Below are 57,671 nucleotides of genomic sequence, written 5' to 3' on the forward strand. Positions count from 1 at the left end.
GAGGTGATTGCTGCTACGGTTGCGATAGCGGCTGTTAGGGTTGTTTTACCATGGTCAACGTGTCCGATGGTACCGACGTTGACGTGTGGCTTGCTGCGTTCAAACTTGGCCTTTGCCATGGGTATTTCCTCTTTTTTTGGGGGCAGTGCTCAACTAGTATAAATACAATAATTGAGACAATCCTGACCACATTAAGATAATTGTTAAAAGGTCGCACATACTAATGTGCAGATATTATAAGAAAATCACGGCCAATAACAAGTCTTTTAACCAATTATTGACGTATTATTCAATGACAATATAGAGACCTGCCCTATATTGTCACCATTAAATAGACTTTACTTACTCGTCGCCATCTTTAGAGTTGAACTTAGAGATGATGTCAGCGGCTACTGATTTTGGAATCTCAGCGTACTTTTGGAATTCCATTGAGTACGTTGCACGGCCTTGAGACATTGAGCGCATTTGGGTAGCATAGCCAAACATTTCGGCTAATGGTACTTCTGCACGGATTTGCTTAGTGCCACCAGGCAGATCTTCCATACCTTGAACCATACCACGACGACGGTTTAAATCGCCCATGATGTCGCCCATGTAATCTTCAGGTGTCTCAACTTCAACTTTCATGACTGGCTCAAGTAGTGCAGGGTTTGCTGCCATGAAGCCTTTTTTGAAAGCGATAGAACCAGCCATTTTGAATGATAGCTCATCCGAGTCAACGTCATGGTAAGAACCGTCATACAATGTCGCTTTTACGCCAACGATTGGATAGCCAGCAAGTACGCCATTTTTCATGCGCTCTTGAATACCTTTATCAACCGCACCGTGGAACTCTTTTGGTACCGTACCACCAACAACTTCTTCAGAGAATTCATAAAGAACGTCGCCAGCTGGATCCATAGGCTCAAGACGTAACCAAACGTGACCAAACTTACCACGACCACCCGTTTGACGTACGAATTTGCCTTCTTGTTCAACCGTCTCACGAATTGTCTCACGATAAGCAACCTGCGGCGCACCGATGTTGGCTTCAACGTTAAACTCACGCTTCATACGATCTACAAGAATCTCTAGATGCAGCTCACCCATACCACTGATGATTGTCTGACCAGATTCTTCGTCAGTGTGTACACGGAACGATGGATCTTCTTTAGCCAAACGACCTAAAGCGATTGACATTCTTTCTTGGTCAGCTTTGGTCTTAGGTTCAACCGCTAGGCTGATAACTGGATCTGGGAATTCCATGCGCTCAAGCGTGATAACATTGCTTTCGTCACATAACGTATCACCAGTCGTTACATCTTTCATACCAACCAATGCAGCGATATCACCAGTACGGATTTCTTCAAGCTCTTCTTGCGTGTTTGCCATCATCTGTACGATACGGCCAACGCGCTCACGCTTCATTTTAACTGGGTTATAAACGCTGCCGCCTTGCTTGATAACACCTGAATAAACACGAACGAAGGTTAAGTTACCGACGAACTTATCATTCATGATTTTGAAAGCAAGTGCTGAGAATGGTGCGTCGTCTGATGCTTCACGAGTACCTTCGCTTTCTTCTTTGTCATCAAGAATACCGCGAATAGCTGGTACATCTATTGGTGCAGGCAGATACTGAATAACCGCATCCAACATCTTCTGTACACCTTTGTTTTTAAAGGCAGTACCACAAAGTAGTGGAATGATTTCGTTATCGATAGTCAATTGACGGATAGCAGCGTTGATTTGATCTACTGTCAATTCGCCATTTTCAAGATACTCATTCATGAGTTCTTCTGAAGCTTCAGCAGCGTTTTCTACCAAATACTCACGATATTCTTCTGCTTTTTCTTGAAGTTCTGTTGGGATTTCGCGCTCGTCATATTCCATACCTTGAGACGCTTCGTCCCAATAGATGGCTTTCATAGTCACAAGATCCACTACGCCTTCAAAAGCATCTTCTTTACCAATTGGAATAACCAATGGTACTGGCTTGCCGCCTAAACGAGTTTTGATTTGATCGATAACACGATAAAAATCAGCACCAACGCGATCCATTTTGTTTACGAATGCAAGACGTGGAACTTTATATTTGTTAGCCTGACGCCATACGGTCTCAGACTGTGGCTGAACGCCGCCTACTGCACAGTAAACCATGCAAGCGCCATCAAGTACACGCATAGAACGTTCAACTTCAATCGTGAAATCAACGTGACCTGGGGTGTCAATAATGTTGATACGATGTTCGTCAAACTGCTTAGCCATACCTGACCAGAAGCAAGTCGTCGCCGCTGAAGTAATAGTAATACCGCGCTCTTGTTCTTGCTCCATCCAATCCATGGTGGCTGCGCCATCATGAACTTCACCAATTTTATGACTAACACCGGTATAGAATAAGACACGCTCTGTCGTGGTCGTCTTACCAGCATCAATGTGCGCAGAAATGCCAATATTGCGATAGCGTTTTAGGGGAGTTTTACGAGCCATAGTGTTTTCCTAGGGAAATTCGTGTATATATTAATGTGTTGTATCTCTACCTCATACTCTATGACAAAGCAGTCAGCTTCGTAATATTACTTACTGATTATTGGGCCTAATACGGACAAAAAAAGAGCAAATACTTAGAATATAGCGGCATCAAATTGGGGATGCTGTCTATGAAGAACAGTATCCTTTTCAGGACAGCATCTTGACAGATGTCCGCCATCCAGATTATGTGAGTACTTTATTATCTTACGATGAAAAAATATCAATAACCTGATGAGGATGGCGGCAATCAATAGAATAAATAATTAACTAGCATAAACTATTGCTTTAAAACCACTCTTAACAAGTGGTCTAAAAAATAGTCTAGAAACGGTAGTGAGAGAACGCTTTGTTAGCATCTGCCATACGGTGAACTTCGTCACGCTTCTTCATAGCATTGCCTTTGCCGTCTGCGGCATCATTCAATTCGCCAGCCAAACGTAAAGCCATTGATTTTTCAGAACGCTTAGCAGCAGCTTCAGCTAACCAACGCATAGCCAAGGCAGTACGACGGGAGGGGCGTACTTCCATTGGTACTTGATAGGTAGCACCACCAACACGGCGAGCTTTTACTTCTACCATTGGGCGTACATTCTCTAAAACTTCTTCAAAGAAAGATACTGGATCTTCGATTTTACGTTTTTCACTGACTGTCTCAAGGGCACCGTAAACGATACGCTCAGCAGTAGATTTTTTACCATGACTCATTACATGGTTGATGAATTTTGCAACAGTTTGGCTACCAAACTTAGGATCCGGTAGGATCTCACGGGTAGCAACGACGCGACGTCTTGGCATAATAAATTTCCTTGTCTTCAGGAGTGTCCAACATTCACAACATCATACTCGTCATCATAGGACATAGTAATGAGTTGTCAGTTAGCCTTACTGCATGGTGGTATGTTTAGGTGTAGCTAGCCAATATAAAGTAATTTATATTAACCAATACTACTGTTGACACCAAACCCATGCACAGTTATTGGGTGATGCAAATAAGCTAAGCTAATATTAAGCTTTAGGCTTCTTGGCACCATACTTAGAACGACCTTGTCTACGGTCTTTAACGCCTGCGCAATCTAGTGCACCGCGAACAGTGTGATAACGTACACCTGGTAGATCTTTTACACGACCACCGCGGATAAGAACAACACTGTGCTCTTGTAGGTTATGACCTTCGCCGCCGATGTAGCTTGATACTTCATAGCCTGAAGTCAAACGTACACGACATACTTTACGCATGGCTGAGTTAGGTTTTTTAGGCGTGGTAGTATATACACGAGTACATACACCGCGACGTTGTGGGCACGCTTGCAACGCAGGAACTTTTGACTTTTCCTTGATGGTTTTGCGACCCTTGCGAATCAATTGGTTAGTTGTTGCCATAAGGCATCCTTCTCCCGTTTGGTATAAAACAAAAAAATGGGGCAATGCACCATCGATCTGACGCAATTCGCAGATTTCGGCACACCCATTTTTAGGACAGTATATTATAAAGAGTTGTTGCTGCTAATTCAACCACTTATGAGTTGTTTTACTTTACAACATTCGATATATATGCATTAAGCCTACCACTATAACACTTTATCTGTTCTGCACTGAAAAATAGCTGAAAAACAAGACGTTAAATACGGTGGTGTTGGCAGACTTACATACTATGAACACAAGCATTATCAATAAAAGGTATTTAGAGGTAAATGCCTGGCAGTTCGTGACGATTAAATGGCGATATTATCTTACTTTTCAAGACAGCTAAGACAATATCGCTACATTTAAATATGGACGGTTGTTTCAGTTTACTTATTTTGCTTATCTGCTGCTTTGTCTGTGCTTTTTGATTTACTGTCTGACGATTTGTTTGAGTTGTCTTTTTTGCTCTCTTTGTCTTCTGGGTCTTTACGCTCATCGTTGCTTTTATCATCAGCATTTTTGCTATCATTACTTTTACCAGCACCTTTCTCATCATTGCTGGCGGGTTTGCTCACCTCTTCCTCGCTACCGCTATCATCGGTAATCGCACGATTGGCAAGTTTGGTTTCTGGGGCAAAAGTCGCTTGCGCCACACCGATCACTTCGTCAATGAGTTGGCTGTTATAACGCATGCCTACCACTACCGCAGTGCCTGGTAAAAAACGACGTACCCATGATAAATTAATCTGATCAAGATCGATACCTACCTGACTGGCAATATTGTCTACTTGTTCAGCATAAAAATTCACATTTTTGTTTTTAAGGCCTAGGTTTTTAAGCTCACTATGCAGACCATTGCTTTGCGCGTTGTCCAGCAAGCCTTTACCGATGCCAATACCAGCAAGCAGCGCTTGTTTTTCTTGCATCTTACTTAGGTCAGCATTGGCAAGCAGCTCATATGCCATCTTGACGCCTTGCTTACCTGTCAACGGCTTATTATAAACCGCAGCCAATTGATAAACAGTACGCAAAGACACTAGCAACAACCATAAAGTATCAGCCAGCAAACCTGGTAATCCAGCCAAGCCCGTTAAGCCACCAATCGTAGCAAGCGCACGGTTTTGATTGGCAATATCGGTCGCCAGTGCATAACGCTCTTCATCGTCTAGACTTGCAACGCTAGCAAAACGATGCTCATTGGGCAGGTCAATCTGACTCCAAGTAGCAGCGAGCTTAGCAATTTGCGCAAAAGCGCCATCAACTGTCGATTGAAATAGGCTATTCGGCACTACTTTTTTGGCATACTTACCATAGGTGGCAAAACGAGTGCCTAATAATTGCTGAGTCGCCTTTAGGGTTTGTTCACGAAATAAATCTTGCTGATAGTCTTCATCACCTAGATCTACCGCTTTATAGTGACTCGGTTTACCCGTCTTTGCATTCATGCTATCAATCGCTGCACCCATGCGTTCTAGGTTGTTGCGAGCAAAATAGCCAATAGTATTGATACCCTTAGAGAGAGTGCTACGCTTTGCCATCGTTATGTCCTTAATATGATGATTGGTCATTTTTTATAGTAGTAATGAATGGGTCATTTTAGCCAATTAGGCAAACAGCTGTCAGTGCGAACAATGTTATCGCGGTCACAAATTTTGTATCTAAAAGTACAGCTTATTCGTAGTTATCGATATTTTTCTGCGTCTCTGCCCTACTTTTATCTGTATAAAAATAGCGGTATCTTAACGGCTAAAATCACGATTATCATATCGCAAAAAAGTCTGTCATGGCTACTTTTAACCGCAATCAATGTTTTGTGGTTATTTTGCACTTATCCAAAGATTTTGAACCCTTGATACGTTATCATATGACATAGGCTAAGGCATTAGCTGGCAATCATGTATTTGGTTCTATGATGATAAAAACAATCACTTTAAAGAAACCTTTAGAAGTTAAGTAGCCTTTAAAAGTTAAAAAACTTTTTAGAGATGCCATTATTTAATTGTCTAGATTACCTTTAACCAGCTGCTGCTATCATAAAACAGCCATGCCAACCGCTACATAATAGAATGATGGACTCAAAAGCGATTATTAAAGGTAATTATCAAAAATCGTTATTAATAAGGAATAGAATATGCGCCGCGTTGTTATCACTGGAGCAGGGATTGTCTCTTGTATCGGACATGACCTAGCCACGGTTACTGCCGCTCTTAAGCAAGGGCAGTCTGGCATTACATTTAATGACTCTTATGCTGAACATGAATTTAAATCACACATTAGTGGCAGTATCGATAAAGCAGAACTCGACACCTCCGCTATAGATCGTAAATTAAAGCGCTTCTTTAGTGATGCCAGCCTCTATGCGTATGTCAGCGCCCTAAATGCGATTGAGCACGCTGGCTTATCGCTTGAGACTATCAATAGCAATCCACGAGTGGGCGTCGTAGCCAGCTCAGGTGGCGCATCGACAGAAAATATCGTCAATGCGATAGATGCGATGCGTGAAAAAGGTCTGCGCGGTGTCGGTGCGATGGCAGTACCAAAAACCATGGGCAGCTCGGTATCCGCAGCATTGGCCACTGGTCTAAAAATTCAAGGAGTGTCCTACTCTCTTGCCTCTGCTTGTGCAACCTCAACGCATTGTATCGGTCATGCCGCTGAGCTTATTCAGTTAGGCAAAGCCGATATCGTGCTCGCTGGTGGTAGTGAAGCGGAACACTGGACGCAGTCTTGTATGTTTGATGCGATGGGCGCAGTTAGTACACAGTATAATGACACGCCAGAACTTGCCTCAAGAGCTTATGACAAAGACCGTGATGGTTTTGTGATTGCTGCTGGCGGTGCAATGGTTGTTGTAGAAAGCCTAGAACATGCTCAAGCACGCGGTGCCAATATATTGGCTGAAATCGTCGGCTACGGTGCCAGCTCTGATGGTGCAGAAATGGTCGCACCAAGCGGTGAAGGCGCAGTACGCTGTATGCAGCAAGCACTAGCCGAAGCTGGTCTAGAAAGCGTCGATTATATCAACAGCCACGGTACGAGTACGCCACTAGGTGATATCACTGAGCTTAAAGCGATTGCTAAAGTATTCGGTAATGATGTCAGCAAAGTACCGCCTATCAGCTCGACCAAGTCAATGACCGGTCATAGCTTGGGTGCCGTCGGTGCGCAAGAATTAATCTATTGCCTATTGATGCTACAAGAAGGCTTTATCGCGCCAAGTATTAATGTTGAAAACTTAGACCCTGCGGCTGAAGGCTTTGATATCGTCACCGAAAAACGTGATGCCAATCTCGAAACCTTGATGAGTAATAGCTTTGGCTTTGGTGGTACGAATGCTACCTTAATTATCAAAAATTTTGACGCGTAAACTATGCCTGCAGAAAATCATAAGAATACTGAGCAGACAGTTTCTGCCCTATCGCCAGCTACTCAACTTAGCTGGCGTTTTGGTGAGCTAACGGCTGCCGAATTAATACCACAACTGCAAAGTCATCTAATAGCAAAAGATACTGAAGCCAACTGGCAATTGGTTTGGTTAAGTAATGATGACCGACCAGTGATTGGTTTGCTCCCTAAAGTAAGCTGGTCCGTCCACTATGATGCTGCCAATAATAAGCCAACTGACGATCCGTCAGGCGCTTATAAAGTTATTAAAAATTGTCGTGGTTCTTGTCTTGATGATAGCCCTACGTCAACAACGACATATATGAGCTATGCTAAATGGCAGGATGAATTAATTGCTTATAGCCAAGCTTGTGAGGATGCTAATAAAGACTCAAAGCCAGCAAGCGATGTAAATGAGAAGCCAAGTTATCATCATGGTCTGATAGGCTTTATCGGTTATGATATTGCTGCTCATGAGCTCAGCCCAGCTGCAAATATCAAGCTGGCAGCGCAGCCTTGTGCGGTATTAGGTCATTACGATATCTACCTAACCCCGTCTGATAAAGAAAATGGCTGGAGACTAAATACACTAGGTTTAAATACTGATAGCGAGGCAACAGACGCAACACTATCAGCGCTTATATCGTATTTAGACATGCTAGACCATGAATTATTCAATAGAAAAAAACCCTCTAATGACAGTGCATCATCGTTAGCGCCCTTAATATTGAACGAGCGCTGGCATAAAAATGATTATCAAAGGGCTTTTGCAAAAACCCAAGATTATCTACAGCAGGGCGACTGCTATCAAATCAATCTGACCCAAGAATGGCAAGGTTCTTTTGATAACAACCTCAACGATGATGGCATTTTACCGATGCTTATTGATTATTTACCTGCCCTACATCGGAATACAAAAGCTCCCTTTGCAGGGTACTTAGCCGCTAATCACTTTAACCAGGACATCAAAGACCATACGTCATTGCATCCGTTCGAATTATTGAGCTGCTCACCTGAGTTATTTTTTACTTTTACAAAAGACACTAACACCGGCAAACATCATATTCGCACCAAACCGATCAAAGGAACGATGCCGCGCGGATTGAATACTGCACAAGATAATGCTTATAAACAGCAACTGATCGATAGTGAAAAAGATCGTGCAGAAAACGTCATGATCGTTGATTTACTGCGCAATGATTTGGGTAAATATGCCAAAACTGGTAGCGTCAAAGTGCCACAGTTATTTGCGATTGAGACCTTTAGCAATGTGCATCATATGGTTAGTACCATCACGGCTGAGTTAAAGCCAGATACTCATCCATTAGCCGTATTATTTGGCAGTTTGCCCGCTGGCTCTATTACCGGCACACCAAAAAAGCGGGCGGTTGAGATTATATCTGAACTGGAAACTGCACCGCGTGGTGCTTATTGTGGCACCATGGGCTATATGAACTTTGATGGAAGTGGTCAATGGAATGTACTCATTCGTACCCTGCAAGCAAATGAATCGTTGATCGGCGCTAGAGAAGTCAGTTTATGGGCAGGCGGTGGTATTACTGTCGCTTCTGATTGTGATGCAGAATATCAAGAATGTCTCGATAAGGTAGGTAATCTGTTAAGTGTTTTAAGTCAAGAACATCTCTATAAACACACTTAAGCGTCATTCGAAAAGACGACTAAAAAATCCTGCTAACGTCATGTTGAGCAGGATTTTTTATTACTACAATTTCAAACCATCAAAACCGTTAACGAGATATTAATCAGCAACGATTTCAGCCTTTTTCTGCAATGCTTGCAAAGCCTCGATTAAACGGTTGTTTTGCTCAGCTGTACCGGTCGTAATACGCAAGTACTCACTGATGCGAGGTTTGTCAAAATGACGGACGATGATGCCTTGCTCTCGTAACGCATTCGCTACCGCACTCGCATTACCCTCTTTTGGACGCACAAATACAAAGTTAGCATGTGATGGCAGCACTTGATAATCCAATGCCACTAAGTCCGCTGTTAGTGACTCACGCAGATCAATAACCTGCTGACGCGTCTGCTCAAAATATTCAGTATCTAAGACACTGGCCGTCGCCCCAGCTTGCGCCAGTTTATCGAGTGGATAGCTATTAAAGCTATTCTTCATGCGTGTCAGTGCTTCGATTAATGAGATATTTCCAAAGGCCATACCGACGCGCAAACCAGCAAGTGAGCGTGATTTCGAAAAGGTTTGCGTCACAAGAATGTTGTCAAACTCATTGATCAAGCTCACTGCTGAAATTTCTGAATCTGAGCTGCCATCAGCTGCCCCAGCAAAATCAATATACGCCTCATCAATCACAATCACTGCATTAGTGTGCTCGCCCGCCAGCTTACGAATGTCGTCAAGCGATAATAATAAACCGGTTGGCGCATTAGGATTGGCAATGATGATACCGCTGCAAGGCTGACGATACGCATCAGGGTCGATACTGAAATCCTCTTCTAGCGCAATTTGTATCAAATCGATACCGAAAGTCTGGGCATATACAGGGTAAAAACTATAGCTGATATCAGGGGCTAAAACGGGGCGCTCTTTTAGGAAAAAACTGGCAAAAACGAGTGCCAACACTTCGTCTGAGCCATTACCGACAAAGACTTGGTTTGCTTCAATACTATAAAGCTGTGCCAATGCGGCACGCAAATCATCAGATTCGGGCGCAGGATACAAGCGTAAATCATCTGCTTGCTGCTCTAAGACTTTTGCGATTGCCTCCCCTACTTTCGGGGAAGGTGGGAATGGGTTTTCATTGGTATTTAATTTACATAAATTGTCGTGTTGCGGCTGCTCACCAGGGACATAAGGTGACAAGTTACGCGCTTTAGATGACCAAAGTCTGGTATCTACCTTTGACTCACTCATAAATTATCCTAAAATTAGCCACGAAGACTATTAAAAGTAAATGTCTAAAAAAATGTCTAAAACAACTCTTAAACCATCCAAGCTATCTTACTGATAACGATAACGAGCTGAACGTGCATGGGCTTCTAAGTCCTCACGCTGCGCTAAGATATCTGCCGTTTCAGCCAATGGCTTGCTGCCTGCTTCACTACAATAAATAATCGAAGACTTCTTTTGGAAATCATAAACGCCGAGTGGCGAAGAAAAACGTGCGGTGCCAGATGTTGGCAACACATGATTGGGCCCTGCGCAATAGTCACCAATCGCTTCAGGCGTGTGACGTCCCATAAAAATAGCCCCAGCATGACGAATGTCACTTAATAGCACATCAGGATTATCAACAGACAACTCTAAATGCTCAGGGGCAATACGATTAATGAGCGCCAACCCTTCAGCTCTATCTTTTACTAGTATCAACGCACCACGGTTTTTTAGCGAATCACGAGCGATATCAGCTTTTGGTAATTCTGCCAGTGCTTTTTCAATTTCAGCGGCCACTTCTGCGAGCTGCTGTTCACTGGTCGTGACAAAGATGGCTTGGGCGATACGGTCATGCTCAGCTTGTGACAATAAATCCATCGCTAGCCAATCAGCGCGATCTTGCGCCTCGCCCTCTGCGTACACCAATACTTCAGAAGGACCAGCAATCATATCGATACCAACTTGCCCAAATACCGCACGCTTCGCCGCTGCCACGTACTTGTTACCAGGTCCGGTGATTTTATCTACCGCTGGAATCGTTTCAGTACCGTATGCCAATGCCGCCACTGCTTGCGCACCGCCGATGGTAAAGACACGGTCAACTTGTGCCAAATGCGCCGCTGCCAATACCAATGGATTGAGTATGCCTTTAGGCGCTGGCACCACCATGATCACTTCATTAACACCAGCTACTTTGGCAGGAATAGCATTCATCAATACAGAAGATGGGTAAGACGCCAGACCACCGGGTACATAGATACCGACGCGATCTAGCGCAGTCACCTTTTGACCTAAACGATTGCCCAGCTCATCTTCGTATTGCCAAGTCTCTTGTACTTGGCGCTCATGGAAGGTCTGTACCCGCGTCGCTGCCGTCATCAATGCTGTTTTTACTTTTTCATCAAGATTGGCAAACGCCTCAGCAAGTGATTCTTTAGACAGCTCGAGCTCTTGCATTGTCGTCGCTGGATGCTGGTCAAACTGCTGGGTTAACGCCAATACGACGCTATCGCCATCGTGGCGCACTCGATCGATGATATCATCAACGGTTTTTAATAAATCGGCATCATTGACCGTTTCAAAAGCAAGCAACTGTGTCAATTCACTATCAAAACTGGCATCTTGGGTACTTAACTGGCGCATGACCTCATCCTATGTCTGGGCATAAAATACTGCTAAAAAATAAACGATGGAAAAATAAAGCCAATGGTATAAATGTGGCAAAAGCTTTCGTCAGCTTATTTATAATGATTTTATTCAGATTATACTGAACACTTACTATTTGACAAGCCAACACAATAAAACCAGTTTAGCATGCTATGTCTATCATAGAGCGCTAAACTGGTTTAAAAATCTGCATGACCATGCTTTATATTATCAATACATACTTCATATTATCGATGATAGGCATCTTTATGCATTTCTGTTTTATGAGTTGCTAGCAACGCTGTCTTTAAAGCTACCCAAGATCGGCTCAAGTAGTGCAAATTTGCGCTTGTAGCTGACCTGATTGACAATCAAACGTGATGACACATCACAAATATGATCGAGAGCTTCTAGACCATTGGCGCGCAACGTATTACCTGTATCAACCACATCGACAATCAAATCACCCAAACCGACCAATGGGGCAAGCTCCATCGAACCGTATAGCTTAATGACATCGACTTGCTGACCTTGACTGGCAAAGTAAGCACGGGCAACATTGACATACTTGGTGGCAATACGTAGGCGACGATTGGGCAGTGGCGCATCTTTTACGCCAGCGGTCATCAGCTTACATTGGGCAATTTTCAAATCAAGCAACTCATAGACATGATTGGCACCATGCTCTAGCAACACATCCTTGCCCGCTACCCCAAAGTCAGCAGCGCCATGTTCAACGTAGGTTGGTACATCGCTGGCACGCAGAATCAAAACGCGCACATTAGGATTTGAGGTCGGGAAAATAAGTTTGCGTGAGGCTTCAGGATCTTCTAAAAGCTCAACACCAGCTGCGCGTAGCAATGGCATGGTCTCTTCTAGTATACGGCCTTTTGATAAGGCCAGTGTTAGACCTGAAAACTCATTATTTACTTCGTTTAATAAACCATTACTCGGTAGATTGTTGCTTGCTTCAGTCATAATGACATCGTGTCCATGTACAGTGAGTATCCCCACTAAAGAGGATTTTTTAAATTTATAACGCCAATCAAGCTTAATCGCTGGTTTAATCGTTGGTATTGATACGTTCGATATTAACCCCAAGCGCACGCAGTTTTTCTTCAACATGCTCATAGCCACGATCGATATGATAAATACGGTCGATTAAGCTTTTGCCTTCAGCAGTCGCCGCCGCCATCACCAATGACATAGACGCACGTAAATCAGTCGCCATGACAGGGGCAGCCGTGAAGTTTTCGACGCCTTTAACCACAGCCGTATGACCATCTACTTGAATAGATGCGCCTAAACGATTGAGCTCAGGCACATGCATATAGCGATTTTCAAAGATATTTTCGATAAAAGTACTGGTGCCATTCGCCAAGCAGGCAATCGCCATGACTTGCGCTTGCATGTCGGTGGGAAAGCCAGGGTGTGGCTGGGTACGAATATCAACAGGCAGTGGACGACCTTTCATTTGGGCGCGAATCCAATCATCGCCACTGGTAATCACGGCACCCATGTCTTCGAATTTTTCTAGCACAGGCGTTAATAATAGCGCAGACGTGTTTTTGGTCAACACATCACCGCGAGTCATCAACGCGCCAGCAAGGTAAGAGCCAGTTTCGATACGATCTGGCACCACTGAATACTCACAACCGTGTAAGCGCTCAACGCCTTCGATGGTCATGATAGAAGTACCGATACCACTTATTTTGGCACCCATCGCGACCAACATATTGGCCAAATCAACCACTTCTGGCTCAAGCGCACAGTTGCCAAGAACAGTCGTGCCTTTGGCTAAAGCCGCTGCCATAATGACGTTTTCAGTACCGCCAACGGTCACCATGTCAAAAGAGTAGTTACAGCCAATCAGCTTGCCACCTTTTGGCGCTTGTGCTTTTACATAGCCATTCTCGACACTAATCTCAGCACCCATCGCCTCGAAAGCTTTTAGGTGTTGGTCGACAGGGCGTGACCCAATCGCACAGCCACCGGGCAATGAGACTTCTGCCTCGCCAAAACGCGCCAGCAATGGCCCAAGGACTAAAATCGAGGCACGCATGGTCTTTACCAAATCATACGGTGCATAGAAGTTATCAATAGTCTTGGTATCGCAAGTGACGGTATCGTCCTGCTTTTGGATTTTGATACCCATGCCACCGATCAATTCAATCAACGTCCGCACATCTTGTAATGAGGGCACATTGTGCAATGTCGTTGGGGTCTCGGCCAATATCATAGCTGCCAATAATGGCAAAGCAGCATTTTTGGCGCCTGAGATAGTAACTTCCCCTGCGATACGACTACTACCAGTGATTAAAAATTGATCCATAGAAGTGACAACCTAGCGATGAGTATTAAAAATAGTGAAAATCAGACTTATCGAACCAATCATTATAATAATCCTTAAAACAATCCGTTCTTTAAAAGCCAATCGTATATAAAAAATTTAACCTTTTGACTGAACATCCCATTCAGCAGGCGTCAGCGCTTGAATATTGAGCGCGTGAATATCACCACTGGCAATCTTGTCGTTGACTAGCGCATAGATCGCTTGCTGACGTTGCACGGCGCGTTTGCCCTCAAAACTGGCATCAACCACGCGTACATCAAACTTATTACCTTGATTGGCAGCTTGAATAAAAGCGTCTGGGAAGTGAGTCTGTAAAAATGCAATCAAATCGTCAGCGTTCATGCTCATAAAATATTCTGCCTTAAAGTTTCAAATAGGGTATAGAAGTAAAGTAACGACATTATAACAAGAGTTGAAGCATCTTACAGTATTGTCTTACGCAACTGCGCCTAAGCGATTAAACCAGCGCTAACAACATGGTTAAATGCCAAATATTTAAATAGGCGCGGTATGAGCAGACCTGACTATTTAAGATTTTTATCCAAGTACGTTAATACTTGCGCACGCACATCATTGACCCACCGTAGCGGCGGTGCCATCGCACCGATACTGGTGGCATGGCTAGCCCCTTTGATTTCACCATTTTCCACAGTGACACCCGCCTCTTGCAGCGCTTTGGTCATTTTAATCGTATTGGTTGCATACACCACTTTGTCTTTTTCGGCAGTCAGCAATAGATAAGGGGGCTGCTCACCTTTGATTTGACGATCTGGCATTACCTCGTCTGGCGTGGCATCAGCAGCAAAGGCTGTTGCGCTGTCAAATTTACGAAAGTCATAACTATAAGGTCCAGCAATACCGACAACCGCTTTAATGTCTTTTGGCTTAACACCATAAGGCGCTAAAAAATCTTCATTAGCAACGGCAGCAACCGCATTGAATGCACCAGCAGAGTGTCCGACCACCGCCAAGCGTTTCGGATCGGCATGCAGGCTGGTTGCATTGTCGAGGCTCCAAGCAATCGCTTGTGCCGCATCTTCGACATAATCAGGATACACATGTTCAGGTGCTTTGCGATAATTAATCACGGCGGTGACATAGCCTGCCTGCGCCAAGCTTTGACCAACAAAGGCATACTGTTCTTTATTACCACTCTCCCACGAGCCACCATGGACAAAAACCACCATTGGATAACTGTCGTTGATAGCGCTTTGGGCTTTCATCGCTTGTGCCAATGGCTTGGGATAATAAATATCTAAGTCTTGCGATGGCTCATCACCATATAGAATGTTTTTACTGACCCCAACGCCGCCACTTGACGTAATACCATTGACTACAGCAAGTGGTGACAAAGCTTGCGCATTTTGGGTAGCGAGTGCAATGCCGCCTATCGCCAATGCAGCAGTAACGCCTGCCCCTGTAAGTTTGAGCGTGCGGGCTTTAATATTTGGTTGTTCGGTATTGCGTGAATCAATAGCTGGAGCGCACGTGTTTGAATCCTTCATAGCCAGTATTCCTATTATATTTATTTTCAATCAACAGTGGATTGCCTTATAACAGCCGTATGGGTTCTGTACTTCATTCATCATAACGACGTTTTATGATGAATGAGCCTCACGCTGTCACAGTTGTTTTTTACTTTTTATATCTTACTGGCTGGCTGAAGCATTATCGTGCTTTTACTGTTGCCACTGTTTAGGATTATTGTGATTACTTAACAGTGCGCTTATTGATTAAATACTTATTGACCCTGATAAAGATCAATATAAGGGCTGGATGACGGCTGATTAACCGACTCCCCTTCCTCTGTTATGACAATAGGTGTCGCAGTACTAGTAGCATTAGGCGTCACAGTGTTGTTTACATTAGGGTTAGCGTTAGACGCTACATTAGAGTCAATAGCAGGCACCATCGTAGGATTGGCCAAATTATTTTCATACATAATATCATCTTCAGCCAACTTCACCCCTCTATCATCGACGACGGTGGTCAGCAATACCAGCTCTGTAATACCGATTGTGTCGTTAGCGATATCAATCAGATGGCTTTGTTGGGTAGGCGTCATGCGCCCCATAATATAGACCACACCATTATCAGTCACTGCTTTGATTTGTGAGGCTTTGACGCCGTCATTCGCTGCGACTTTTGCCAATAGCTTTGAGGTGATATAACCATCGTGAACGGTTGAGCTATAACCCTTCGAGGCACTAACATTCAGCTCGTTGTAGACACGGCGCACATCTGGCATAGAGCTGACGACTTTTTCAACTTCTGCTTTGATTGCCTCAGTTGGTACTTCGCCGGTCAGCAACACTTCACTGTTAAAACTATCAATACCCATACGGCTGATTTGCTGTAGGTCTTCTTTGAGACCATAAACATTGATTTTGACCGTATGCTCAATACTGCGATCGAGCAGACGCTGTGGAATCGTGCGCTCGGTCATCGGCACGCCATAGGTGCCCTCGGTACTATTGGTCAGATAATTGGTGCTACAACCTGTACTGACGAGAACGAGACCAGTCATTAGCATAACGCCTATCGCTGTGCGACGTGATGAACCAAAAATAGCAGTGCGCAAATGCATCCGTGTCATTATTTACCTCTTAAAGCATGATGGTGACGATTGTATGAGATCAATTGGTTTAGCAGTTCTAACTGAGTAACTCTCAAATATCAAATATCAAATATCAAATATCAAATATCAAATATCAAATATCAAATATCAAAATATCAAAATAAGAATTATCGACTGAGTAATCGCTAACGTCGTTGTTTCTACGACTAGCCATTTTCTTTCAATCACTTTACTTAATTTTTACGGCGGGCGGTTAGGTTTTTGGTAACGATAACATGGGGTCGTACTTTCTTTGCCTGTTTGGTAACGCAGTCAAAACGCACCATTACCACGCGCTGGCTATAAAAGCGCCTTTTAGCCATTCTGGCTGATTCTTCGATTTATTCGTACAATCCCTGTTATTTTTATCCGTATTATTTGCAGCAATGCTGTGAGTATTAATCTTATTCGTATCATAAGCAATCACATCAAAGCGGCACTCATAATGACTATACTCAGGGTGCGCTTGTAAAAAATAACGAGCCGTCTTTATAATTTTACGTTGTTTGCTTGCCGTGACGCTAAGCGCAGCATCACCAAAACCTGAATGCTGGCGCTGACGTACTTCAATAAATACCAGCGTCGACCACGCCTGCCCCGTCTCTAGCATTATTAAATCTAACTCACCAACTTTAGGCTGCTGCCAGTTTTGTGCAATCAGCTGTAATCCTTGCGCTTGTAAAAACTCACACGCTCGTTCTTCAAAGCGGCTGCCTTGGCGCTGTTTTGGTGAAGTAAGGGTCAAAGGTTTATGATCTGCCATAGCGTCCATGGGTCTGGTCAACATTTCATAATTATCATAGCACAACATGCTAAACTAACCACTTTTGCGCCCTTTTGTCATTATTGATTGTTCAATATTTACCTGAACGATATATGATAAATGTCAGCGCCACCTTATTTTTTAATTCCAGTTTTTAATACTTCGAGGTTTTATGTCTACCCCTACTGCGATGCCAGCTTGCCTATATATCGTTGCCACGCCGATTGGCAATCTTACCGATATGACACCGCATGCGGTTGATATCTTAAAGCAAGTCGCTATCATTGCCTGCGAAGACACCCGCACTTCGGGTAAGCTGTTGTCGCATTTTGGCATCGACACTAAAGATAAAAAAAGCAGTAAAACGGACGATACCAAAGCGCCAGCCAATCATAATAACTTGGATGATTCTGAGGCTGTAGGCAAGCAAAAAGGACATAATAAGCTTTGGGCATACCATGAGCACAATAGCGCCATTCAAACGCCGAAAATTATTGAGATGATTCAGCAAGGTCATTCGGTCGCCTTAATCAGTGATGCCGGTACGCCGTTGGTTAGTGACCCTGGTTATCAATTGGTGCAAGCCGCCCATGCTGCTGGGGTTACTGTGTCGCCTATCGTTGGCGCTTCTGCGGCGATTGCTGCATTGTCTGTAGCGGGATTACCGTCAGACCGTTTTAGCTTTATTGGTTTTTTACCAGCGAAAACCCATGGTCGCCAAAAACAGCTGACTGCTCTAAATTCACGCACCGAAACATTGATATTTTATGAAGCACCGCATCGTATTATTACCAGCTTAGAAGATATGGCGACGATATTTGGCGCGGATCGTGACGTGGCTTTTTGCCGCGAATTGACCAAAACCTTTGAAACCGTCCGTAAGAGTACGCTAGGCGACTTGGTTGAGTTTGTCAAAGCAGATGATAATCAGCAGCGTGGCGAAATAGTCGTGGTGGTCGCTGGCGTTGATGCGGCACAAGATACTGACGATATCAGCATCCATGACAAATTATTGCAAAGATTGTTAGAGGATTTATCGGTCAAAAAAGCCGCTGCATTGGCGTCCGATATTACGGGTGTCAAAAAGAATGCCCTCTATCAGCGTTTGCTTGATCTACAAGCTGAATGACTTTCGAATATAAAAGATAAGCGTTTATAATTTAATTGAGGAGAAGTGAGCAATGTACGATGTAATGGCGATAGGGAATGCCTTGGTTGACCACGAATATGTGCTATCTGATGCAGCGTTGGAAGAGACAGAGTTGACCAAAGGCAATATGACCTTGGCAGGTATCGAAGAGCAGCAGCAACTGTTGGCCTACTTCCAACTTGCACAAATTGCGCCATCAAAACAAGCGGGTGGTGGCTCAGCAGCCAATACCATGTATGCCTTTGCCAGTTTAGGTGGCAAGCCGTTTTATGCTTGCCGTGTGGGCGATGATGATCAAGGCGCCTTTTACCTCAGGGACTTGCACGAAGCAGGCGTCGCCACCTCAGATAAATCTATCCATGAAGGCGGTGTAACTGGATCTTGTGTGGTTGCCGTTACAGAAGATGGTGAACGCACCATGCAGACTTATCTAGGCACCTCAAGCGATATTGTCGCTGATAACGTCGATTTTGATGCGCTAACGCAAGCAGATTGGTTATACCTAGAAGGCTATTTAGCCATGTCCGAGGGCATCCAGCCAGCCATGACTCAGTTACGTCAGCAAGCTGGCATCCATAATGCAAAGATTGCGGTGAGCTTCGCTGATCCAGCGGTGGTTAAATTTGCCAAAGACGGTTTGCTCAATATGCTGGGCAACAAAGTGGCAGTGATATTTTGTAATAGTGAAGAAGCCAAGCTCTTTACGGATAAAAAACAAGTCAAAGCAGCCGCGCGTGCCTTACTTGAACATTGCCAAATTGCGGTAGTGACGGATGGCGAAAAAGGCGCTGTTATCGCTCATAAACCTGATGCCGAATCAGAGATTGTGGTGCATGATATTGCTACGCCAGTCGTTGCCAATGTCATCGATACCAATGGGGCTGGCGACAACTATGCGGGGGCGTTCTTATACGCTTTATCGCAGCAGTACACCTTACCAGAATGTGGTCATCTTGCCAGCGAAGTGTCAGCACAAGTTATTCAACAATTTGGCCCACGACTCATGCCGCAGGATTATAAAGAGATTGCCAAACGGGTACTGTCCGCTTAATCTCTAAACATATTTTAGGACGGCACAGCCCTAATAAAAAAGCCCATATCAAATCGATATGGGCTTTTTCTTTTGCAAATTATTTTATTGTTAAGAAATAAGAAACTTGCAGGTTAAGCCGAGGCTAATGCCTGTTCTAAATCGGCTTTGATATCGTCGATATGTTCAATACCAATCGACAATCGCACCATATCAGTACTCACACCAGCATTCTCTAACTCTTTCTCGTTCAACTGACGATGCGTGGTCGTCGCTGGATGACAGGCTAGTGATTTGGCATCACCGATGTTGACCAAGCGCGTAATCAACTGCAATGCATCAATAAAGCGCGCCCCAGCTTCAAGACCACCTTTTACCCCAAAAGTCAAAATAGCAGAGGGCGTACCCTTCATGTATTTCTTTGCAAGCTCGTGCTCAGGATGATCTGGCAGACCCGCATACTTTACCCAAGCAACTTTATCATGGTCACGCAGATACTCAGCCACTGCTTGCGCGTTCTGTACATGACGCTCCATACGCAAACTCAGCGTCTCCATACCCTGCAAGATACCAAAAGCATTTAATGGACTAAGTGCCGCGCCAGTATTACGCAGCGGTGCCACGCGAGCACGAGCGATAAAGGCCGCTGCACCAACGTCCTTGACGAAGTTCACACCGTGATAACTGTGATCTGGCGTGTTCAGCAATGGGAAACGCTCAGGGTAATCACCCCAAGGGAACGTCCCGCTATCGACAATCGCACCACCAATCGAGGTGCCCGTACCACTCATATATTTGGTCAATGAATGAATGACAATATCCGCCCCAAACTCAAACGGACGGCAAATCGCTGGCGTGGCAACCGTACTATCAATCACCACTGGCACACCATATTCGTGCGCGATGTCACTGAGTGCTTGAATATCAATAATGTTACCCAGTGGATTACCGATACTTTCAGCAAAGACCATCTTGGTTTTATCATCAATTAAATCACGAATCGCCTCAGGGTTTTTGTGGTCAAAGAAGCGGACTTCGATACCTTGACGCGGCAAAGCATGGGCAAATAAATTGTAAGTACCGCCATACAAGGTCGATACAGCAACGATGTTGTCACCCGCTTCACAGATGGTTTGAATCGCATAAGTGATGGCTGCCATACCAGATGCTACTGCAAGCGCACCGATACCGCCTTCAAGCGCCGCAACGCGCTCTTCTAATACCGCATTGGTTGGGTTCATAATGCGCGTATAGATATTGCCCGCGACTTTTAAATCAAACAAATCTGCGCCATGCTGGGTATTATCAAACGCATACGAGCTGGTGTGATAAATAGGCACAGCGACCGCTTTGGTCGTTGGCTCAACACTGTAACCCGCATGAATCGCTAAGGTCTCTAAGCGCTGCGTAGGTTTTGTGCCGTTATCTGAACTGGTCTCTGGTTGTCCATCACTCATAACAAACTCCTTGGTAGTCACTAAAAAAAGCATCAATCAAAATAGATCATTTAAAGGTATCGATTGACCAATAATCTCTAAAAAAGCCATCTTATAAATGATAGCCATAAAAAAAAGCTGAGTTAATCATAACCCAGCTTCTTTATGAAAAGAATAGCCAATGTTGGGTTTATTAATAATCACCCAGCATAAGTAACCCTATTTCAATCTACTTCTGATTGTATTGATACTTACCACTTATTTGTAATAAGCATTTTCAGTACGAGTATGATCCGTCTCATCGATGACTTGTGTCAGCTCTGGTATTTGCTGCTTAAGTTGCACTTCAACGCCTTGACGCAAGGTCATATCAACGGCTGAACAGCCTTGGCAACCACCACCGAATTTCAATACGGCAGTGAGACCAACGCCTTCTTCATCGATCAACTCAAGCAACTGTACGTCACCACCATGCGCCGCTAAGCCTGGGTTAATCTCAGACTGCAATACGTAGTTGATACGCTCTTCTACGCTGGCATCAGCACCCACTTTTGGCATTTTAGAGTTTGGCGCGCGGAAAGTTAGCTGACCACCGAAACGATCTTTATTGTAGTCAATGACCGCATCTTCTAAATAAGGGACTGACGACGCTTCAATAAAAGCAGAAAAATCATCGTAGGTAAAACGTAGATCAGCACTGTCTTCTTCGCCTGGTTGGTTATAAGCCATACAGCACTCGGCACGCGGCGTACCAGGATGCTCGACGAAGATACGCACACCGATGCCGTCGGTATCTTGCTTGGACAGTAAATCGGCCAAATAACCTTGGGCTGACTCGGTAATGGTAATATTACTTTTCGTTTCTGCTTGCTCAGTATCTAGCGCTGATTCATAGTCTGCAGATTGATCTGATTGGCTGGCTTGATTGTGCTCACTCATAATTTTTCCTATGCGTTATGACACAAACGCGACTGCTGTCATAGCTGCTGTGTCGTGAATTTGGGCAATTTGGTTTAACAGTTATCAAGCATAACGGCTGATATTATAGTGCTCTAACGGCAATCTTGATAAAGGTTTGATGATTTTATAACCACTATTATAGCGCATTCAGTCGATAATTCCGACTGCGCTACTGCGAATTAAAGCGTGACCGTTATAAATAGCCACTATTGGTTTTTTTAATGGTGACATATAAAAGATAGATAGGTGACGTTAATATAGATAATACCTACGGCTAATAACGCTACGCAAAATTATTTAATTACCCACACCGCGTCTGCTATTGTTTATATTAAGGCTGCTTGATTGATTATCAAGGATGAAAGTGTATTAGGGGTTGCCGAGTAGACATATCGTGCTACCCAGTATTAACCATACAATAAATGAGGTCATAAACGATGCCATAACAAAACAATCTAGACGAGACCGCTTTATGATGACAGAAACCCTAAAACTGGTAAGCACCAAAGATGGTGAGCAAATAGCCGTTTGGAAGATTGTGGATACTGCAAAAGATGAAAAGAAGACTGATGTCCTCACCACCAATGCGCCTAGGGTAAAAGCGCAAAACATCCTATTGACCCACGGTACATTTTCGGACAAGCAAACTTGTTTAAGAATCGCCCACTATCTGGCGCAGCTTGGTCATCATTGCTACATTATGGAATGGCGCGGTCATGGTGCGAGCTCGATACCAACAGATAAATTCAACTTCGAAACCGTCGCAACTTATGATTTTGAGGCCACCTTTCGTTACTTGTTTGCTGAGTTAACACTGGATAATCTACACTGCGTCACCCACAGTGGCGGCGGTGCCTGCCTAACCATGTTTTTAATCCAAAACCCCCAGTATATTGACCACATCAACAGCATCAGTATGTTTGCCTGTCAAGTTTATGGCGCAGTATCGAACCCGATTAGCTACACTAAAATTCTCGCAGCCAAAGTATTTACGAGACTACTAGGCTTTATCCCAGCTAAGAAGCTTAAAATGGGTCCTTTTAACGAAAGCTATTATACGATGAACCAGTGGTACGGCTGGAACCTGAACAAAGACTTTAAAAGCAGCTTTATACAACAAAGTAAATTTGAAACAACGACAATTGATGAAAATATGCCCTCTAATATCGCATCTGAAAATGCTGCATCTCATACTACATCTCATAACAGCCACTTCGATTATCGACAACACATGTCAATGATTACCACGCCTATCTATGCGATCAGTGCCAAAGGTGACCATTTTATTTCGCCAACCCGTGGCTGTCAGTTGTTTTTTGATAAGTTTGCTAACCCAAAAAACGTCTTTCGAGAATATTCTCTTGACCATGGAGACTTGGATGATTATACCCATAGCCGCATTATGATAAGCCGTAATGCTGCTACAGAGATTTGGCCAACGGTGACAGCATGGATAGAGAAGCATGCAAGGTAACGATGACACACCCCTACACATCTTTATACTTGTCAGAAAGTCATAGGCTGTGTCAGTATTAGCGTCATCAATTTTTAACCAATAAAAAATAAGTCGTAGGAAAGTGGCGTCTATGAGTGGATTATCAGAGCAAAATCTAGATACACAAAACCCAGATAAGCAGGACAAAAAACACTATCGTTATTTGGTGTTTATTGGGCGCTTTCAGCCGTTTCATTGCGGGCACAAAGCGGTCGTGGATGAAGCATTGAAGCGCGCCGACAATGTCATCATGCTCATCGGCTCTGCCAACTTACCACGTAGCTTACGCAACCCCTTTAGCGTTGCTGAGCGCGCTGCGATGATTAAAGACGCGTATTCAACAGCAGATGCCGCGCGTATTCACTGCGTTGGACTCGATGATGCGCTTTACAATGACACACGCTGGCTGCAATACGTGCAAGCAGGTGTAAAGTCGGTCACTGGCGACTTGCAGACCGATATTGGTCTCATTGGTCATTCAAAAGACAGCTCATCGTATTATTTATCGCTATTCCCCAACTGGGCGTCGGTCTCTGTACCTAATTATCACAATCTATCGGCGACCCCTATTCGGGACAGCTATCTCATGGGTGCCACACCAACGCCTGAGCGCACCCCTGAGTCGACCCGCAACGTCCTAAATGACTTCAAAAAAACCGAGGATTATCAACAGTTACATGAAGAAGCTGACTTCGTTGATAAGTATAAAAGACAGTGGGAGTCTGCGCCTTATCCACCTACCTTTATGACCGCTGATGCCTTGGTCGTCCAGTCGGGTCATATTCTATTGGTAGAACGTCGCAGCATGCCAGGGCGCGGACTATGGGCACTGCCCGGTGGTTTTTTGAATCCAAAAGAGACCCTCTTTGATGCCTGTATCCGTGAGCTACGCGAAGAGACGCGCCTTAAAGTCCCAGAGCCAGTATTACGTGGCTCTTGTCATAGTCAGCATACCTTTGACGACCCTTACCGCTCAGCGCGTGGTCGCACGATTACCCAAGCCTTTTACTTTCAGCTAAAAAACGATCCAAAAGGTCTGCCCAAAGTAAAAGGCGGTGATGACGCGGCCAAAGCGTTTTGGTTACCGCTTGCCGAGTTGGATGCCACCATGATGTTCGAAGATCACTATGCGATTATTACTAAAATGGTAGGTTTGTAAGACGTTGTGTCATTGACTGTTTATTGTATTAATGACTCATTTTCAATCAATGACACTCTATATAATTTATCTTATAAGTTTGGTTTTATCAGTGCCACTTATATTTTCACCGCCCAAGCCGATAGACGGCAAGGGTTACTAAGCAGCATTTAGTTATCCTTACTAGATGCTGTCAATGGATGAACCGTTAGACTGTTGAGCAATAAATTGATGCTAATGTACATAAAACACTTTTAGTCCATTTAAGGCTCAACAATGATGCGAGTCGTCCATTTCACTCAAAGCAGAGGAGTTCTGTGATGTATACCAGCAATTTAAATAATTTAATCTTAAATAGCGACAGCTATAAAACCTCACATTGGGTGCAATATCCCAAAGGTAGTGAGTATCTATCCAGCTATATTGAAGCGCGTAAAGGCGATTACGATGTGGTATTTTTTGGGCTGCAAGCCTTTATCAAAGAATACCTGAGTACCCCTATTACCTACCAAGATATTGATGAAGCCGAAATACTCATTCAAGCGCATGGCTTGACCTTTAATCGTGCAGGGTGGGAGCGCTTAGTTGATAAACATGGCGGCTATTTGCCACTACGTATCGAAGCCATACCTGAAGGCAGTATCGTTCCAGTATCCAATGTGGTCTGTCAGATTATCAATACTGACCCAGAATTCTATTGGCTACCAAGTTATATCGAAACGGCATTACTCCGTGCTATCTGGTATCCGTCGACCGTTGCTAGTGTCTCGCACTATTGCAAAGGCATCATTCGTCAAGCGCTAGAAAAATCAGCGGACAATACTGAATCATTAACCTTTCGCTTGCATGACTTTGGTTCGCGTGGTGCGTCTAGTCAGGAGTCCGTGGCACTTGGTAGTCTTGCTCATTTGGTAAATTTTGCCGGTACAGATTCCATGACCGCTTTGGTGGCTGCCAGTCGCTGGTATCAAATGGATAAAGACATGCCTGCCTTTTCTATCCCTGCCGCTGAGCATAGCACCATGACTGCATGGGGTCGTGATGGCGAAACTGCTGCTTTTGCCAATATGATTGAGCAGTTTGGTGGGGCGGGTAAGAGTTTTTCAGTGGTCTCTGACAGCTATGACTTATGGAACGCCATTGACAATATTTGGGGTGGCAGCTTGAAGGACGACGTGAAAAACATGGGCGGTACTTTAGTCATCAGACCTGATAGTGGTGAGCCTGCTAAAGTAGTCCGCGAAGCACTGGAGCGCTTGGCAGTGAAGTTTGGTACGACAATTAATAGCAAAGGCTACAAAGTTTTGCCAGATTATGTACGTGTCATCCAAGGGGATGGCATTAGTCCGCAAAGCTTGAACAAAATTATCGACGTGGTCATGAAGGCAGGATTTAGCGCTGAAAACGTGACCTTTGGTATGGGTGGTGGATTACTGCAACAAGTCAATCGCGATACCATGAGCTGGGCGATGAAAGCCAGTGCCATCTCTATTGATGGCGCATGGAAAGACATTTATAAAGACCCTATCACTAGCCGCTCAAAACGCTCAAAAAAAGGTCGCTTGGCGTTGGTCGAAGACAGCAAAGGACAGCCAACAACCATCAAAGCGGATGATCTACCTGCTGATGCAGACAACCTGTTACGTGACGTGTATGTCGATGGCAAATTACTCGTCGAAGACAGCCTCACTACAATTCGGGAGCGTGCAGGATGGTAGTAATATGATAAATAGCCATAAAATGGCGTCGGTTGCACGCGACGTCCTACTCGCCCCTGTTTATCTTTATCAAGGTCGCAAAATCAAGCGTGATACGGTGCGCTTGCCTGAGCCAAACGGAGAGCGACACGGACATATTCAATTAGGTAAACCGACTGATACCATTGCTAATAATGCAAAAAATGAGACCAAGCAAACGCTAAACCTCATGATCGTTGGCGATTCAGCAGCAGCGGGTGTTGGTAGTCAGACACAGCATGAAGCACTCGTTGGTAAGTTGATGCCTATCTTAGCGCAGCAATCCGTGATTAATACTCAATTTGCTAACTTGGTCTGGTCGTTGCAAGCGACCACCGGACATACCAGCTTTGATATCTTGCGCAGGCTGTATGTTCTGCCCGCGCCTAGCCACCCCATCGATGTAATGGTGCTGAGTGTTGGCGTCAATGACACCACCTCGAACGTCTCTGTGGGTAAATGGCAGCAGCAAATCGAAGATATTGTTGCGATCGCTCAGCGTAAATTTGGCGTACGGCAATTGATTTTTTTGAGTCTGCCGCCCATGGCGCAAATGCCTGCGATACCTGCTCCTTTGAATAACTTCGTCGGTGCTAAAGCTTCAATGCTTGATGCAACATTACAACAAGTATGTGCAAGTAATGAGGGTGTCACTTATATGGCCACTGATTTTCCACGGATGATAGAAGAGCACTCTAAGGGCATGCCAATTGATATTAAGGTGATGTTTGCCAGTGATGGCTTCCACCCTAGTAGTTTAATGTATGGCTACTGGGCGCAGCAGTTGGCAGAGCTCATTGTCAAGTTGCTTAATTCATCAGCTGCCAAATTGAGCCGCCCTGCTTTCTAAAAGCTAGTATCTCAAAGCTGATATCTCAAAACTAATATCTTGAAAAATGACAGCTTGAAAAATGACAGCTCAAGATTTAATAACCTAAAACTTAACGTTGAATTTTAAACAAAAAAAACCGCTGAATAATCAGCGGTTTTTTATGGCTTAGCAAAATAAATTGACGCGGTAAGCGTAACTTATTCAGCAGAATCAGCAGCTTGTTCAGTAGAATCAGCAGCTTTCTTGTTACGACCACCAAACGCACCAAAGCGTTTGTTAAAGCTAGCAACACGACCTTCGGTAGAAGTTTTACGTTGCTCACCAGTATAGAATGGATGCGACGCACTTGAGATATCAAGTGGGTAGTATGGGTATTCTTTACCTTCGTATTCACGAGTGGCTTTGGTTTTAGCCGTTGAACGAGTCAAAAAGAACACGTCAGCGTTAGTGTCGTGGAACAAAACTTCTTGGTAATCAGGATGGATATCTTTACGCATAATAAACTCTCTATGTCCGATGTATTTACAGTTTTATTGACAATGTGTCGAAGCCTTTATAAAGAAACTCTTATAAAAAAGTTCTTATAAAGAAGCTCTCATAAAAAAGCACTTATAAAACTGAGCATACGTAACTGAGGCACTAAGGACATTTGCAAGGCTGGCAGCTGCGTCACTGGCTTATTCCAGCACCCAACACCATACCTCTGCTTACCTAGCCTTCCCCAGCGGGAAAATTAAACCGCGATTTTAACGGTTTTTGGTGTTTGATGCAAGCAGCAGTTGCGATCATCATAGATGATAAAGCACCAGCAAACCGACAATGTTATTGAGATAAGCATTCTATGCTATTATAATATTTGATTAGATAAACCACTTAATAACGATGAAATTTGTAGATTATTTAAATAATACCTGCTTTTTAGGCCGTGTTCTCATTTTAAAAATGGTGATAAAAATGAGATAAATTGCAGTCAAACGAGGAAAATAGCGCAGATAATATCGGGATATTAACCAGCTATTTAACGATGCTTGGCAAAATTTAGCCATTTTTAGCCCGTTTAGATATGATCAATTGAATTGAGGACACGCCCTAGTATTGAGTTTTTAGTATTAAGATTCATAAAATATTAGCCGTGTTGCCCATAGCCTGCTTTTATAAATACTTACTGCTATTATGACAAACGTCACCTCAGTGACCATTTAATACTCGTAAATTAATCATCGTTAAATTAACGGTTATTAAATGAAGTACTCCTCATTAACAGTCACTAAATAAGGATAATAAACAATGATAAATACTGCCCTAAAAACTACCACGAAAGCCCTACTCATCAGCTCAGCACTTGCGGTCACTACCATGGCAAGCGCGGCATTACCTAGCCAATGGCAATTAGATGACTCACATACCCGTGTTGGTTTTTCTGTCAATCACTTAGGGTTTTCAACGACCATGGGTCGCTTTAATGATGTGCAAGGTGTGGTCAATTACGATATCAAAGCCCCTAGCAAAACCAATATGAGCTTTACAATTGCAACCGATAGTATCGATACCAATTGGGATGCCCGTGATAAGCATCTAAGAACGGATGAGTTTTTTAATGTGGCTAAATACCCAGCGATGACTTTTAAATCTACCCAAGTCACTTTTAGCAACCCACAACAAGCCAAAGTAACGGGTGATTTCACAATGCTTGGCCAAACCAAGCCCCTCACACTAGATGTAACGTTAAATAAAATCGCCAACAGCCCTCTTACGAAAGAGCCAGTCATTGGTTTTCGTGCTACCGGCATCATTGATCGCGCAGCCTATGGTATGACAGCGTTTGCTGCTGGCATTACTACCGATGTTCCCATTCAAATCGATGGTGAATTGGTACAGAAAACAACAAAATAGCGCTGAAATATTTTTTAAAAAACCTTTACCTAAAAAAGCAGCCACTATGATGGCTGCTTTTTTTCGACTTGAAACCTACTTGTTTTATTTAGTTTTAACAATGTGCCAAACGCCAAGCTTGTTATCGCCGTCGGTATCGCCAACTTTTGTATCATTGGCATAAAAGTATAAAGGCTTACCATTGACAGCCCATTGATATTTACCGTCTTCCCGTTGGAAAGCGGCAAACTGACCAGAAGCTTGGGCATTGCTAGGAGCCATAAAAGCCGGCCAAGCTAATAGACATGCCGAGCCACACTCTGATTTGTTCATGGAGTCTTTGTCAAAGGTATATAGCGTCATTTTGTTGGTGGCATCCACTAACATCCCATTCATACTGGCAACGGGCGCTTTATTGCTCATGGTAGCTTGTACGTCATGCATGCCTGAGTCGTCGTTGCCAAACACATTGTTTAGCGTCGAACAACCCGTTACGGTCAACACACTGGCTAGAGCAGATAACATCAGAATACGTTTCATAATCACTTCCTTGTATTTAAAAGTATTTAAAAAAAACATCTCATTAATCTAAATTTTTATTGAACTGAATTTTTATTGAACATGGTGTTCATTAATTATCAATATTGCAATCTGCTGATTTGTGCGATAGTTAAGTCATACGCTCAGACAGTTGCTTTACTTTCATACGCTTTACTCTCACAGAGGATTTCAAGTCGTTTTACTATAGCATATGCTATAAAACGGTCGTTTTTGTCAAAATATAAACTTACAAAAACCTGCGAATATTACAAATTAGTAAACCATGACGTGAATCTTATGAGCAAAGGTATTTCATATTGATGGACGTTCAAAAGAGTGATGATACTTAAATGATGCTAAGCGTCTCATTTCTATTTTTGTTTTTCATGGTCAAGACAGTCCATGGCAAGTTGTTGACAAAACTAATGCATCTACTTACGTATTTGCCATCATATACACAGTAGGTTTTCGTAAAATAGCGCTATAAATGATAAGTAGTATATGAGAAGAGCCATATAATCAAAAGTATGACTATAGCGGTCTCATATGAATGTTGAACTTGACTGTATCCGCACGCATATCAATAGTTACAACAAGATTCAAGATACTGACATGATCAGAAACTTACATGCCCAAACAATTATATGAATAAGCAGAGCATGTCCCGACGCTGATGCTATCAAGGATATAACAACGACAATGACCTATAATTTTAGCAAAAACGCCTCTCAATCCATCCTGCACGATGCTGAATCGCAGAATACTGATGCTCAAGATATTGATCTCAAAGATATCGAATTTTTAGAGACTAAACTTGATACAGCAGCGGCTGCCACAAAGGACGAGCTATCTAAAAAACGCGTCGGCATTCTAGGCGGCGGTACTGCAGGGGCAACGATTGCTATTCGCCTCGCTGCATTAGGGCTTGAGACCTACGTCTTTGAAAAGAAAAAATCGCTTATCGATGGTCCACCAATGTGCCATTTGCACGCGGGTGGTAATCTATACCGTGAAATCCCTGACGAAGACTGCGTTGCTTTGCTTAAACAATGTATCGATATTCTGCGCCTTTATCCTTATACCATCGATGTACGTCCAACCGTATTTGCTGTCCCAACGCGCGACGAAGGCTTGCCCGAAGACTTGCTCCCGCGTCTCGATATCTTGACGGATGCTTATCGCGAGCTCATCGCACAAGACAGCAATAACAAAGTACTGGGCGAACCGGAAAGCTACTATCAGCTCTATAGTCATGAGCAACTGATTGCGCTGTCTGAACGTGAGCAAGTTGCGATACCGAGCACGGTTGACGAATGGATGATACCGGTTGCCAAATATCTGGACTTAAATAAAGTGAAGTTTCCGCTTATCGTCGTGCAAGAGTATGGCTGGAATATTTTTCGCCTAGCTGCTTCTGCTCAACTCGCCTTAGAAGGCTATGAGCATGCGCACGTCTTTACCAATACGGAAATTAAGCAAGTCATGCCGGTGGATTGTGAGAACTGTACCAATGCTGATCACCATGTCACAAAATGGCGCGTCGATTACCAGCAAGCGAGCCAGTCTCAACCTGAGTCTATCGAAGTCGATTACTTGGTCAATGCTTGTGGTTTTCGCACTGGTGTTATCGACGATATGGTCGGTGTCAAAGTCGAGCGTATGGTTGAGTTCAAATCTTCTTATATCACGCACTGGGGTGACGCTGGTGGACAAATACCCGAGATTATCGTGTATGGCAGTCGCGGTACGCCAGAGGGTATGGCGCAGCTAACCCCTTATCCAGGCGGTTACTTTCAAATCCACGGTATGAGTAAAGCCATCACCTTATTTACTGATGGCTTGGTCGCTTCTGATAAAGCCAGTGCACAACCTCAATTACCGCCTCAGTATGTACATTATATCGAAGATGGCTGGGACAAAGCACCGCTACAAGCCCGTAGCCAGCAAGCAATTGAGTACGTAGCAGAGTTTGTGCCTACCTTTAACAGTGCGCGCACTGTCGGTAATGCCTTGTACGGCGGGCAGCAAATTCCGGGTCAGGACGATACCTTACGGGTAGCAGATGTGAGTTTATACTCTAATATACGCTACGCCCGCGCAGAGAATGTCAAAGCGTCGTCCACCTTAATCGCTGCTGATCAAATCGTTAATGAATTGACGACTCTTGGCTTAATAGACAATGACACAGCAGAAAATCGTAGTCGCCATGCGCATGAATGGTCATACTTGGCCCATAATGACCGCTTAACGATTGATAAAGTGGCACGCGTCTTGGCCGAAGATCGTGGTTTCCCAGCGGCGATGGCTGATGTCAATCATAGCATTCGCGAAATGGCGTTAGAGAATTTAACACCAGCTCAGCCTTAGGCGTTTGCCGTCTGTTAATACGTTCGATAAATCTGGTAGAAACCAACGCTAAAGAGTATAGAAAAAGGAGGTCGTCGCTAATCACTAGCGACGACCTCCTTTTTTCTTATATACAATGAGACCATTTAACAGCTTATATTCTGATCTACCTATATTTAGTTGCCCGCCATTTTTTCAGTATCGACCGCATCATCTATCGTCACGATTGTCCGTAACAAATCAATCGCTTCAGCGATGGTATTACAAACCACCAAACGCTCAAGATCTTGCTGCTTCATAAAGCCTTGTTCCGTGGTATATTTTAAGTGCTCAATCATGCGATCATAAAAGCCATTAATATTCAGAATAATCATCGGCTTTTCATGTTGATACAGCTGACGCCATGTGGCGATTTCCATAATCTCTTCGAGTGTACCAAGACCACCGGGTAAGGTAATAAAAGCATCGGCGTACTCTGCCATGACAGTCTTACGCGTGTGCATGGTATCGGTCAGATGCAGACGAGTCAGACCCTCATGGGCGATTTCGTGTTTGAGCATAAAGGTAGGAATCACACCAACAGCTTGCGCGCCGCCTTTGATAACGTCGTCAGCCACTGCACCCATTAGACCAATACTGGCACCGCCATAAACCAAACCCAACCCATTTTCTGCTAGAGCACGACCAAGCTCACGGGCTGCTTGCTCATAAACCTCACTATTACCCAGTCGTGACCCACAATAAACAGCCACCAGCGGCATCGCTAATGTTGATTTATCCACGGCTTTTTCGATATGAGTGATATCTTGGCTGGTAATAACTTCATAATTTTCATTATTAATTTTCATTTGCATATAACGCTCCTAAGTTTGCTTAGATTATTGTATTGAATGGTTCGGTAAAGGGGTTTATCGTTTGTTAGAATGACACAATATGACGTTTATCACTAACGTTAACTCGCTGTATTCTGTAGTGCTGCCACCTTTTACTCTTTTTACGCTTTGCTGATAAGAGCTTATGATGAGGCGCTCTCATAAGGTCTAAGGTGTTGTCAGCAGTCTATTAATTACGCATAATAAGCATCCGTCAAACTCACACCTATTTGTGATTTTTATATTTGTTTTTATAAGTGGTCAGTAGAAATAGCATAAATCTGGTTGCTCACAGAGAAAATAAAATAGCGCTCATTATCCTGCTATTTGCTAGCGTTTATCTTAACATAAGCCGTGCTATCACGCGGTAGCAACGATTTATCGCTACGCAATGACTACATTTTTTAGCACTGACTTGCTATAAAACGTTGCAGGTCAATACTTATCATCCTTAATAAAAACGACAAAACTCATCAAGGTATTTTTATGCATAATAATCATGCGCCATCTTCTGTAGCACCACAAGGTGACACAATCGACGCTAATAATGATCATGAAAGCAACGACGATAACGGCAGCTACTCACTAAGCATCATGACTGAGCGTAATCAAGCGTTGGCCGCAACGGTTTATCGTCCTACAGAAGCGGTCAAAGCCGCCGTCATGATAGCGCCTGCCACTGGTATCAAGCGTCAGTTTTATCATAACTTTGCGAGCCATTTAGCAGCGCAGGGCTTCGGTGTACTGACCTTTGACAACGAAGGTATCGGCGAGTCACTAGCAACCGATTTGGCCAAATGTGATGCCTCACTGATAAGTTGGGGTCGTCATGATATGCCAGCCGTCCTCGATGCGTTGCAAGATGAATTTCCTGATGCGTCTTACCATCTCATCGGTCATAGCGCAGGCGGTCAGCTGATTGGTCTGATGCGCAATTATAACGCTATCGCCTCGGTGTTCAATGTCGCTTGCTCGTCAGGTTGTATCAAAAACATGGACATGCCATATAAAATTAAAGCGATAGGTTTTATGGATGCATTCATTCCTGTCACTAACTTTGCGCTTGGCTATACCCCATCAGATAAAATCGGCATGGGTGAGCCGCTACCACGCGGCGTGGCTCGTCATTGGCGCGAATGGTGCAATGGCTCAGGTTATATAAAGACTGCGTTTGGGAAAAGTATTCACACGCATTTTTATGATGACATTTGCATGCCAGCACTGTGGTTAGGCTTTAGCGATGACGAAATCGCGAATAGCAAAAACATCGACGACATGATTCGCGTCTATACAAAGATGCCGGTCGAAAAACGCTTTTTTGAGCCGAAAGATTTTGGCTTAAGCAGCATCGGTCATATGCGTTATTTTAGTGGTCGAACCAATGCCAAGGCACCTGAGTTATGGCAAATGGCGGTAGATTGGTTAAATCAGCAACAATAACTTCCAAAACTACAGCTTCGAGCATGAACAAAAATAGAACAGCTGATAATGCGCTTTACTCTTTTGCATTTTCTACGTCTGCTGCCTTAATACGCTTCGTCAATGCTGAATAAAGCGACGGCTGCATGTTATGGATGTTACCGAGCATCCATTTCACATAGTTGATGGGCACGTCTTTAATCAGCTTACCTTTATGCTTACCAAAGGGCATCTTGCTCACGGGATTGGCTTTGTTAGAGATAGCATGTGCCGCCGCAAAATCCGTCGGCGCAATCTCTAGACGCTCACAGCAAGCTTGATAAAGTAAGTAGCACATACGGGCATCACCTAGCGCGTCATGAGCGGCTATCGTCATTCTGCTCGCCTCAGACTTGCCCAATAATTGCTCGATACACTTAGATTGACTGTAGCTGCTCCATTCTGGGAAGGCCACGCGCGCCAGCCTCACGGTACAAATCAGCTTGGCAGAAGGGCTACCAATTACCCGCCAATCAAAACGTACGTTGTGACCAATTAAGTATTTGGGCAATTCAAATTGCTCCAAATCAAAACGCTCAAGCCCAACCACATCTTCATCCGTAATACCGTGCACCTTGATAACAACGGGTGATATAGAGCGACCACTGTTGAAATATTTCATCCACTCAAATCCGCTGGCCACATTAATCGTCGCCACCTGAATCGGTCGTGGGTCACGGCCTTGATCGGTTTCGGTATCGATAACCAGCGCCGTATCAGCCGTGGCAGAAATGTCAGTAGGATTAAAAGTATCAGTCATAGAAAATTAACCATCAATAGCACCATCGTGGCTGAATAGGAACAATAAATAGATAAAACTCTATTTACTGTACTTGTATTTATGGGGGTAAAAACCATAGATAACAATGCTATACACACCTTGGAAGATAGGGGTTTTATAATACTAACTCAAACTACATCAGATATATAAGAGACATCAATGCTAGCAGATGGCAATAATCAACCACCAAAGCCAACACTATTCAGCCGTTTGCTAAGCCTAATAATAAGGGCAACGGTGTTACTAGCGCTGTTATTTGTATTTGATAAACTACTACCCAGCATTAGCCAACAGACACAGTCGTTTGTCGTGGCGAAATGGCAGCAACTGAGTTTATTGCAGCAAGCATTGCCGATAGAAAACAGCCTACCCAGTCCACTACCAGATCAGCGTCTGACAGACACTTGGGGCGCAGCACGTAGCCAAGGGCGCTCTCATGAGGGCATTGATATTTTTGCAGCGCGGGGCACACCGGTACAAGCTACGACGCAAGGCATCGTCAGCAAAGTTGGCGAAAATACATTAGGGGGACGCGTGGTAGTGGTGGTCGGACCGGGCGGCGCAGGACATTATTACGCCCATCTAGAGGATTATGCCGACATCGCGCCCAATGACTGGGTCAATGCTGGTGATATCATTGGCTATGTTGGCGACAGCGGTAATGCTAAAGGAACGCCAACCCATGTTCATTATGGTATTTATATCAATGGCAGCGCAGTGAACCCCTACCCACTTTTACAAAAAGATTAAGGCGCATGGGCAGAACGTACATAAGCGCTTGGAAATACGGCACTAAAGGTCGAGCCTTTCCCTTCTACCGACTCTATGGTTAGTTGCGCCTCATGTTGATATAAGACATGTTTTACAATTGCCAACCCTAAGCCTGTACCACCCGTAGCACGGCTGCGTCCGCTATCGATGCGATAAAAGCGTTCCGTCAAGCGCTCGATATGTTGGGGCGCGATACCGAGACCATCATCTTCGACGGCAAAGCGGCAGCCTTCCGATGTTTTTGTCCAGCTGATAGCGATGTTGCCACCTTTTGGCGTGTATTTGATAGCATTAATCACTAAATTGGATAAGGCGCTCGTTAAGTACATCTCTGAGCCATACAGTCCATCGTAAGTGTCTATCTGCAAATGAATAGTATGACCATATTCTTGGTTATACGCCTGCGCATCATCATAGATATGCGTCAGTAACTTGGTCATATCAATATCATTTAGCTCATGCGTCTCTTCTATTTCGATGCGAGACAACAGCAATAAGTCATTTACAATTCTATTCATACGAGCAGTCTGCTGGGTCATCAGCTCAAAGCCACGCCGCCACTGCGGGGGCATATCCTCTTGATCGGAGAAATTTTCTAGATAGCCCATCAGCACGGTCAATGGCGTACGCAGCTCATGCGAGACATTGGCGACAAAGTCACGGCGCATTTGCTCCAAATGCTGCAAGCGGGTCACATCATAAATTATCAGTAGTTTTTCATCACCGAAAGGCGTCAGTTCACACTTTAGATAACGTTTAGGATCTCGCCATGACACCATGTGCACACCATCGCTCGGTGGCGTGATTGCCTGATAATACTGGCGAAATTCAGGCACGGTAATAAAGTCAAAAATGCTTTGACCTTTATTGCTTGACTGCAATAACAATAAATCTTCCGCTGCCTGATTCCACCATTCCAAACCATCATCATCATTGAGCAAAATGACCGCATCCCGTAGTGCTAGTAAGGCACTGCGGATTTTTTTGAGTTGATTTGTTGTATTGTGCTGGGCAACCTGCTCTTGCTCACCCTGTTGCTCATTTTTTATCGGCATTATCGTCATCGTTATCCTTACTACTGTCTTCTACGTTGTTTTACGCTTGCCACAACTTGTTCTGTCTTGGTCTAATTGGATTCAATCAAGCTGGAAAACCGATACCCAGTACCGCGCACCGTTTGTATCAGCGTAGCACAGTCATAAGGCTGTAGTAATTTACGTAAACGCCGAATATGCACATCAATCGTTCGATCTTCAATATAGACATTGCCGCCCCAAACCTGATCTAGCAGCTGTGTCCGTGTATACGCACGCTCTGGATGACTCATAAAAAATGCTAACAACCGATACTCTGTCGGACCGATATCAATGAGCTGGCCCGCCGCCGTTACGCGCTGGCTTTTGGGGTCTAAGCTAAGCTTGCCGATTTCGATAGGCTTATCGGCGCTCAATGTACTACTACGACGTAGCACTGCCTTGATTCTTGAGATTAATTCCCGTGTCGAAAAAGGCTTGGTCATATAGTCATCAGCCCCCGCATCAAGACCATGGACCTTACTGTCTTCCTCACTTTTGGCGGTTAGCATAATAACCGGTATCTCAGCGAGCAAATCGTCGTTTTTGAGCATACGACAAAAATCAATACCGCTTTTTTCGCCGGTCAGCATCCAATCCAATAATATGAGCGCCGGACGGTGATCAACCACTTGCTGATGCGCCTCTGATGCGTCGGCAGCCTGTAAGCTATCAAATCCAGCCATCTCTAACGTCATCACAATCATTTCACGAATCGCAGGCTCATCCTCGACGATCAAAATTTGCTCATTGTACATACGGCAACCTTATTATTATAGTCAAAATATCAGCGTTCAAAAAGTTAGCATTCAAAAAATTAAGATACAGAAAGAGGCGATAAACACTCGCCCGTTTCTACTTATTAAACGGACTAATTATGACAGCTTGATGACAGATAATTTTTATACTTCTAATAAAAAGTTTAAGGGCCCATCATTGACGCTGGCAACTTGCATATCAGCGCCAAACTGACCAGTGGCAACATTGTGATGCTGAGTGTTGGCATAATCAACCAGTTGTGCAAACAGCACTTGAGCAGTATCAGGTGCCATCGCGCCACCAAAGTCAGGACGACGACCCTTGTCCGTTTTTGCCATCAAGGTAAATTGCGACACCAACAACAGTCCGCCACAGACCTGTTGCACATTTTTATCCAGTTTGCCGACCTTGGCAGGATCTTCATTGTTTTCAAAAATACGATAGGCCAAGATTTTGTCGATCATGCGTTGGGCAGTTTGCAGGCTATCTTCATGCCCCAAGCCAATATATGCCAATATCCCATGATCGATTTTGCCAATACAATGCTGATCGACGACGACGCTAGCATGGCTCACTCGTTGTATAAGTGCTTTCATTTACTGATTCCTTAACAGATTATGCTCAGACAATAATGTGCTGTCCATGATAAAATACAGCCATTAACTTGCCTAATTTTTATTCTTATTTCCAATCCTATTTTGGTAGCCTTATTATGAATGTATTTACCACCTTACAACAGCTTGTCCCGCAGCAGCAGCTGAGTAAAGTCGCTGGGCGTCTAGCCGCCAGCCGTCATCCGTACGTCAAACGTGCCTTTATTCGTGGCTTTGCCAAAGCTTACGGCGTCAGCTTAGGTGAGTATGAACGTCAGAGCTTTAATGCTTATGAGAGCTTTAATGACTTTTTTACCCGTGAGCTCAAAGAAAATGCACGTACTATCGACAGCAGCGCTAACGGTATTGTCAGTCCTGCTGATGGTATCATCTCGCAGCTAGGTCAAATTGAAGACCATAAACTACTACAGGCTAAAGGTCGTCATTATGATGTTGGCCAATTACTTGCTGACAGCGAAGATGGTAGCTACTTCGCTGATGGTAGCTTTGCGACTGTTTATCTCGCGCCTAGTAATTACCACCGTGTGCATATGCCATTTGCGGGTACATTAACTAAGACCCGCTATGTGCCAGGCACACTGTTCTCTGTCAATAATACCACGGCCGCTAACGTGCCTGATTTATTTGCTCGCAATGAGCGTTTGGTCTGTTTATTTGATACAGAATACGGCAAAGCTGCCGTGGTAATGGTCGGCGCTATGATTGTCGCTGGTATCGAAACCGTCGCCACTGGCAAAATCAGCCGCACTGAGGACATCCAAGAAGCAGATCATGACATGAGCTTTGAGAAAGGCGCTGAGCTTGGACGCTTTTATTTGGGTTCAACAGCGATTGTCGTTTTGCCAAAAGCCGCAAAAGCAGATTGGCAGGACAGCATGAAAGCCAATAGCGTGGTAAAAATGGGACAGTTATTGGGTGAAGCAAAAACTCAGCAAGCTTGATTTGTAAGAAACTCATAATACTGAAAAGCCCAGTTAAACGTAGATAATGACGTTTAACTGGGCTTTTTAATGGCTGTTAGTTTGTACTACTTCTATTTTGTATTGCTTGTTTTTACTACTTTGGGCTACCTTGTGCAAAAGCCTTTATCAATATCGAAAATGCTTATGGATAGGATAAGCAAATAGGATGTTTTCCTCCTGCGTACCACTTCCGATATTATGAATAATCATCGGCGTACCATCAGCAGCTACTTTATCTGAGACGATACCGATATGCGGCAAGTTACCCTTTGGCAGCCGCCATGACACAACGTCTCCCGCTTGAAAACTGCTTTTATCAGTCGTAGATAACGTCTGTCCATGACGCGCAAAAAACGTTTCAAGGTTAGGCACGCGTCGATGATCGATATTTTTGTCCGTTGACTTTAAGCCCCAAATCTTTGGGTAGCCCGACCAATTTGATTTCATATCATGGTTGACCAATTGCTGCAAATCCACATTTTGCAAACGATAAGCACGGACAATCACATCGGTACAGACACCAGTCTCTATTGGTACATCGCCACGCGGAAAGTCCAGCTTACGATAAGTAGGATCATAACTCACCGTGACACCGATCTGTTTTTTAGCATCGTGCGCCAATTTATCGCCATCACTGATAGGAGCAAGCGCTTGTGCCATTTGCGCTAGTCCCAGCATGCTGATAAAGGCTAGCGATTTGCACCATGTTTTATAGTTCTTAAATAAGTGCATGGAACCTCTCTGTTATTATTGACACTATTCAATATAAAGGTTTTAAACAGCGTCAAACATTGCGAGTCAGTAACAAGGTGACGCTATCAATTTACTTATCAACCAACCACCCTTGCTGGGTCGCGTATTCAATGTTTTGTGATAACCAATCATGGATGGGAGGAAAGCTGTCTTTGATAAATCCATGCGCGCCAGCCACTTGCGAGCGTGTAACACCAAGCTCAATCCACGTTTTGCCCTCAGTATTTAAATTAAGCAAAAATGGCAACAAACGATCAACCACTCTAAGTAGATCAGCCTCTTTACTATTACCCGTTTCCTGCTCTTCCCAGATCTCACTTAAATCAGCAATACCGTTACCGCGTTCGCGTTGTAATCGAGCAATACCCTCGCGCTCTTCGAAGTGCGCATCACGACGGGTATCAGCATATAAAAAAGTATCGCCCGCATCAATCTCACCCAAATCATGCACCAGCGCCATCTTAAGCAATTTCTCATGATTGACGTCTAACTCAAACAATTCAGCGATTGACCAGCATGCCATTGCTAAATGCCATGAGTGCTCAGCAGAGTTTTCCAAGCGAGTCGTTCCCGTCACATAGCTGCGCCGATTGACACGTTTTAGGGCATCAAGCTCTAATAAGAAATGCGTGACGTCATCTATCTTAATATTTGCGTCACGCGCTGGATTGGTCAGTTTTATAGGCGTGTTTGAGGACATATTTCTCTCTGGTTAAATGCAATACAGCGCCTGTCTTATCAAGCGCTGTTTTCACGAAAATAATTTACAATAATTGAAACAACAACGCTAAGAGTTTGTCGCTCATTCTCGACCCTTTATCGCATCCGCTACTTAATCAAATTGCTAATAGCCTTAAAGGCAGGGTCTTGGCTACTGCGGCATAATTCAAACAGAATGGATTCTACTGTCGTAATCACGCCGCCAGCGCGTCGAATACGGCGAATGGCTTGCTTTTTGTCATATGGAAAACGAGAACCTACGGCATCACCAATGATCACAGGCTGCATCCCATTATCCAATAAATCCAGCGCAGTTTGCATGACGCAAACATGGGCTTCGACACCAAATAATAGGACAATGCTTCGATTTTGCTGCGCTAGATAATGCCATGAATCATTATTATCACAAGCGCTAAAGGTAACCTTTTCAAAGCTTTTGGCATTGTCGCCTTCTAATACTTCACGTATCTCAGGTAGCGTATCGCCCAAACCTTTTTTGTACTGCTCGTTGAGCATAATTGGGATGTTGAGGGCTTGTAGACCTTTGATCAAAGTGACTGTTTTTTTGACGATATTTTCATGGTCATAAATATGCGGCGTTAAGCGTTCTTGAACATCGATTATCATCGCTTGGGTATTTTCGCGAGCGATTCGATAGGTACGATCAGTAATCATAGTAGACATGGCACACTCCTTGTACGGCTGACTTTATTGTTAAAGGCTATGTTAGTTTTATCATTGATATTGTCTTTATTAGCCTTATGCTCATTTAGTCATAGTTTGCTGAGTGCGTCAATGGAGATAATTTTTAATCACAACTTGTCACTCTTGACTCAAACTGTTACCTACCCAAAAGTGAGTAACTATATATTGTGGCGCCTAGCATTACGTAACAAAGACTGTTTTTGAGTCATGACCATGACCACACCGAAAATCATACCAACACATAAGGTCAGAAGATAATACACCATATAGCTGAGCGTGCTTATGAAAGCAACAAACATACTGGATAAGAGGATGGTCAATATGACAGCCACAGTAGCACCATATATTTCTCTATATTTTTTGTTATAAATCTTATAAATAACTAATGTTATCGCAATACCAAACATGCCTAATATAGCGCCCCAAGCACCCGCCATGTCCATATCATAATAGAGAACCCCTAAAATATTGGAAAAAATGCCACATATAAAAAAGGCAATCATAAAACGTGCAGGACCTAATACTTTTTCTAAAATATAACCGACTGAAAAAAGCATCGCCAAACTCATTACTAAATGTATAATCCCTGCGTGTACAAAAAGCGATGTCACTACTTGCCAATATTGACCAGCTTGCAGCGCGTCCATCGTCAACCCACCTACACTATTTACCTGTCTGGATAAAGGGTTAATAATATCCATACCCATGAATACGGTGAGTATAAATGCACCTATACAGGTCAGTATTAACACCAACGTTGCAGGTCGTTTTTTATTACTTCTAAACAGAGCTACTAGGCTTTTTGATAGATCACTCACTGGTGCTCGTTTTTTTACGGGCTTTTGTTTTTTGATAGGTGTACGTTTTCGCGTGCCCTTTTTTTCTTGATTATCAATATCTGCTGCAAGAATAAGCAAAAAGCATAGCCCCATGCCAATAAAAAATAAACCAAATCCCCAGACGAAGTCACGATCTAAACTGTCAACGAATATCTCTGATTCAGGTACTAACACCAAGGGTGGTAAATTAGACTGCTTATTAGTTTTAGAGATAGTATACAAATAGGCGCTTCTGTCATTTGATGACTTCAGCTTTCTAAAATAGCTGATATTAGAGAGGTCTGCAGCGGCGTATTTATAGCGCGAGTCATTAATAAACGCTGAGTATTGAATGTCTTTAATGCTTTGGTCTTCTCGATTATCGTATTTCGTGTGGTAGCTAGAACCTAGCCAAATATTCTCAGCAGTGGTAAACGGTGTAACAATATAATAATCAATATGCAATGTCGATTCGAAATGTCGTCCATTGACTACTACTTGTGTCTCTGCATAAGAAACACTCTCTGATTTTACTGGCTCAACATTACCAACTTTGAAGTATTTTTGTTTTGGATAGTGACGGATATCGTTCAAGCTGTCTACTTCAATGATCTCGTAAGCCGCTTTGGACAAATAGTTTTGGCTGATCAAAAGCGGTATCGCTAATGCTAAAACCATCGCAACAAAGAAACAGCTCGAACTACTGCGCTTATCCGACGTTAAAGTCAAAAGCTCGTACCTCGGCCACATCCAAATACTAACGACTGAAATAGATAAAAGGAGAGGAATACCAAAATCCCAGTAGCCCTCCTTTAAAGGTAGAACATCTAGATAAATATCAAGCACCCAACGCAAAGCACCAAAAAGTAAAATGGTCAGGATACTCAAACCCAAATAAGGCAAAAATACCTGTTTTAATTTTAGTTTAATCGATCCTTTAGGGCGTTGTGGTTTCTGTTCCTTACGCTTAGCAAGTTTACGTCTCTCCTGTTTACTTCCTCTGCTTCTATTTCTATTTTTATTCTTATATCTATATTGGCTCCGCTTATTACTATCATCCATGCCCTATCACCATTCACTTATAATAAACCACGTTCTAATTTTGTTAGCCTTTTTCACTCCACCAATAACGGTATGATTGGATTCAACATACTTATTTACATTGTTTTATTTTATGCGGGCATAAAAAAGCGCCTCCAACATTAAGTGAGAGGCGCTCATTTTACAAGACATTAGTGCAAATTTAATCGACAAATATCAGCTTTATTAATATTTACTGCTATTTAAACACTAGCTGAAAATTAAACACGCTCAATGATAGTAGCAATACCTTGGCCAAGACCGATACACATCGTCGCTAGACCGATTTCAGTATCTGATTGCTCCATGGCATTTAGCAAGGTAACCGTGATACGAGCACCAGAACACCCTAGTGGATGACCTAGCGCAATCGCGCCACCGTTGATGTTGACGATGTCTTGCTTGTCCGTCAAGTTCAAAGCTTTTAGTACTGACAAGCCTTGAGCTGCAAACGCTTCGTTTAGCTCGATGGTTTGCATATCATCGATGCTCATGCCAGCACGCTTAAGTGCTTTTTGAGTCGCAGGTACAGGACCGTAACCCATGATAGCGGCATCACAACCGGCCACAGCCATGCTGCGAATACGAGCACGTGGCTTTAGACCTAGCTCTTTGGCTTTTTGGGCGCTCATCACTAGCATTGCAGATGCACCGTCAGATAATGCAGATGACGTTGCAGCCGTCACCGTACCACCTTTAGGATCGAAGGCTGGACGTAGATTTTGCATTTGCTCCATCGTCGCGTCTGGGCGAATCACTTCATCGACGGTACATAATTGCAAGCGACCAGCAGCATCATGACCTTCGATACCGATGATTTCATTGTCAAAACGACCTTCAATGGTCGCAGCCCATGCACGGCGATGTGACTCAAGACCAAAGGCATCTTGCTCTTCACGGGTGATGTTGTTCATACGACCCAGCATTTCAGCGGTCAAGCCCATCATGTTTGAGGCTTTTGCATAGTGCTTTGATGCTTCAGGGTTTAGATCAACACCATGCATCATGCCGACGTGACCCATGTGCTCTACACCACCGATGATGAACACATCACCTTGGTTGGTCATGATTTGGGCAGCAGCAGTGTGTAGCGCCTGCATAGAAGAACCACATAGACGGTTAACGGTTTGACCGCCAGCAGTCTTTGGAATACCAGCCAGCAGACCGATGTTACGACCGATGTTTAGACCTTGCTCTAGGGTCTGGTTGACACAACCCCAGATGATGTCTTCAACGTCGCGTGGATCGAAATCGTTACGTTCAACCAATGCACGTACCAATTCAGCAGACATGCTATCAGCGCGAACGTGACGGAACATGCCGTTTTTGGTTTTACCCATTGCTGAGCGTACGCCATCTACGATGACCACGTCTTTTGGACTTAAAATTGTCATACTATCTTCCTTTTCAATTCTTATTGTCAGTGTAGTCAGTCACTTTAGTGCTATTACCTCGTCAATCTCGCTTAAAGTACAATACGTACATTTGCACTCGATTTCCTCGTACTAGCATTAAATGAAACTCACTATAATCGTACGTTCACTATTGGAGACGATTCATGTCTCAATTGCTCTTAGCCTAAATAGCAAACGTACAGCACTTCATCCTAGTAGTGACTGCCTATTACGCTGTGGCGTAAAAGGTCTCGCCTGCGGCTGCCATATCGCGAATCTTTTGCGGCGCTTCATAGGCTTTGCCAAGATGGGCGTATTTTTCACACAATGCCAAGTAGTTATCTAGACCCATTTGGTCGACATAACGGCAAGGACCACCGCGGAATGGTGGGAAACCAACGCCCATAATCATCGCCATATCGGCTTCAGATGGCGTACTAACGATATTGTCTTCTAGGCAGCGTACGGTTTCATTACAGAAAGCCAGCATGGTGCGGTCGATAATCGCTTGATCATCAAAGGTTTGCTTGTCGCTATCTGTCGTGGTTTTGAGTAGCTCATAAGTGGCTTCGTCAGCAACTTTCTTTGGCTTGCCGCGCTTGTCCATTTCGTACTTATAGAAACCAACGCCGTTTTTCTGACCTAAGCGTTTGTTTTCATATAAAAGCTCAATCGCACCTTTATAATCAGGCTTCATACGGTCAGGGAAACCTTCTGCCATGACTTCTGCGCCATGTACACCCGTATCTAGACCAACGACGTCGATTAGGTAAGCAGGACCCATCGGCCAGCCGAATTTTTCCATGACTTTATCAACATGGACGAAATCAGCGCCTTGCTTAAGCAGCAAATCAAAGGCGCCAAAGTATGGGAACAATACGCGGTTCACAAGGAAGCCTGGGCAGTCATTCACGACGACAGGCACTTTGCCCATTTTTGTGGCCAAAGCAACGGTCGTTGAAATAGCTTCTTCAGATGACTTCTCACCGCGAATAACTTCTACTAGCGGCATACGGTTTACTGGGTTAAAGAAGTGCATACCGACGAAGTTTTCTGGACGCTCAAGTGCTTCAGCTAAGAAAGTAATAGAAATCGTTGAGGTGTTTGACGCTAGGATGCAATCGTCTTTTACTAGACCTTCTACTTCTTTAAGAACCGCACGTTTGACGTTCGGATTTTCTACGACCGCTTCGATAACGATGTCAGTCTCAGCAAAGTCACCATAGTTAAGCGTTGGACGGATACGGCTTAAGGTTTCGCCCATTTTTGCTGGGGTCATTTTGCCGCGATCGACCATTTTGCCAAGTAGCTTGCTGGCTTCGCCCATACCAAGGTCTAATTGCTCAGACTTGATATCTTTCATAATGATTGGCAAGCCTTTGCTGGCGGCCTGATAAGCGATACCGCCACCCATGATACCAGCGCCCAATACAGCCGCTTCATTGATTTCGTGTGCTTGCTTGCTATGCTGCTTCGCTAATTTCTTAACCAATTGATCGTTTAAGAATAGACCAACCAAGCTTTCTGCTTGTGGGGTTTTCGCCGCTTTTGCAAAATAGGTCGCTTCAACGTCGATCGCTTTGTCACGTGATAAATTCACATGCTTTTCGATTGCTTCGATCGCGAGCGCTGGTGCTGGGTACTGCTTAGGATTTGCTTTGGCAAAGATCATACCTTTGGCACTGTTGAATGCCATGGCTTGCTCAAGCTGATTTAGCTTAACAGGTACCAATTTCTCTTCACGTTTTGCTTTCCAGTCAAGCTCACCTGAGATACATTTTTTGACCAAGTCAATCGCTGCATCTTGCAAGTCATCAGCAGGAACCGTCGCGTCAACCAAGCCTAGCTTTAATGCTGCCAATGCTTTTTTAGGAGCGCCAGTCGCGATCAGCTCAAGTGCATTGTCGATACCAATAATACGCGTACTACGAACCGTACCACCAAAACCTGGGAAGATGCCTAGCTGAGTTTCTGGTAGACCGATAATCGCTTTGTCACTCATGACACGGTATTCACAAACCAATGTCATCTCACAACCGCCGCCCATTGCAGCGCCATTGATGGCAGCAACTTTTGGAAACGGCAAGTCTTCAAAACGATTGAAAGCGTCATTAACATGAACGACCCAATCTTTGATCTCGCTTTCTGACTTTTTGAAAGAACCGACGAATTCTGTGATGTCAGCACCAGCGATAAATACGCCTTTCGCCGAAGTTACGATAAGACCTTTTACGTCGTCAGCTTTTTCTAAAGCGGTGACGGCTTCACCAAACTGCTTGTTGGTTTCGGCATCAAACTTGTTCACGCTCTCATTTTCGGCGTTGTACTGCATGTTGGCGATGCCATCCTCTAGCATTGTCACCGTGATGCGATTTCCTTGGTATACCATCTGAAACTCCTTTCTATATAACGAAAGCTACGTTTTAAATTAAAATAAATAGCCAGTTACTGTTAGTAAAATGGGTAATAGCACTGTGCGCCTGTTGTGTCATAAAAACCAACACAGAGTCTACGCACGAGTGAAGATGTCTTTATTATCTAGCGCTCATGATGATGCACTTATTTTGCGTTTCTTACATGACATCATATGACACTTCATTTATATAATTTCTTTCAAGGTGCTGCTGTTGCAAGTGTTGATGTTATAAATATTGACTGAGATATGGTGCGATATGAGGTATCGACGACCAAATAACCTGAGTAAAAACCTATTGCCATCGTCACCAGATCATTTTCACGTCAATTAGTGTAGGGGATTATGCCCCTCACTGTCACAAGCTAATGCCATACTCGCAAGTCACTCTTAAATCGCTTGTAGGCATTTACCTTACGCTAAAAGTTATTTAGTGAACAACTGTAAACTTAGTTATCGAATTGAATCACTAACTTAGATAAACAATGAACCTAATATTGAATGAGTACCATCTCAAAGATGGTAGACCGTTGGTGCTATCCGATTAATTGTACCTCGCTTAGCTTGCTCTTTTATCAGAACATATTCAACCAATGAGTGAAATCATCTATGCGTAACGAAATCTTGTTGTTATCTTTCGGCTGAAGTGAGCCTTGTCCCAAACAGACCGCAACAGAAAAATGCCAAAAATAATCGATTGATACTCTGTCACACATAAGCAATATAATCGTTCATGCTACACTAACGATAATTTTATTACTCCTCTGATAAATGGTTGGATTATGACTGTTTCTTCTACGCCAAGCGTTATGCCTACTAGCTTTAAGTCTTTTAATCGCTCTGACAGCAGCACCGATAGCAATGCCAATAATAGCACCAAGCAGTTTCATAGCGCTGTCCGTGCGCAATTGGCGCAAGATATCGATGTGCTGTTTGCATATGCCGAGCTGCCAAGCCCATTAATAGACGCTTGCCGTTATGTGATGACGGGTCAAGGTAAATTGGTGCGCCCACTGTTGGTCGCCAGTGCCTTCTCTAGTATCACGACTAATAATGACACGTGTATTAAACAGACAGACATTCAGCGAAAAAGCCCTAAACAAAATGACGGTTTGGACGCACTGTTAGAAAGCAATGCTGACTATGATATGGCGCGACGTGCAGCATTAGCGGTAGAGCTGCTACACACTTATTCGTTGGTACATGATGATCTGCCCTGTATGGACGATGACGAGCTGCGCCGTGGTCAGCCGACGGCTCATATTGTCTTTGATGAAGCAACGGCACTGCTAGCAGGGGATGTGCTACAAACGCTCGCCTTTGAAGTGCTGACCGCAGAGCTGCCTACCTTTGCGCCATTCGATACGGCTATCGCAAGCCAGCTGCTCGCTATATTTGCGCCACGCGCTAAACGCATGGTCTCCGGTCAAATGCTAGACCTCAATGCAGAAGCCAGTGATAGCATCACACAAAGCGATTTGGAAGCCATTCACCGTGATAAAACGGGTGCGTTGATTGAAGCGGCGATGCTCATGGGCGGCATCTGTGCTGGCGCGACGGCTCCGCAGCGTATGGCACTACAAGAGTGCGCCCAACACATTGGTCTGGCCTTTCAAGTCCAAGACGACGTCCTAGACGTCACAATGACGACTGATACGCTTGGCAAACCTGCTGGTAGCGATGAAAAGTTGGACAAATCTACCTATGTAAAACTCATGGGTGTCGATGATGCGACCAGCTATGCGCAATCGCTGTTTAATGATGGGCGCGCTGCTATCATTCGTGAAATGAGTAGTGGTGAGTTGAGTAGTAGCACCGACAACATTGACAACGATGCACTATTGGCACTGATTGAGTGGCTCTGGTCGCGTAAAAAGTAACTCGTCGAATAACAAGCAATAGAAAATATCGTAGCAAATTTTATTACCAAAACGGCATTGAGTGGTCAACATGGACAGTAGCCCTACCCCGCGTATTTACCTTGGCACTGGTGGCTATAGCGATACCGATTTACTCGGTACGCTGTATCCTACTGGCACCAAAAAGACCGATTTTTTGCGTGAGTACGCCAAGCAGTATGGTGCGGTGGAGATTAACAGCAGCTTCTATGCGCCTATTGGACAAAAAGCTTTTACCGGCATGGTTAATAAAGCTTATGTACAAGCCGACAGCGAGTTAAAGTTCGCCGTCAAACTGCATCAAGACTTTACTCATGCACGCAAAGGCACTGCCGAACACGCACAAGCATTTCTAAACGCCTTATCTCCGCTTATCGAAGCAAATGCTTTAGCGCCATTATTACTCCAGTTCCCACATGGCTTTGATCGTACTCGCGAGCACCGCCTCTATCTGGCCAATCTTGTCAGTTGGTTTCAAGACTACCCACTCACCATTGAGTTTCGTCATAACGCTTGGCACACGCCGCAAGTGGTCGATAGCTTTCGGCAGCAAGGCTTGATTTGGTGCAGCGTTGATTATCCTAAGGTGAATGGCCTACCACCATCACGGTTAATATTTACTAAGCGCACTGGCTACCTGCGCATGCATGGTAATAATCTAAACTGGTGGGATGCGATGAGTGCGGCTGACCGTCATGATTATCGCTATAGCGAGGCAGAGATGCAGGACTGGGCACAAGCGATTGCTAATCAGCGTCAGCACTTTGATACGCTTTATATCTTCTTTCAAAACACCGTCAATGCACATGCGTATTATAATATTGCGATGTTGCGTGAAGCGTTGGGTAAGTTTGGGTTTGAGGTGTTGTAGCTATGTTCAATCATTACCAAAGTAGTTTATATTTTTTGAATACCTATGAGGATTTATAAAATGAAAGATATTGAAATATACGATCTAGCTACAGATGTTATTTCTTCTATAGCTGCTGATTTGAATGAAAACTTATATTCTAAAATTAATGGCACTTTATCAGTTTGTTGGCTAAGAGATGATAAGTTTAATGCTTCGGCACAATCGAGATCAAGTGTAGACGAACCTCCATGTCACATTGTGAATATGTACTTTGGATTAACGCGTCAACTATATCGAGATATAGAGGAGTATTGCGCTTATATTGAAAGCGAACGTGATAAACCTATATTCGATACATTATTTGGAAGCCACCATAAATATAAAGAACTAATACCTTCAAGTTTTTCGAAAGCGGAATCCAAAGAAAATATGTTTATCAGTGCATTAACTTGGGTGTTTTTTCATGAAATAGCTCATCTTAATCAGGAACATGGACACATTCGAAGTCAAATACTTCAAAGTGATAATCATTTAATAGATGAATGTAATGTTCATAAATCAGAAAACTTAGAAGGAAAAGCGGCTGCCATATATCATACGACAGAAATGGCTGCAGACTTTGAAGCGGTATATATCTGCATCAAAGAATTAGTAAGACATTTTAAAGGTATGGATTTAGAAAATTCTATAGGATCATTTGCATGTGCGCTTTCTTGTGCTTTATATAAATTTCACGGTATTAAACCATTAAACACAGATTCAGCACCTAAAGGTACTCATCCTTCGGCGATTGTTAGATTGGAGCACCTTTTACCCCATATATGGGAGTTTTTTGACGTAGCAGCGGTACAGTCTTTAGGTGAAATTAAGCTCAGTCGTTCAGAGCTAGTTTATATTTGTGAACTGCATTCGGTAACTGTAAGCTTATTCTGGTTTAGAAAGCAGCTATTAACAGAAGAAAAATTTAGTGAGTTTCTTCATACAAGAACTATCGATAGAACAGGGGGTAGAGAGTATATGCAGACTATCATTAATACATGGGATGAAATTGAATCAGAGATAAATAAAAACAAACGTTTTGACGACCCTTTTGCTTTGCTCAGGTTTACTGAACAGTATAGGAAGTTAGTATTTGAAACAATAAATAGCTAATGACTTTAATTACTCGAGTATATTCAAACCAAAAAAAGGACACCTCACCGTGTCCTTTTTTCTTCCAAACTCTCAATAGCTAGAGACTAACTTTCCACGCCAACCTCTTAAACTCTATGCTTTACATCCGCATAGACACAATAGATAAGCTTATCCTAAAATAATTATACGTAACCGCTCTACTCATTGTCTTTACACACTGGTAATGTCTGTATCGTTAATTAAAAATCATCAGTCAAAGCGCCATATAGGCGTACTGATATCTATTTATAATATTGGAGAAAGTATCGATGACAACACTAAAAAATAAAGTTGCGATTGTAACTGGTTCATCAAAAGGCATCGGCGCACAGATAGCTCTACTACTTGCAGCATCAGGGGCAAAAACAGTCATAAATTATGCAAACGATGGCACAGCGGCCAATGATATCGTAGACCAAATCAAAACGGCAGGCGGTGAAGCCATCGCCGTGCAAGCAGATGTGAGTAATGCCAAGCAAGTCGAAGCAATGTTTGATGCAACTATCGATGCATTTGGTAAGCCAGATATCTTGGTGAACAGCGCGGGTATTATTATCTGTAAACCTATCGCGGAGACCACAGATGAAGACTTTGACCGTATTTTCTCTATCAATGTAAAAGGCACGTTTAATACATTGCGTGAGGCAGCGACTAAACTTAATGACGGTGGCCGTATCGTCAATCTCTCAAGCACGACTACTCGCATGATGCTGCCCACTTATGGCACCTATTGCGCGACCAAAGGTGCGGTAGATCAGCTAACCAGAATCTTCTCTAAAGAAGTTGGCGCGCGAGGAATTACAGTCAATGCAGTCTCTCCCGGCCCTACCGATACCGAGCTGTTCCATGAAGGCAAAGCAGATGATACGGTAGAAAGACTCGCTAGCATGTCACCGTTTAATCGTATCGGTGAACCAGTCGATATCGCCCGTGTGGTGGCATTTTTGGTGAGTGAAGAAGCTGCTTGGGTCACTGGGCAGAATATTGGTGCTAACGGCGGTATCGCGTAATAGCGTTGTTCTATTAAGAACTATTAAACAAAAAAAAGGACACCTCGCGGCGTCCTTTTTTATCAATCAAATACTTAGCAGTTAAAGCTTATGCTTCAACGCCAGCGTCTTGACCTTTATATTTTGCGTTTGCGTAGTCCCAGTTCACTAGCTTGTCTAGGAACGTATCAACATAATCAGGACGACGGTTGCGGTAATCGACATAGTACGCATGTTCCCATACATCACAAGTCAATACAGCGACTTGGTCATGTGCAAGCGGGGTATCAGCGTTAGCTGTTTTGGCGATTGATAATTTGCCGCCAACTTTATCAGCAACTAGCCATGCCCAACCTGAACCGAACTGAGTCAATGCTGCATTTTTGAACTCTTCACGGAACTTGTCGTAGCTACCGAAATCTTCTTCGATTTTCGCTTTTAGATCGCCAGTAGGTTCGCCACCACCGTTTGTAGGCGTCATGCAGTTCCAGTAGAACGTGTGGTTCCATACTTGGGCTGCTTGGTTGAACATACCTTGTTTGCTGTCATCTTTAGCAGTCGCTACGATGATTTCTGGCAATGTTTTGTCTTCTAGACCAGAACCTGGTAACAAGTCTTTTAGCTTATTTACATAAGCGGCATGATGCTTGTCATGATGATACTCTAGCGTTTCTGCACTGATATGTGGCTCTAGCGCGTCTTTTGCATATGGTAGGTCTGGCAATGTAATGTTTGACATAATTATTTTATCCTTGCTGTTTAGCCGTTAGTTTATAAAACTGATTATAGAAACTGAATTTTACGCTATTTTTACACCGCAAAAAACACTATAAAATAGCGGACTAAATTGGCTGAGTTTATTGTTTGAAATGAATGGTATTGCTTGATACAGGGTACTGCTCAATACAATATCACGTATTATTATGAATCCAAAATGAACCTAGCGGTTACTGCTTGCTATTATTCTTTGCTTAAAAGCCAAGTGTTTGACTTCATAAGCATTTATTAATTAAATATTCAAAAGTTACAGGATATAACTCGCTGTAGCTTGGCGAGTATTATAGCAACAATGACCAAAAGTATCAGTTACCAAATGTTATAGACCGTACAATCAGTATAGCCATTGGCTATGTATTAGCGGATAGCCCAAGCTACCTCACAGACATCAATGACTACTGCAAATATGACGGTTAGCTAGATTTATAGCCATAGTAAAAGACACTAAAAATAAAAGCTAGATTAAACAGACTACACATAACCACTTAACGGAAAGACACTATGACCAACACGAGCACCATCGACACTCCCCTACACTCGACACAATCAGCACCAAGTACCCAATGGGTGCTCGCCAGTAATAACAAAGGCAAGCTGGCTGAGTTCAAACGGTTATTCGCTGAGGCAAATCTAGAGGTGACAATCATCCCGCAAGGTCAGCTCGATATCAAAGATGCCATCGAGGACGGCTTGAGCTTCGTCGAAAACGCCATTATTAAAGCCCGTCATGCCAGCCGTATCAGCGGACTGCCTGCTATCGCTGACGACTCAGGACTGTGTGTGCCTGCACTCGGTAACGCACCGGGCATCTACTCTGCTCGCTATGCTGGTGAGCATGGTAACGATAGTAAAAACAACGCTAAGCTTATCGCTGATTTACAGCCTATCCGTGCAGCGAAGTCAGATGCTCCTGTTGAAGGGTTGTTTGTATGCGTACTGGCGATGGTGCGTCATGCCGATGACCCGTTACCAATTATCGCTCAAGGTCTATGGCATGGCGAGATTTCAGAGACAGCGCATGGTGATGGTGGCTTTGGTTATGACCCATTATTTTGGTTACCTGACTTACAAGCCAGTGCAGCCAGCTTAAGCGCTGCTGATAAAAACAGTATCAGTCATCGCGGTCAGGCCATTCAGCAGCTATTGGCGCAGCTGCCTTTATAAGTACTCCTATAAAGGTAAGAAACATAAGGAAACATGACACCAAACAGATAACTTTTACTTTAATAATCAGATAGATTATACTGTTCTACTTTTAAAAATTTTGTCGAAAACCGTTATATGTCTGTATAATTCACCAAAAAGCGTTATTATGCGGTGCATTAACGGTTTATTATTGATATTTGATAGCATTTACAACCTCAGCAGTTTTATATTTTGTGCTGGCAGCGATTGCTACTGATACTGATATGGACGTTGAGGGCTATCATTGTCCCCTATTTATTCCAACGGCAATCCGTTGTACACGCCCGTATTTTGAGGCTCGGTTTGTCTATTACCATTTAATCCTAAGTACTGCTTAATTTTAAGTACTATCTAATCCTAAAGGTGTAATTAACATGGCTACAGATTTACAAGTCACAACCAACAAGCTATCTAACAAAGAAACCCAATTGACAGTTAAAGTACCTGTCGAAAAAATTCAAAACAAAGTTGAAGGCCGTATTCGCCAAGTTGCGAAAACTGCCAAGATTGACGGTTTCCGTAAAGGTAACGTCCCTATGTCACACATCCGCTCTCAGTACGGTGCTGGCATTCAACAAGAAGTTATCAACGATGTGATCCGTGATACTGTTTTTGAAGCGATCAAATCTGAAGACATCCGCGCTGTTGGCATGCCTAACATCGACGACGTAAAACTTGAAGATGATTTCTTGGTTTATCAAGCGACTGTTGAAATCTTCCCAGAAGTAGACGTACAAGGTATTGATGAGATCGAAGTTGAGCGTCATACTGCCAAGGTTGATGAAGCTGACGTTGACACCATGATCGAAAACCTACAAAAGCAACGTGAAGAATTCGTTGAGAAAAAAGGCATGGCTGCAAAAGACAACCAAGTGACTTTTGGCTTTGAAGGCTCTATCGACGGCGAAAAATTCGAAGGCGGCTCTGCTGAAGACTTCAAATTGGTTATCGGTAGCAACCAAATGATTCCTGGCTTTGAAGCGGGTATCAAAGGCATGAAAGCTGGCGAAGAAAAAATCATCGAAGTAACTTTCCCAGAAGATTACCAAGCTGAAAACCTAGCGGGTAAAGAAGCTCAGTTCAAAATCAACGTAAAACTAGTTGAAAAATCTAAGCTACCTGAAATCGACGATGCGTTCCTAGAGCTATTCGGCGTAAAAGAAGGCGGCGTTGAAAAACTAAAAGACGACGTACGCAAAAACATGGAACGCGAAATCAAAAACGCTGCGCGTAGCCAAGTTAAGCAAGCGACTTTTGACGCATTGCTAGAAAAGAATGAGTTTGACGTACCAAACGCTATGCTAGAGCAAGAAATCGAGCGTCAGCGCAACATGATGATGCAACGTTTTTCTCAGCAGTTCGGCTCTAACGCTGAAAGCTTCGATAAAGACATGCTACCAAATGAGCTATTTGAAGAGCAAGCGCTACGTGCTGCCCGTCTTGGCATCATCGTTGCTCGTGTTATCGATACCAAAGGCTTAGAAGTAGATCAAGCACGCGTTGAGACGTTCATCAAAGAAGCGGCTGAAAACTACGAAGATCCAGCAGAAGTAATCGAGTACTACACCACTGATAAGCAGCAGCGCGCTAACATTGAGTCTGTGGTGCTAGAAGACCAAGTGGTTGATTATCTAATCGAGCAAGGTAAAGTAACTGACAAAGAAGTTAGCTACCAAGACTTGCTAGCTGCTCAGCAACAGCAGCAGCAAGCGATGTAAGATGATGCTCTGATTATTCATCAGTGTCGTCACATCAGCGCTAATCGGTAACCATGCTTGAGCGATGCCCTAACACTTTGTTGGGGCATTTTTATTGGTGGCTTATGTGCTATCTTTATCCATACTTTATAGCAGCTCCCCTTGATAAATCCATATAGACGCCTTATTAATAGGGAGTCATTTATCGTTTGTCACATTAAAACGTTACTATTGCCCCCATAAAAAAGTTACCATTGGTTCAATTATTTTTAGCAACATCTAGCGCTTATTATTTTAGCCAGTTAGTATTATTAAAAGATGGCAACATTTACAATGATAAGCATTAATAAAAGCTTGGCTGTTCGCTAATCTCTATCTCTTTATTTTATGTACTTATAAACAGGACATCTCTATGACAGATTATGATCGTATTACTGCTAACCCGCATTTTGATATGCTGATGAGTGCGCACAATACTGCCCAAAGCGCGCAACACACTCAAAGCGCACCTCAGGCTGCATTAGTGCCTATGGTTGTAGAACAATCAGCGCGCGGTGAACGCTCGTTCGATATTTTCTCACGCTTATTACGTGAGCGCGTTATCTTTTTGACCGGTCAAGTCGAAGACCATATGGCCAACTTGATCGTCGCACAGCTATTGTTTTTAGAGGCTGAAAATCCTGATAAAGATATTCACTTGTATATCAACTCACCAGGCGGCTCAGTAAGTGCTGGTTTGGCTATTTTTGATACCATGAACTTTATCAAGCCTGAAGTATCGACCATTTGCATGGGCGGCGCATACAGCATGGGTTCATTCCTATTGGCAGCTGGAGAGAAAGGCAAGCGTTATGCCCTAGCCAATGCTCGAGTGATGATTCACCAGCCATCAGGTGGCGCACAAGGTCAAGCAACTGATATCGAAATTAATGCGCGCGAAATTCTAAAAACTCGTGCACGTTTGAATAAGATATTAGCTGAGCGTACGGGTCAGCCAGTAGAAAAAATTGAAAAAGACGTCGAGCGTGATTATTGGTTGGATGCCGAAGAAGCAAAAGAATACGGTTTGGTCGATGCAGTATTAGAGCGTCGCCCTGCTTCTTTATAATTACTGCATAAGAGCACAAGCTTTGATGAGCATCAAAAGCCTGAACGTTATGCGTTTTGGCTTTGATGTCAAAAATCAAAATATTTGTAAGTTTTAAATTTTAGGAGCGCCTTTATATGGCAAAAGATAAAACACCGCATTGCTCTTTTTGTGGCAAAGAAAAAAGCGAAGTAAAACAGCTAATCGCCGCTGACGATGCCAATATCTGTAACGAATGCATCGAGTTATGTACCGACCTCATTGCAGATACCGACAATGACGATGCTGATAGCGAGATTGATACCTCTTGGGTCAATAAAAAGCTACCAACGCCAAAAGAGTTGCGTGCCAAGCTCGATGAATATGTCATCGGACAAGACGCTGCTAAGAAAGCACTGGCGGTCGCTGTTTATAACCATTATAAGCGTCTAAAAGTCAGCCAGACTTTAGCCAATGACAGCAAAAAATCTAAGATTGGCGCTGACGATGCTATGGTTGAATTGGCTAAGAGTAACATCTTGCTAATTGGCCCGACAGGCTCTGGTAAAACGCTACTGGCACAAACCTTGGCTCGTCTACTCGACGTACCTTTTGCAATGGCAGATGCGACTACCTTGACTGAAGCAGGTTATGTGGGTGAAGACGTTGAAAACATCGTACAAAAGCTGCTGCAAGCGTCAGATTACGATGTAGCTAAAGCTGAGCAAGGCATCATCTATATTGATGAGATTGATAAAATCAGTAAGAAAGGTGACAACCCTTCTATCACGCGTGATGTATCAGGTGAAGGCGTACAGCAAGCCTTGCTAAAGCTTATCGAAGGTACGGTTGCTGCTATCCCGCCGCATGGTGGTCGTAAGCATCCACAGCAAGAACTGATTCAAGTCGATACCAGTAACATCCTTATCATCGTTGGTGGGGCGTTTGCCGGTCTTGATGCGGTGATTCAACAGCGTACAGAAAAAACCGGTATTGGCTTCAATGCTGATGTCA

At 43.7% G+C, this 57,671-nt stretch carries 50 protein-coding genes (1 of these 50 running past the window's edge); 21 read left to right on the plus strand and 29 right to left on the minus strand.

What is annotated here, in order from left to right:
* The 5 genes from RH96_RS14820 to RH96_RS10170 all read right to left on the minus strand — a co-directional run.
* On the minus strand, positions 1 to 119 hold a 119-nt coding region (locus RH96_RS14820), incomplete at its 3' end, for a GTP-binding protein (RefSeq protein WP_010200604.1).
* A 223-nt stretch (positions 120 to 342) separates the two neighbouring features.
* Positions 343 to 2,469 (minus strand): elongation factor G, encoded by a 2,127-nt coding sequence (gene fusA, locus RH96_RS10155; protein ID WP_010200606.1) that lies wholly within the window; start codon positions 2,467 to 2,469, stop codon positions 343 to 345.
* A 363-nt stretch (positions 2,470 to 2,832) separates the two neighbouring features.
* The gene (rpsG, locus tag RH96_RS10160) at positions 2,833 to 3,306 is read right to left on the minus strand and encodes a 30S ribosomal protein S7 (protein ID WP_010200608.1); all 474 of its coding nucleotides are present in this window, start codon (positions 3,304 to 3,306) and stop codon (positions 2,833 to 2,835) included.
* A 210-nt stretch (positions 3,307 to 3,516) separates the two neighbouring features.
* Entirely contained in the window at positions 3,517 to 3,891 is a 375-nt protein-coding gene (gene rpsL, locus RH96_RS10165) for a 30S ribosomal protein S12 (protein ID WP_010200611.1), read from the minus strand.
* Positions 3,892 to 4,301: 410 nt separating this feature from the next.
* Positions 4,302 to 5,453, minus strand: coding sequence for an EcsC family protein (locus RH96_RS10170; RefSeq protein ID WP_010200612.1), 1,152 nt, complete (start codon positions 5,451 to 5,453; stop codon positions 4,302 to 4,304).
* Between the two features lie 593 nt (positions 5,454 to 6,046).
* Between RH96_RS10170 and RH96_RS10175 the strand changes: the two genes are divergently transcribed.
* Positions 6,047 to 7,282 carry a beta-ketoacyl-ACP synthase II gene (locus tag RH96_RS10175; RefSeq protein ID WP_010200614.1) on the plus strand — a complete coding sequence of 412 codons (1,236 nt, stop codon included), beginning with the start codon at positions 6,047 to 6,049 and terminating at the stop codon, positions 7,280 to 7,282.
* Between the two features lie 3 nt (positions 7,283 to 7,285).
* Positions 7,286 to 8,959 carry an anthranilate synthase component I family protein gene (locus tag RH96_RS10180; RefSeq protein ID WP_010200615.1) on the plus strand — a complete coding sequence of 558 codons (1,674 nt, stop codon included), beginning with the start codon at positions 7,286 to 7,288 and terminating at the stop codon, positions 8,957 to 8,959.
* 99 nt (positions 8,960 to 9,058) lie between these two features.
* Here RH96_RS10180 and hisC read toward each other — a convergent pair whose 3' ends face one another.
* From hisC to RH96_RS10220, 8 genes are all read right to left on the minus strand, one after another.
* Positions 9,059 to 10,192 carry a histidinol-phosphate transaminase gene (gene hisC / locus RH96_RS10185; protein ID WP_010200616.1) on the minus strand — a complete coding sequence of 378 codons (1,134 nt, stop codon included), beginning with the start codon at positions 10,190 to 10,192 and terminating at the stop codon, positions 9,059 to 9,061.
* Positions 10,193 to 10,279: 87 nt separating this feature from the next.
* On the minus strand, positions 10,280 to 11,575 hold the full coding sequence (gene hisD, locus RH96_RS10190) for a histidinol dehydrogenase (protein ID WP_010200617.1): 1,296 nt from the start codon (positions 11,573 to 11,575) through the stop codon (positions 10,280 to 10,282).
* A 285-nt stretch (positions 11,576 to 11,860) separates the two neighbouring features.
* A complete protein-coding gene (hisG, locus tag RH96_RS10195) occupies positions 11,861 to 12,556 on the minus strand; it encodes an ATP phosphoribosyltransferase (RefSeq protein WP_010200618.1) in 696 nt (231 codons plus the stop codon).
* Positions 12,557 to 12,641: 85 nt separating this feature from the next.
* A complete protein-coding gene (murA, locus tag RH96_RS10200) occupies positions 12,642 to 13,910 on the minus strand; it encodes a UDP-N-acetylglucosamine 1-carboxyvinyltransferase (protein ID WP_010200619.1) in 1,269 nt (422 codons plus the stop codon).
* Positions 13,911 to 14,027: 117 nt separating this feature from the next.
* Entirely contained in the window at positions 14,028 to 14,279 is a 252-nt protein-coding gene (locus tag RH96_RS10205; protein WP_010200621.1) for a BolA family protein, read from the minus strand.
* A 176-nt stretch (positions 14,280 to 14,455) separates the two neighbouring features.
* Entirely contained in the window at positions 14,456 to 15,436 is a 981-nt protein-coding gene (locus RH96_RS10210; protein WP_010200623.1) for an alpha/beta hydrolase, read from the minus strand.
* 236 nt (positions 15,437 to 15,672) lie between these two features.
* Positions 15,673 to 16,527, minus strand: a complete 855-nt coding sequence (locus tag RH96_RS10215; protein WP_010200625.1) for a BON domain-containing protein — start codon at positions 16,525 to 16,527, stop codon at positions 15,673 to 15,675.
* A gap of 307 nt (positions 16,528 to 16,834) precedes the next feature.
* Positions 16,835 to 17,359 carry a YraN family protein gene (locus tag RH96_RS10220; protein ID WP_010200627.1) on the minus strand — a complete coding sequence of 175 codons (525 nt, stop codon included), beginning with the start codon at positions 17,357 to 17,359 and terminating at the stop codon, positions 16,835 to 16,837.
* 124 nt (positions 17,360 to 17,483) lie between these two features.
* On the opposite strand from RH96_RS10220, the gene rsmI reads away from it, so the two are divergent.
* Together rsmI and RH96_RS10230 are read left to right on the plus strand one after the other, a co-directional pair.
* Positions 17,484 to 18,440 (plus strand): 16S rRNA (cytidine(1402)-2'-O)-methyltransferase, encoded by a 957-nt coding sequence (gene rsmI, locus RH96_RS10225; RefSeq protein WP_010200629.1) that lies wholly within the window; start codon positions 17,484 to 17,486, stop codon positions 18,438 to 18,440.
* Between the two features lie 52 nt (positions 18,441 to 18,492).
* A complete protein-coding gene (locus tag RH96_RS10230; RefSeq protein ID WP_010200631.1) occupies positions 18,493 to 19,512 on the plus strand; it encodes an adenosine kinase in 1,020 nt (339 codons plus the stop codon).
* Between the two features lie 113 nt (positions 19,513 to 19,625).
* Here RH96_RS10230 and RH96_RS10235 read toward each other — a convergent pair whose 3' ends face one another.
* Together RH96_RS10235 and nfuA are read right to left on the minus strand one after the other, a co-directional pair.
* On the minus strand, positions 19,626 to 20,948 hold the full coding sequence (locus tag RH96_RS10235) for an O-acetylhomoserine aminocarboxypropyltransferase/cysteine synthase family protein (RefSeq protein WP_010200633.1): 1,323 nt from the start codon (positions 20,946 to 20,948) through the stop codon (positions 19,626 to 19,628).
* Between the two features lie 237 nt (positions 20,949 to 21,185).
* Complete coding sequence (gene nfuA / locus RH96_RS10240) at positions 21,186 to 21,866, minus strand: Fe-S biogenesis protein NfuA (RefSeq protein ID WP_010200634.1); 681 nt, start codon at positions 21,864 to 21,866, stop codon at positions 21,186 to 21,188.
* A 493-nt stretch (positions 21,867 to 22,359) separates the two neighbouring features.
* On the opposite strand from nfuA, the gene RH96_RS10245 reads away from it, so the two are divergent.
* The 4 genes from RH96_RS10245 to RH96_RS10260 all read left to right on the plus strand — a co-directional run bounded on the left by RH96_RS10245 (position 22,360) and on the right by RH96_RS10260 (position 27,106).
* Positions 22,360 to 23,361, plus strand: a complete 1,002-nt coding sequence (locus RH96_RS10245; RefSeq protein ID WP_010200635.1) for an alpha/beta fold hydrolase — start codon at positions 22,360 to 22,362, stop codon at positions 23,359 to 23,361.
* A gap of 112 nt (positions 23,362 to 23,473) precedes the next feature.
* The gene (locus tag RH96_RS10250) at positions 23,474 to 24,541 is read left to right on the plus strand and encodes a bifunctional nicotinamide-nucleotide adenylyltransferase/Nudix hydroxylase (RefSeq protein ID WP_010200636.1); all 1,068 of its coding nucleotides are present in this window, start codon (positions 23,474 to 23,476) and stop codon (positions 24,539 to 24,541) included.
* 299 nt (positions 24,542 to 24,840) lie between these two features.
* Positions 24,841 to 26,238 carry a nicotinate phosphoribosyltransferase gene (locus RH96_RS10255; protein WP_010200637.1) on the plus strand — a complete coding sequence of 466 codons (1,398 nt, stop codon included), beginning with the start codon at positions 24,841 to 24,843 and terminating at the stop codon, positions 26,236 to 26,238.
* Positions 26,239 to 26,242: 4 nt separating this feature from the next.
* Complete coding sequence (locus RH96_RS10260; protein WP_010200638.1) at positions 26,243 to 27,106, plus strand: SGNH/GDSL hydrolase family protein; 864 nt, start codon at positions 26,243 to 26,245, stop codon at positions 27,104 to 27,106.
* A 179-nt stretch (positions 27,107 to 27,285) separates the two neighbouring features.
* Here RH96_RS10260 and RH96_RS10265 read toward each other — a convergent pair whose 3' ends face one another.
* Positions 27,286 to 27,585: a type B 50S ribosomal protein L31 gene (locus RH96_RS10265; protein WP_010200640.1), complete on the minus strand. Its 300-nt coding sequence runs from the start codon at positions 27,583 to 27,585 to the stop codon at positions 27,286 to 27,288.
* A 790-nt stretch (positions 27,586 to 28,375) separates the two neighbouring features.
* Here RH96_RS10265 and RH96_RS10270 point away from each other — a divergent pair.
* Complete coding sequence (locus RH96_RS10270) at positions 28,376 to 28,981, plus strand: YceI family protein (protein ID WP_010200642.1); 606 nt, start codon at positions 28,376 to 28,378, stop codon at positions 28,979 to 28,981.
* Positions 28,982 to 29,065: 84 nt separating this feature from the next.
* Here RH96_RS10270 and RH96_RS10275 read toward each other — a convergent pair whose 3' ends face one another.
* Positions 29,066 to 29,500, minus strand: a complete 435-nt coding sequence (locus RH96_RS10275; protein WP_010200644.1) for a hypothetical protein — start codon at positions 29,498 to 29,500, stop codon at positions 29,066 to 29,068.
* Positions 29,501 to 30,199: 699 nt separating this feature from the next.
* Between RH96_RS10275 and RH96_RS10280 the strand changes: the two genes are divergently transcribed.
* Entirely contained in the window at positions 30,200 to 31,867 is a 1,668-nt protein-coding gene (locus tag RH96_RS10280) for an FAD-dependent oxidoreductase (RefSeq protein ID WP_010200646.1), read from the plus strand.
* A 155-nt stretch (positions 31,868 to 32,022) separates the two neighbouring features.
* On the opposite strand, the gene RH96_RS10285 is transcribed toward RH96_RS10280, so the two are convergent.
* Complete coding sequence (locus RH96_RS10285) at positions 32,023 to 32,700, minus strand: TIGR00730 family Rossman fold protein (RefSeq protein ID WP_010200649.1); 678 nt, start codon at positions 32,698 to 32,700, stop codon at positions 32,023 to 32,025.
* Between the two features lie 504 nt (positions 32,701 to 33,204).
* Here RH96_RS10285 and RH96_RS10290 point away from each other — a divergent pair.
* Positions 33,205 to 34,158 (plus strand): alpha/beta fold hydrolase, encoded by a 954-nt coding sequence (locus tag RH96_RS10290; protein WP_010200650.1) that lies wholly within the window; start codon positions 33,205 to 33,207, stop codon positions 34,156 to 34,158.
* Between the two features lie 55 nt (positions 34,159 to 34,213).
* Here RH96_RS10290 and RH96_RS10295 read toward each other — a convergent pair whose 3' ends face one another.
* A complete protein-coding gene (locus RH96_RS10295) occupies positions 34,214 to 34,936 on the minus strand; it encodes a putative quorum-sensing-regulated virulence factor (protein ID WP_010200651.1) in 723 nt (240 codons plus the stop codon).
* A gap of 180 nt (positions 34,937 to 35,116) precedes the next feature.
* Between RH96_RS10295 and RH96_RS10300 the strand changes: the two genes are divergently transcribed.
* Complete coding sequence (locus RH96_RS10300; protein WP_010200652.1) at positions 35,117 to 35,707, plus strand: M23 family metallopeptidase; 591 nt, start codon at positions 35,117 to 35,119, stop codon at positions 35,705 to 35,707.
* Here the strand turns inward: RH96_RS10300 and phoR are convergent.
* From phoR to dtd, 3 genes are all read right to left on the minus strand, one after another.
* Complete coding sequence (phoR, locus tag RH96_RS10305; RefSeq protein ID WP_051000744.1) at positions 35,704 to 36,792, minus strand: phosphate regulon sensor histidine kinase PhoR; 1,089 nt, start codon at positions 36,790 to 36,792, stop codon at positions 35,704 to 35,706. The two genes, RH96_RS10300 and phoR, sit on opposite strands and share 4 nt — an antisense overlap.
* A 62-nt stretch (positions 36,793 to 36,854) precedes the next feature.
* Positions 36,855 to 37,559: a phosphate regulon transcriptional regulator PhoB gene (phoB, locus tag RH96_RS10310; protein ID WP_010200659.1), complete on the minus strand. Its 705-nt coding sequence runs from the start codon at positions 37,557 to 37,559 to the stop codon at positions 36,855 to 36,857.
* Between the two features lie 144 nt (positions 37,560 to 37,703).
* A complete protein-coding gene (dtd, locus tag RH96_RS10315) occupies positions 37,704 to 38,156 on the minus strand; it encodes a D-aminoacyl-tRNA deacylase (RefSeq protein WP_010200660.1) in 453 nt (150 codons plus the stop codon).
* Positions 38,157 to 38,272: 116 nt separating this feature from the next.
* Here dtd and asd point away from each other — a divergent pair, with 116 nt between their 5' ends.
* Positions 38,273 to 39,115, plus strand: a complete 843-nt coding sequence (gene asd, locus RH96_RS10320; protein ID WP_010200662.1) for an archaetidylserine decarboxylase — start codon at positions 38,273 to 38,275, stop codon at positions 39,113 to 39,115.
* 147 nt (positions 39,116 to 39,262) lie between these two features.
* Here asd and RH96_RS10325 read toward each other — a convergent pair whose 3' ends face one another.
* The 6 genes from RH96_RS10325 to fadB all read right to left on the minus strand — a co-directional run bounded on the left by RH96_RS10325 (position 39,263) and on the right by fadB (position 46,995).
* Complete coding sequence (locus RH96_RS10325; RefSeq protein WP_010200664.1) at positions 39,263 to 39,868, minus strand: DUF1287 domain-containing protein; 606 nt, start codon at positions 39,866 to 39,868, stop codon at positions 39,263 to 39,265.
* A 91-nt stretch (positions 39,869 to 39,959) separates the two neighbouring features.
* On the minus strand, positions 39,960 to 40,589 hold the full coding sequence (locus RH96_RS10330) for an HD domain-containing protein (RefSeq protein ID WP_010200665.1): 630 nt from the start codon (positions 40,587 to 40,589) through the stop codon (positions 39,960 to 39,962).
* A 128-nt stretch (positions 40,590 to 40,717) separates the two neighbouring features.
* Positions 40,718 to 41,293, minus strand: a complete 576-nt coding sequence (locus RH96_RS10335; protein ID WP_010200667.1) for an isochorismatase family protein — start codon at positions 41,291 to 41,293, stop codon at positions 40,718 to 40,720.
* A gap of 179 nt (positions 41,294 to 41,472) precedes the next feature.
* Entirely contained in the window at positions 41,473 to 43,194 is a 1,722-nt protein-coding gene (locus RH96_RS10340) for a rhomboid family intramembrane serine protease (protein ID WP_010200668.1), read from the minus strand.
* Between the two features lie 239 nt (positions 43,195 to 43,433).
* Positions 43,434 to 44,606 (minus strand): acetyl-CoA C-acyltransferase FadA, encoded by a 1,173-nt coding sequence (gene fadA, locus RH96_RS10345; RefSeq protein ID WP_010200669.1) that lies wholly within the window; start codon positions 44,604 to 44,606, stop codon positions 43,434 to 43,436.
* Between the two features lie 229 nt (positions 44,607 to 44,835).
* Positions 44,836 to 46,995 (minus strand): fatty acid oxidation complex subunit alpha FadB, encoded by a 2,160-nt coding sequence (fadB, locus tag RH96_RS10350; protein WP_010200671.1) that lies wholly within the window; start codon positions 46,993 to 46,995, stop codon positions 44,836 to 44,838.
* 806 nt (positions 46,996 to 47,801) lie between these two features.
* On the opposite strand from fadB, the gene RH96_RS10355 reads away from it, so the two are divergent.
* The 4 genes from RH96_RS10355 (at position 47,802) to RH96_RS10370 (ending at position 51,953) form a co-directional block, all read left to right on the plus strand.
* Positions 47,802 to 48,899, plus strand: coding sequence for a polyprenyl synthetase family protein (locus RH96_RS10355; protein ID WP_010200673.1), 1,098 nt, complete (start codon positions 47,802 to 47,804; stop codon positions 48,897 to 48,899).
* A 70-nt stretch (positions 48,900 to 48,969) separates the two neighbouring features.
* Positions 48,970 to 49,788, plus strand: coding sequence for a DUF72 domain-containing protein (locus tag RH96_RS10360; protein WP_010200675.1), 819 nt, complete (start codon positions 48,970 to 48,972; stop codon positions 49,786 to 49,788).
* Positions 49,789 to 49,848: 60 nt separating this feature from the next.
* Positions 49,849 to 50,922: a hypothetical protein gene (locus RH96_RS10365; protein ID WP_010200676.1), complete on the plus strand. Its 1,074-nt coding sequence runs from the start codon at positions 49,849 to 49,851 to the stop codon at positions 50,920 to 50,922.
* Positions 50,923 to 51,212: 290 nt separating this feature from the next.
* Positions 51,213 to 51,953, plus strand: a complete 741-nt coding sequence (locus RH96_RS10370) for an SDR family oxidoreductase (RefSeq protein WP_010200677.1) — start codon at positions 51,213 to 51,215, stop codon at positions 51,951 to 51,953.
* An 88-nt stretch (positions 51,954 to 52,041) separates the two neighbouring features.
* Here RH96_RS10370 and RH96_RS10375 read toward each other — a convergent pair whose 3' ends face one another.
* On the minus strand, positions 52,042 to 52,671 hold the full coding sequence (locus RH96_RS10375) for a superoxide dismutase (protein ID WP_010200680.1): 630 nt from the start codon (positions 52,669 to 52,671) through the stop codon (positions 52,042 to 52,044).
* 539 nt (positions 52,672 to 53,210) lie between these two features.
* On the opposite strand from RH96_RS10375, the gene rdgB reads away from it, so the two are divergent.
* The 4 genes from rdgB to clpX form a co-directional block, all read left to right on the plus strand.
* Positions 53,211 to 53,873 carry an RdgB/HAM1 family non-canonical purine NTP pyrophosphatase gene (rdgB, locus tag RH96_RS10380; protein WP_010200682.1) on the plus strand — a complete coding sequence of 221 codons (663 nt, stop codon included), beginning with the start codon at positions 53,211 to 53,213 and terminating at the stop codon, positions 53,871 to 53,873.
* Between the two features lie 395 nt (positions 53,874 to 54,268).
* Positions 54,269 to 55,612, plus strand: coding sequence for a trigger factor (gene tig, locus RH96_RS10385; RefSeq protein ID WP_010200684.1), 1,344 nt, complete (start codon positions 54,269 to 54,271; stop codon positions 55,610 to 55,612).
* Between the two features lie 391 nt (positions 55,613 to 56,003).
* Positions 56,004 to 56,699, plus strand: coding sequence for an ATP-dependent Clp endopeptidase proteolytic subunit ClpP (clpP, locus tag RH96_RS10390; RefSeq protein ID WP_026037287.1), 696 nt, complete (start codon positions 56,004 to 56,006; stop codon positions 56,697 to 56,699).
* A gap of 116 nt (positions 56,700 to 56,815) precedes the next feature.
* Positions 56,816 to 57,671, plus strand: the 5' portion of a protein-coding gene (gene clpX, locus RH96_RS10395) for an ATP-dependent protease ATP-binding subunit ClpX (protein ID WP_010200688.1). 416 nt of this gene lie beyond the right edge of the window; 856 of the gene's 1,272 nt are visible here — the first part of the coding sequence; it begins with the start codon at positions 56,816 to 56,818; its stop codon lies off the right edge, out of view.

It is taken from the genome of Psychrobacter sp. PAMC 21119 (genome assembly GCF_000247495.1).
Lineage (GTDB): Bacteria > Pseudomonadota > Gammaproteobacteria > Pseudomonadales > Moraxellaceae > Psychrobacter > Psychrobacter glaciei.

Coding starts and splice junctions, on each gene's coding strand:
- asd (WP_010200662.1), top strand. CDS start 38,273: ATGAATGTATTTACCACCTTACAACAGCTTGTCCCGCAGCAGCAGCTG.
- RH96_RS10265 (WP_010200640.1), bottom strand. CDS start 27,585: ATGCGTAAAGATATCCATCCTGATTACCAAGAAGTTTTGTTCCACGAC.
- fadB (WP_010200671.1), bottom strand. CDS start 46,995: ATGGTATACCAAGGAAATCGCATCACGGTGACAATGCTAGAGGATGGC.
- RH96_RS10270 (WP_010200642.1), top strand. CDS start 28,376: ATGATAAATACTGCCCTAAAAACTACCACGAAAGCCCTACTCATCAGC.
- RH96_RS10205 (WP_010200621.1), bottom strand. CDS start 14,279: ATGAGCATGAACGCTGACGATTTGATTGCATTTTTACAGACTCACTTC.
- RH96_RS10335 (WP_010200667.1), bottom strand. CDS start 41,293: ATGTCTACTATGATTACTGATCGTACCTATCGAATCGCTCGCGAAAAT.
- RH96_RS10355 (WP_010200673.1), top strand. CDS start 47,802: ATGACTGTTTCTTCTACGCCAAGCGTTATGCCTACTAGCTTTAAGTCT.
- rpsG (WP_010200608.1), bottom strand. CDS start 3,306: ATGCCAAGACGTCGCGTCGTTGCTACCCGTGAGATCCTACCGGATCCT.
- RH96_RS10215 (WP_010200625.1), bottom strand. CDS start 16,527: ATGACACGGATGCATTTGCGCACTGCTATTTTTGGTTCATCACGTCGC.
- RH96_RS10360 (WP_010200675.1), top strand. CDS start 48,970: ATGGACAGTAGCCCTACCCCGCGTATTTACCTTGGCACTGGTGGCTAT.
- RH96_RS10300 (WP_010200652.1), top strand. CDS start 35,117: ATGCTAGCAGATGGCAATAATCAACCACCAAAGCCAACACTATTCAGC.
- fadA (WP_010200669.1), bottom strand. CDS start 44,606: ATGACAATTTTAAGTCCAAAAGACGTGGTCATCGTAGATGGCGTACGC.
- RH96_RS10245 (WP_010200635.1), top strand. CDS start 22,360: ATGATGACAGAAACCCTAAAACTGGTAAGCACCAAAGATGGTGAGCAA.
- fusA (WP_010200606.1), bottom strand. CDS start 2,469: ATGGCTCGTAAAACTCCCCTAAAACGCTATCGCAATATTGGCATTTCT.
- murA (WP_010200619.1), bottom strand. CDS start 13,910: ATGGATCAATTTTTAATCACTGGTAGTAGTCGTATCGCAGGGGAAGTT.
- RH96_RS10175 (WP_010200614.1), top strand. CDS start 6,047: ATGCGCCGCGTTGTTATCACTGGAGCAGGGATTGTCTCTTGTATCGGA.
- RH96_RS10255 (WP_010200637.1), top strand. CDS start 24,841: ATGTATACCAGCAATTTAAATAATTTAATCTTAAATAGCGACAGCTAT.
- RH96_RS10365 (WP_010200676.1), top strand. CDS start 49,849: ATGAAAGATATTGAAATATACGATCTAGCTACAGATGTTATTTCTTCT.
- dtd (WP_010200660.1), bottom strand. CDS start 38,156: ATGAAAGCACTTATACAACGAGTGAGCCATGCTAGCGTCGTCGTCGAT.
- RH96_RS10260 (WP_010200638.1), top strand. CDS start 26,243: ATGATAAATAGCCATAAAATGGCGTCGGTTGCACGCGACGTCCTACTC.
- nfuA (WP_010200634.1), bottom strand. CDS start 21,866: ATGAGTGAGCACAATCAAGCCAGCCAATCAGATCAATCTGCAGACTAT.
- hisC (WP_010200616.1), bottom strand. CDS start 10,192: ATGAGTGAGTCAAAGGTAGATACCAGACTTTGGTCATCTAAAGCGCGT.
- clpP (WP_026037287.1), top strand. CDS start 56,004: ATGACAGATTATGATCGTATTACTGCTAACCCGCATTTTGATATGCTG.
- RH96_RS10220 (WP_010200627.1), bottom strand. CDS start 17,359: ATGTTGTGCTATGATAATTATGAAATGTTGACCAGACCCATGGACGCT.
- RH96_RS10340 (WP_010200668.1), bottom strand. CDS start 43,194: ATGGATGATAGTAATAAGCGGAGCCAATATAGATATAAGAATAAAAAT.
- RH96_RS10295 (WP_010200651.1), bottom strand. CDS start 34,936: ATGACTGATACTTTTAATCCTACTGACATTTCTGCCACGGCTGATACG.
- RH96_RS10290 (WP_010200650.1), top strand. CDS start 33,205: ATGCATAATAATCATGCGCCATCTTCTGTAGCACCACAAGGTGACACA.
- RH96_RS10375 (WP_010200680.1), bottom strand. CDS start 52,671: ATGTCAAACATTACATTGCCAGACCTACCATATGCAAAAGACGCGCTA.
- hisG (WP_010200618.1), bottom strand. CDS start 12,556: ATGACTGAAGCAAGCAACAATCTACCGAGTAATGGTTTATTAAACGAA.
- RH96_RS10250 (WP_010200636.1), top strand. CDS start 23,474: ATGAGTGGATTATCAGAGCAAAATCTAGATACACAAAACCCAGATAAG.
- rpsL (WP_010200611.1), bottom strand. CDS start 3,891: ATGGCAACAACTAACCAATTGATTCGCAAGGGTCGCAAAACCATCAAG.
- RH96_RS10370 (WP_010200677.1), top strand. CDS start 51,213: ATGACAACACTAAAAAATAAAGTTGCGATTGTAACTGGTTCATCAAAA.
- hisD (WP_010200617.1), bottom strand. CDS start 11,575: ATGCGCCAGTTAAGTACCCAAGATGCCAGTTTTGATAGTGAATTGACA.
- rsmI (WP_010200629.1), top strand. CDS start 17,484: ATGTCTACCCCTACTGCGATGCCAGCTTGCCTATATATCGTTGCCACG.
- phoB (WP_010200659.1), bottom strand. CDS start 37,559: ATGTACAATGAGCAAATTTTGATCGTCGAGGATGAGCCTGCGATTCGT.
- RH96_RS10280 (WP_010200646.1), top strand. CDS start 30,200: ATGACCTATAATTTTAGCAAAAACGCCTCTCAATCCATCCTGCACGAT.
- RH96_RS10180 (WP_010200615.1), top strand. CDS start 7,286: ATGCCTGCAGAAAATCATAAGAATACTGAGCAGACAGTTTCTGCCCTA.
- RH96_RS10210 (WP_010200623.1), bottom strand. CDS start 15,436: ATGAAGGATTCAAACACGTGCGCTCCAGCTATTGATTCACGCAATACC.
- RH96_RS10330 (WP_010200665.1), bottom strand. CDS start 40,589: ATGTCCTCAAACACGCCTATAAAACTGACCAATCCAGCGCGTGACGCA.
- phoR (WP_051000744.1), bottom strand. CDS start 36,792: ATGACGATAATGCCGATAAAAAATGAGCAACAGGGTGAGCAAGAGCAG.
- RH96_RS10275 (WP_010200644.1), bottom strand. CDS start 29,500: ATGAAACGTATTCTGATGTTATCTGCTCTAGCCAGTGTGTTGACCGTA.
- tig (WP_010200684.1), top strand. CDS start 54,269: ATGGCTACAGATTTACAAGTCACAACCAACAAGCTATCTAACAAAGAA.
- RH96_RS10170 (WP_010200612.1), bottom strand. CDS start 5,453: ATGGCAAAGCGTAGCACTCTCTCTAAGGGTATCAATACTATTGGCTAT.
- RH96_RS10285 (WP_010200649.1), bottom strand. CDS start 32,700: ATGCAAATGAAAATTAATAATGAAAATTATGAAGTTATTACCAGCCAA.
- RH96_RS10235 (WP_010200633.1), bottom strand. CDS start 20,948: ATGAGTGATGGACAACCAGAGACCAGTTCAGATAACGGCACAAAACCT.
- rdgB (WP_010200682.1), top strand. CDS start 53,211: ATGACCAACACGAGCACCATCGACACTCCCCTACACTCGACACAATCA.
- RH96_RS10230 (WP_010200631.1), top strand. CDS start 18,493: ATGTACGATGTAATGGCGATAGGGAATGCCTTGGTTGACCACGAATAT.
- RH96_RS10325 (WP_010200664.1), bottom strand. CDS start 39,868: ATGCACTTATTTAAGAACTATAAAACATGGTGCAAATCGCTAGCCTTT.